The sequence below is a fragment of the Streptomyces sp. NPDC017991 genome (genome assembly GCF_044328075.1).
Lineage (GTDB): Bacteria > Actinomycetota > Actinomycetes > Streptomycetales > Streptomycetaceae > Streptomyces.
Map to the genome: position 1 here is coordinate 476659 of NZ_JBIRGP010000007.1, position 40736 is coordinate 517394.

37 protein-coding genes and 1 rRNA gene (1 of these 38 running past the window's edge) are annotated in these 40736 nt (G+C 71.6%); 9 read left to right on the top strand and 29 right to left on the bottom strand.

Going from position 1 to position 40736, the window contains the following annotated elements; translation table 11 throughout:
- A protein-coding gene (locus ACH4DZ_RS23170; RefSeq protein WP_398289173.1) for a transglycosylase family protein crosses the window boundary here: on the bottom strand, positions 1-74 show its 5' end (the start). 571 nt of this gene lie to the left of the window's left edge; 74 of the gene's 645 nt are visible here — the first part of the coding sequence; its start codon is at positions 72-74; its stop codon lies beyond the left edge, outside the window.
- Positions 75-657: 583 nt separating this feature from the next.
- Between ACH4DZ_RS23170 and ACH4DZ_RS23175 the strand changes: the two genes are divergently transcribed.
- Positions 658-1434 carry a hypothetical protein gene (locus ACH4DZ_RS23175; RefSeq protein WP_398289174.1) on the top strand — a complete coding sequence of 259 codons (777 nt, stop codon included), beginning with the start codon at positions 658-660 and terminating at the stop codon, positions 1432-1434.
- 204 nt (positions 1435-1638) lie between these two features.
- A complete protein-coding gene (locus ACH4DZ_RS23180) occupies positions 1639-2049 on the top strand; it encodes a hypothetical protein (RefSeq protein ID WP_398289175.1) in 411 nt (136 codons plus the stop codon).
- An 85-nt stretch (positions 2050-2134) separates the two neighbouring features.
- On the opposite strand, the gene der is transcribed toward ACH4DZ_RS23180, so the two are convergent.
- From der to aroH, 5 genes are all read right to left on the bottom strand, one after another.
- Positions 2135-3613: a ribosome biogenesis GTPase Der gene (gene der, locus ACH4DZ_RS23185; protein WP_398289176.1), complete on the bottom strand. Its 1479-nt coding sequence runs from the start codon at positions 3611-3613 to the stop codon at positions 2135-2137.
- Positions 3614-3686: 73 nt separating this feature from the next.
- Complete coding sequence (locus ACH4DZ_RS23190) at positions 3687-4394, bottom strand: lysophospholipid acyltransferase family protein (RefSeq protein WP_398289177.1); 708 nt, start codon at positions 4392-4394, stop codon at positions 3687-3689.
- Positions 4352-5047, bottom strand: a complete 696-nt coding sequence (cmk, locus tag ACH4DZ_RS23195) for a (d)CMP kinase (RefSeq protein WP_398289178.1) — start codon at positions 5045-5047, stop codon at positions 4352-4354. The genes ACH4DZ_RS23190 and cmk overlap by 43 nt, the downstream gene beginning before the upstream one ends.
- Positions 5048-5427: 380 nt before the next feature.
- Complete coding sequence (locus tag ACH4DZ_RS23200) at positions 5428-6513, bottom strand: prephenate dehydrogenase (protein ID WP_398289179.1); 1086 nt, start codon at positions 6511-6513, stop codon at positions 5428-5430.
- Positions 6510-6872: a chorismate mutase gene (gene aroH / locus ACH4DZ_RS23205; RefSeq protein WP_398289180.1), complete on the bottom strand. Its 363-nt coding sequence runs from the start codon at positions 6870-6872 to the stop codon at positions 6510-6512. Before aroH ends, ACH4DZ_RS23200 begins: the two co-directional genes overlap by 4 nt.
- 218 nt (positions 6873-7090) lie before the next feature.
- Here aroH and ACH4DZ_RS23210 point away from each other — a divergent pair, with 218 nt between their 5' ends.
- The 3 genes from ACH4DZ_RS23210 to ACH4DZ_RS23220 all read left to right on the top strand — a co-directional run bounded on the left by ACH4DZ_RS23210 (position 7091) and on the right by ACH4DZ_RS23220 (position 8952).
- A complete protein-coding gene (locus ACH4DZ_RS23210) occupies positions 7091-7789 on the top strand; it encodes a hypothetical protein (RefSeq protein WP_398289181.1) in 699 nt (232 codons plus the stop codon).
- 114 nt (positions 7790-7903) lie between these two features.
- Positions 7904-8488, top strand: coding sequence for a DUF6529 family protein (locus ACH4DZ_RS23215; protein WP_398289235.1), 585 nt, complete (start codon positions 7904-7906; stop codon positions 8486-8488).
- Complete coding sequence (locus tag ACH4DZ_RS23220) at positions 8485-8952, top strand: Rieske (2Fe-2S) protein (protein WP_398289182.1); 468 nt, start codon at positions 8485-8487, stop codon at positions 8950-8952. The genes ACH4DZ_RS23215 and ACH4DZ_RS23220 overlap by 4 nt, the downstream gene beginning before the upstream one ends.
- A gap of 122 nt (positions 8953-9074) precedes the next feature.
- On the opposite strand, the gene ACH4DZ_RS23225 is transcribed toward ACH4DZ_RS23220, so the two are convergent.
- The 11 genes from ACH4DZ_RS23225 to ACH4DZ_RS23275 all read right to left on the bottom strand — a co-directional run bounded on the left by ACH4DZ_RS23225 (position 9075) and on the right by ACH4DZ_RS23275 (position 22148).
- Entirely contained in the window at positions 9075-10094 is a 1020-nt protein-coding gene (locus ACH4DZ_RS23225; protein ID WP_398289183.1) for an ADP-ribosylglycohydrolase family protein, read from the bottom strand.
- A 73-nt stretch (positions 10095-10167) separates the two neighbouring features.
- Complete coding sequence (locus ACH4DZ_RS23230; protein ID WP_398289184.1) at positions 10168-10902, bottom strand: NUDIX hydrolase; 735 nt, start codon at positions 10900-10902, stop codon at positions 10168-10170.
- A 233-nt stretch (positions 10903-11135) separates the two neighbouring features.
- Entirely contained in the window at positions 11136-12401 is a 1266-nt protein-coding gene (locus ACH4DZ_RS23235; RefSeq protein ID WP_398289185.1) for a pseudouridine synthase, read from the bottom strand.
- Positions 12401-13057: an SMC-Scp complex subunit ScpB gene (scpB, locus tag ACH4DZ_RS23240; RefSeq protein ID WP_398289186.1), complete on the bottom strand. Its 657-nt coding sequence runs from the start codon at positions 13055-13057 to the stop codon at positions 12401-12403. The genes ACH4DZ_RS23235 and scpB overlap by 1 nt, the downstream gene beginning before the upstream one ends.
- A gap of 4 nt (positions 13058-13061) precedes the next feature.
- Entirely contained in the window at positions 13062-14066 is a 1005-nt protein-coding gene (locus ACH4DZ_RS23245) for a segregation and condensation protein A (RefSeq protein ID WP_398289187.1), read from the bottom strand.
- A gap of 18 nt (positions 14067-14084) precedes the next feature.
- Positions 14085-14660 carry a hypothetical protein gene (locus ACH4DZ_RS23250; protein WP_398289188.1) on the bottom strand — a complete coding sequence of 192 codons (576 nt, stop codon included), beginning with the start codon at positions 14658-14660 and terminating at the stop codon, positions 14085-14087.
- Entirely contained in the window at positions 14645-15772 is a 1128-nt protein-coding gene (locus tag ACH4DZ_RS23255; protein ID WP_079053143.1) for a ParA family protein, read from the bottom strand. The genes ACH4DZ_RS23250 and ACH4DZ_RS23255 overlap by 16 nt, the downstream gene beginning before the upstream one ends.
- A gap of 422 nt (positions 15773-16194) precedes the next feature.
- On the bottom strand, positions 16195-17319 hold the full coding sequence (gene ald / locus ACH4DZ_RS23260; RefSeq protein WP_398289189.1) for an alanine dehydrogenase: 1125 nt from the start codon (positions 17317-17319) through the stop codon (positions 16195-16197).
- A 166-nt stretch (positions 17320-17485) separates the two neighbouring features.
- Positions 17486-19567, bottom strand: coding sequence for a tetratricopeptide repeat protein (locus tag ACH4DZ_RS23265; RefSeq protein ID WP_398289190.1), 2082 nt, complete (start codon positions 19565-19567; stop codon positions 17486-17488).
- A gap of 171 nt (positions 19568-19738) precedes the next feature.
- Entirely contained in the window at positions 19739-20365 is a 627-nt protein-coding gene (locus ACH4DZ_RS23270) for an NUDIX domain-containing protein (RefSeq protein ID WP_398289191.1), read from the bottom strand.
- Positions 20366-20480: 115 nt separating this feature from the next.
- The gene (locus ACH4DZ_RS23275; protein WP_398289236.1) at positions 20481-22148 is read right to left on the bottom strand and encodes a CTP synthase; all 1668 of its coding nucleotides are present in this window, start codon (positions 22146-22148) and stop codon (positions 20481-20483) included.
- Positions 22149-22641: 493 nt separating this feature from the next.
- On the opposite strand from ACH4DZ_RS23275, the gene ACH4DZ_RS23280 reads away from it, so the two are divergent.
- Positions 22642-24444: a glycoside hydrolase family 15 protein gene (locus tag ACH4DZ_RS23280; RefSeq protein WP_398289192.1), complete on the top strand. Its 1803-nt coding sequence runs from the start codon at positions 22642-22644 to the stop codon at positions 24442-24444.
- A 62-nt stretch (positions 24445-24506) separates the two neighbouring features.
- Entirely contained in the window at positions 24507-26198 is a 1692-nt protein-coding gene (locus ACH4DZ_RS23285; protein WP_398289193.1) for a PucR family transcriptional regulator, read from the top strand.
- Positions 26199-26293: 95 nt separating this feature from the next.
- On the opposite strand, the gene ACH4DZ_RS23290 is transcribed toward ACH4DZ_RS23285, so the two are convergent.
- The 5 genes from ACH4DZ_RS23290 to ACH4DZ_RS23310 all read right to left on the bottom strand — a co-directional run bounded on the left by ACH4DZ_RS23290 (position 26294) and on the right by ACH4DZ_RS23310 (position 31968).
- Complete coding sequence (locus tag ACH4DZ_RS23290) at positions 26294-27436, bottom strand: glycosyltransferase family 4 protein (protein WP_398289194.1); 1143 nt, start codon at positions 27434-27436, stop codon at positions 26294-26296.
- A 389-nt stretch (positions 27437-27825) separates the two neighbouring features.
- Complete coding sequence (gene recN, locus ACH4DZ_RS23295) at positions 27826-29568, bottom strand: DNA repair protein RecN (RefSeq protein ID WP_398289195.1); 1743 nt, start codon at positions 29566-29568, stop codon at positions 27826-27828.
- A 246-nt stretch (positions 29569-29814) separates the two neighbouring features.
- Positions 29815-30720, bottom strand: a complete 906-nt coding sequence (locus tag ACH4DZ_RS23300; RefSeq protein WP_398289196.1) for an NAD kinase — start codon at positions 30718-30720, stop codon at positions 29815-29817.
- Positions 30717-31532, bottom strand: a complete 816-nt coding sequence (locus tag ACH4DZ_RS23305; RefSeq protein ID WP_398289197.1) for a TlyA family RNA methyltransferase — start codon at positions 31530-31532, stop codon at positions 30717-30719. Before ACH4DZ_RS23305 ends, ACH4DZ_RS23300 begins: the two co-directional genes overlap by 4 nt.
- A gap of 7 nt (positions 31533-31539) precedes the next feature.
- Complete coding sequence (locus tag ACH4DZ_RS23310; protein ID WP_398289237.1) at positions 31540-31968, bottom strand: hypothetical protein; 429 nt, start codon at positions 31966-31968, stop codon at positions 31540-31542.
- A gap of 54 nt (positions 31969-32022) precedes the next feature.
- Between ACH4DZ_RS23310 and ACH4DZ_RS23315 the strand changes: the two genes are divergently transcribed.
- A complete protein-coding gene (locus ACH4DZ_RS23315; RefSeq protein WP_398289198.1) occupies positions 32023-32370 on the top strand; it encodes an SCP2 sterol-binding domain-containing protein in 348 nt (115 codons plus the stop codon).
- Between the two features lie 60 nt (positions 32371-32430).
- Here the strand turns inward: ACH4DZ_RS23315 and ACH4DZ_RS23320 are convergent, their stop codons facing one another.
- The 4 genes from ACH4DZ_RS23320 to ACH4DZ_RS23335 all read right to left on the bottom strand — a co-directional run bounded on the left by ACH4DZ_RS23320 (position 32431) and on the right by ACH4DZ_RS23335 (position 36645).
- Entirely contained in the window at positions 32431-33390 is a 960-nt protein-coding gene (locus ACH4DZ_RS23320; protein ID WP_398289199.1) for an ABC transporter ATP-binding protein, read from the bottom strand.
- A complete protein-coding gene (locus ACH4DZ_RS23325) occupies positions 33387-34475 on the bottom strand; it encodes a FecCD family ABC transporter permease (protein WP_398289200.1) in 1089 nt (362 codons plus the stop codon). The genes ACH4DZ_RS23320 and ACH4DZ_RS23325 overlap by 4 nt, the downstream gene beginning before the upstream one ends.
- A complete protein-coding gene (locus tag ACH4DZ_RS23330) occupies positions 34472-35515 on the bottom strand; it encodes a FecCD family ABC transporter permease (protein ID WP_398289201.1) in 1044 nt (347 codons plus the stop codon). The genes ACH4DZ_RS23325 and ACH4DZ_RS23330 overlap by 4 nt, the downstream gene beginning before the upstream one ends.
- A 101-nt stretch (positions 35516-35616) precedes the next feature.
- A complete protein-coding gene (locus ACH4DZ_RS23335) occupies positions 35617-36645 on the bottom strand; it encodes an HAD hydrolase-like protein (RefSeq protein ID WP_398289202.1) in 1029 nt (342 codons plus the stop codon).
- Between the two features lie 72 nt (positions 36646-36717).
- Here ACH4DZ_RS23335 and ACH4DZ_RS23340 point away from each other — a divergent pair, with 72 nt between their 5' ends.
- A complete protein-coding gene (locus tag ACH4DZ_RS23340) occupies positions 36718-38004 on the top strand; it encodes a DUF1015 family protein (RefSeq protein ID WP_398289203.1) in 1287 nt (428 codons plus the stop codon).
- Positions 38005-38080: 76 nt separating this feature from the next.
- Here the strand turns inward: ACH4DZ_RS23340 and ACH4DZ_RS23345 are convergent, their stop codons facing one another.
- The 3 genes from ACH4DZ_RS23345 to rrf all read right to left on the bottom strand — a co-directional run.
- Entirely contained in the window at positions 38081-38944 is an 864-nt protein-coding gene (locus tag ACH4DZ_RS23345; protein ID WP_398289204.1) for a hypothetical protein, read from the bottom strand.
- Positions 38926-40428: a hypothetical protein gene (locus ACH4DZ_RS23350; protein WP_398289205.1), complete on the bottom strand. Its 1503-nt coding sequence runs from the start codon at positions 40426-40428 to the stop codon at positions 38926-38928. The genes ACH4DZ_RS23345 and ACH4DZ_RS23350 overlap by 19 nt, the downstream gene beginning before the upstream one ends.
- 215 nt (positions 40429-40643) lie before the next feature.
- Positions 40644-40736 (bottom strand): 5S ribosomal RNA (gene rrf, locus ACH4DZ_RS23355); the annotation flags it as partial.

Consider the following 40736-nt stretch of genomic DNA (forward strand, 5'->3'; position numbering starts at 1 on the left):
GGGGCGAGCAGCGCCGCCCCGGCGAGAACCGCGGTCGTACGAGCCTTACGCGTGTTGTCGGCACATTCGGACATGTATTTCCCTCTCGAAGGACCCGGGGTCCCCCGAGGCGGTACGGGACCGCCGCGTCTCGACACGGTCGCCCCGACCCGCCCCGTCCGCCGGAGGTGGTGCGGAGTGATGCGGGTGATGCGGGTCGTGCGGGTGGTGCCGAGTAGCTCTTCTCGCTGGACGGCCGTGCGGTCGGCGGACGTACCCGAGCGGTGCTCGCTGCACACGACGGAGCAATGTAGAGAGCGAAGAGGCCCGATATCAACCAACTCCTTGTCATTCCAGGCCAGTTCACCGTTACCGTAGGTATCGTCGATTTTGAGCCACCCACTTCATTCGTGGATTTCCTGATTTGTCGACCCTCGACCCCGGTGATCTGTGACTCACGTCACCGGACCAACTCCCCCGCTGATCACGGGAGTTGGCATGGAGTGACGGATTCCGCCGTCGGCTTCACCCTGTGCGCAGGATGGTTCGATTCCGTTCGCTCCGGGGCGTGACCCCTGCCACAGATCCTCCGTTGTCTTCTTCATGAGCCGGGAACCCATCCGGTTCACGGACCGGGAGCCCCCGGCCACAACACGCACCGCACCCGAGGAGCCCCCCGTGCCGCGCATGCTCGACGTCAGCGACGACGTACGCGCCGAGATCGGCGACGAAGAAGCCGACCGGCTGCTCGCCGGAGAGAACGCCCCGGGCAGTTACGACTGCACGTCCTGCCGCACCCAGGGCGACTCCGAACAGGAGCGCACCAGCACCGTCCTGTTCATCGGCGACGAGACGGCCGTACTCGCGTTCGCCCACGCCACCTGCCTGCCCTCGCAGGTCGTCCAGGTGACCGAGGAACAGCTGCAGGGCGCCGTCCGGTCCATCACCGGGGACGAGCGCCCCTCCGAGGCCCTGCCCGAGCAGGCCGTCCTCGGCGTCACCAGCGGACTCATCCTGCTCGGCGGCGAGCTGCACCCCGCGCTCGTCGTCGAACCGACCGGGCGCATCGCCCGGCCGGGCACGACGGGAGGGGGCGGCGACGACTTCCTGCCGCTCCTCATCGAGCAGGGCTTCATGCCGGTCAGCCAGCTCACCGAGGTGCCGCCCGTGCTGCACGGCTGGTCCGTGCTGCTCGCCATGGGCCAGCTGCACGCGGTTCTGCAGCCCAGCAGCACCGGTGGCTCGCCCGTCGCCTGGTGGCAGGCCCATCAGCCGCTCCAGGTCACCGACAGCTGGCGGGCGGCCGCCAACAAGCACCAGCAGGTGCTGCTGTTCGCCGCCCCGGTCGGCTCGATCGGCCGTCAGCCCCGCGAGGACCTGCTGCGCGACGCCCTCGACAAGGCCGCGGTGGGCGGCCGACTGGTGGCGAGCGCGATGCCCCTGGCCGGCACCTGACCGGCATCGGGCCAGCACCGGGCCAGCACCGGGCCAGTGCCTGACCGGCACCGGACCGGCGTCGGACCAGCCCCGGGACTCGCAGCGCTGTGACCTGCGAAAGCGGGCCGTCGGCCGCATCCGAAGGGCGGCGGGGTCGTTGGCACATACGTGCACATCTACGACACCCCCCGCCGCCCGCCCTGCCCGACACCGATCCCGGCCATGCGGCCGGCCCGGGACACCACGCGCAGCTCTTCGGCCACCCCGATCTACGACGCGCTCTACGCGGAGTACCTCAGGACCTTCCGGGCCCTGCCGGGTGACCGCATCGGCGAGGAGGAGCTGGGCTTCACTGCCTTCGGGATCAGCCCGTACGGACCGGGGCTGCCCGGACCGGGGCTGCACGCCACCGGCCCGCACGGCGCCGGTCCGCTCAGCAGTGGCTCGTACGGCTCGGGGACGTACACACCGGCCGTGTACGGCATGCGGCAGGTCGCCGGGCAGCACCAGACGGGGTACGCGGCCACGTACCAGAGCCCGGCGGTCACCTCCGTCCGGCAGCCGGCGACACGGCAGCACGCCACGGGCCTGACGCCGGCGGCGCTGCCGCCCGGCCCGCGCAGGGAACGCTGACGTGAGCTGACACGAACGGGAGAGGGCCCCTGCTGCACGCAGGGGCCCTCTCCCGTGTTCACGCACACCGCTCGTGCGGCGGCGGCTACTTCTTCTTGCCGCGCTTCTCGCGCACCCGCACCGAGATGTGGATCGGCGTGCCCTCGAAGCCGAACTCCTCACGCAGTCGGCGCTCCACGAAACGGCGGTAGCCGTGCTCGATGAAGCCCGAGGAGAAGAGCACGAAACGCGGCGGCTTGGTGCCCGCCTGCGTGCCGAAGAGGATGCGCGGCTGCTTGCCGCCCCGGATCGGGTGCGGGTGGGCGGCGACCAGTTCGCCCAGGAAGGCGTTCAGACGGCCCGTCGGGACGCGCGCCTCCCAGCCCGCCAGCGCTGCCTCGATCGCCGGGACCAGCTTCTCCATGTGGCGGCCCGTACGCGCCGAGACGTTGACGCGCGGCGCCCACGCCACCTGGAGGAGCTCGGTGTCGATCTCCCGCTCCAGGTAGTAGCGGCGCTCCTCGTCGAGGGTGTCCCACTTGTTGAAGGCCAGGACGATCGCGCGGCCCGCCTCGACGGCCATCGTCACGATGCGCTGGTCCTGGACGCTGATGTTCTCGCTGGCGTCCAGCAGGATGACCGCGACCTCCGCCTTCTCGACGGCGGCGGCGGTGCGCAGCGAGGCGTAGTAGTCGGCGCCCTGCTGGAGGTGGACCCGCTTGCGGATACCGGCCGTGTCGACGAACTTCCAGGTGACACCGCCCAGCTCGATCAGCTCGTCGACCGGGTCGCGGGTGGTGCCGGCGACCTCGTTGACGACCACGCGGTCCTCGCCCGCCACCTTGTTCAGGAGCGACGACTTGCCGACGTTCGGGCGGCCGATGAGCGCGATGCGGCGGGGGCCGCCGACGGGGATGCCGAAGGTCTGCTCCGGGGCCTCGGGCAGCGCCTCCAGGACGGCGTCCAGCATGTCGCCGGTACCGCGGCCGTGCAGCGCGGAGACGGGATGCGGCTCGCCGAGCCCCAGGGACCAGAGGTACGAGGCGTCGGCCTCGCCGCTCAGACCGTCGACCTTGTTGGCGCACAGGACGACGGGCTTGCCGGCCTTGCGCAGCAGCCGGACGACCGCCTCGTCGGTGTCGGTGGCGCCGACCTTGGCGTCGACGACGAAGACGACCGCGTCGGCCGCCTCGATCGCGAACTCGGCCTGCGCGGCCACGGACGCGTCGATGCCGAGGACGTCCTGCTCCCAGCCGCCGGTGTCGACGAGCTTGAAGCGGCGGCCCGCCCACTCCGCGTCGTAGGTGACGCGGTCGCGGGTGACGCCCGGCTTGTCCTCGACGACGGCCTCGCGGCGGCCGATGATGCGGTTCACCAGGGTCGACTTGCCGACATTCGGGCGGCCGACGACGGCGAGGACCGGGAGCGGGCCGTGGCCCGCCGCCTCGATCGCGCCCTCGATGTCCTCGGCCTCGAAGCCCTCTTCCGCGGCGAGCTCCATGAACGCTGCATATTCGGAGGCCTCGACCTCGCCAAGCGCCCCGTGCTCGTGTTCCGAGCCGTCGGGCTGGATCTGGTCGTTCATGAAGTCCGTACCTCGTTCATCGTGGTGATCGGTGGAACCGCCCGTATCGGGAGATCCACTACTCAAGTGTCGCTCAGCGTCCCGTGAGACGCCTGGCGTTTTCCAGGTGCGCGGAGAGCTGCTTCTGGATGCGCACGGTCGCCTCGTCGAGTGCCTTGCGCGTACGCCGTCCGCTGCCGTCGCCCGCCTCGAAGGGGTCGCCGAAGACGACGTCGACCCGGCTCCGCAGCGGGGGCAGCCCCTTTATCAGCCGTCCGCGCCGCTCGGTGCTTCCCAGGACGGCGACCGGCACGATCGGGGCCCCGCTGCGGACCGCGAAGTAGGAGAGCCCGGCGCGCAGCGAGGCGAAGTCTCCCTCGCCGCGGGTGCCCTCGGGGAAGATCCCGAGGACTCCGCCGTCGTCCAGGACGCCCAGCGCCCGGGTGATCGCGGTGCGGTCGGCGATCGTGCGGTCCACCTTCACCTGCCCGATGGCGAGCAGGAACGGGTCCAGCGGGCCGACGAACGCCTCCTTCTTGATCAGGAAGTGCGTCGGCCGGGGTGCCACACCCATGACCATCGGGCCGTCGATCATGTGGGAGTGGTTGACGGCGAGGATCGCCGGACCGGTCGCCGGAACCCGCCAGGCCCCCAGGACGCGCGGCTTCCACAGCCCGTACATCAGGCCGACGCCGATACGGCGGCCGACGTCGGCCCGCCGGGCCGTCGGGGCTGTGTTCGCTGCGTTCCGGGCTTCGCTCACTTCGTGGCCCGCTTCTCCTCGACGAGGGTGACGACACACTCGATGACCTGCTGGAGCGTGAGGTCGGAGGTGTCCACCTCGACCGCGTCGGCCGCCTTCGCGAGCGGAGAGGTCTTGCGGGTGGAGTCGGCGGTGTCCCGCTTGATGAGCGCCTCGCGGGTGGCGGCGACGTCGGCGCCCTTCAGCTCACCGCTGCGGCGGGCGGCGCGGGCCTCCGGCGAGGCGGTCAGGAAGATCTTGAGGTCGGCGTCGGGCAGCACGGTCGTACCGATGTCCCGGCCCTCGACGACGATGCCCTGCCCGGCCGCCGACGCGATCGAGCGCTGCAGCTCGGTGATCCGGGCGCGGACCTCGGGGACGGCGCTGACCGCGCTGACCTTCGAGGTGACCTCCTGGGTGCGGATGGGGCCCGCGACATCCGTGCCGTCGACCGTGATGGCGGGCGCCGCGGGGTCCGTACCGGACACGATGTCGGGCTTGCCCGCCGCGTCCGCGATGGAGGAGGGGTCGGCGATGTCGATGCCGTTGTCCACCATCCACCAGGTGATCGCCCGGTACTGGGCGCCCGTGTCCAGGTAGCTCAGACCGAGCTGTGCCGCGACGGCCTTCGAGGTGCTCGACTTGCCGGTGCCGGAGGGACCGTCGATGGCGACAATCACGGCCGGGGCGGTCCGGGCGTCGGTGGATTCCACGGGTGCGGACACCTTCCTGGTACGGGGTACTGGCTGGTTCGGGCACGAGCGCGCCCCGAACAAGGTTACTGGCTCCCCGGACCCCGGCTTACGGCCCCCGCGACGCCCCGGCCCCACCCCCGCCGCCGTCTCCGCCCCCGCCCCCGTCACCGCCTTCGTCAGCGTCCCTGCGCCAGGTTCACGACGATCACCGGGACCAGGGCCGCCACCGGGATCGTCAGCCCCACGGCGAGCGGCGACGGCCCGCCCGCCCGTCCGCCGGGTGACCGGGCGGGATACCCCGCCCCATGCCACCGGATCCGAGCCGCCCCACCATGCGACAGGCCCCCACCCGCAGGGGATCACTGACCGACCTCCGCACACGGATTACCGCACGCGCCCTACTGCCGAATCGCCCAGCCCCGCTCCCGCAGAGCCGCCGTCAACACCGCCGCGGCCGACGGCTGCACCGACAGCTCGATCAGCCCCACCTGCTGACCGGTCGCGTGCTCGATACGGACGTCCTCGATGTTGACGCCCGCGCGGCCCGCGTCGGCGAAGATGCGCGCCAGCTGGCCCGGCTGGTCGTCGATGAGGACGACGACGCTCTCGTACGTGGCGGGAGCGGTGCCGTGCTTGCCGGGGACGCGGATCTGGCCGGCGTTGCCGCGGCGCAGGACGTCCTCGATGCCGGTGGTGCCGACGCGGCGTTTGGCCTCGTCGGAGGACTGGAGGGCGCGCAGGGCCTGCACGGTCTCGTCCAGGTCGGCGGAGACGTCCGCGAGGAGGTCGGCGACCGGCCCCGGATTCGCGGAGAGGATGTCGATCCACATCCGCGGGTCGGACGCGGCGATCCGGGTCACGTCTCGGATGCCCTGACCACAGAGGCGTACGGCGGCCTCCTCGGCGTTCTCCAGCCGCGCGGCGACCATGCTGGACACCAGGTGCGGCATGTGCGAGACGAGCGCGACGGCACGGTCGTGGGCGTCCGCGTCCATCACCACCGGAACCGCCCGGCAGAACGAGACGAGTTCCAGGGCGAGGTTGAGCACCTCGGTGTCGGTGTCCCGGGTCGGCGTCAGCACCCAGGGCCGCCCCTCGAAGAGGTCGGCCGTGGCGGCCAGGGGACCCGACTTCTCACGGCCCGACATGGGATGCGAACCGATGTAGGCGGACAGGTCGAGGCCCAGCGCCTCCAGCTCACGGCGCGGCCCGCCCTTGACACTGGCCACGTCGAGATAGGCGCGCGCGACTCCGTCCCGCATCGCGTCGGCGAGCGCCGTGGCCACGTGCGCGGGCGGCGCCGCGATGATCGCGAGGTCGACGGGGCCCGCGGGCTCCTCGTCCGTGCCGGCGCCGAGCGCCGCCGCGGTACGGGCCTGCCCCGGGTCGTGGTCGGCGAGGTGCACGACGACGCCCCGCCCGGTCAGGGCCAGCGCGGCCGACGTCCCGATGAGGCCGGTGCCGATGACGAGTGCGGTTCTCACTGGGCGATGTCCTTGCGCAGCGCGCCCGCGGAGCCCAGGTAGACATGCGCGATCTCGGCGCGCGGCAGGTCGGACTCGATGTGCGCGAGGACCCGCACGACCCTGGGCATCGCCCCTTCGATGTCCAGCTCCTGCGCGCAGATCAGCGGCACGTCGACGATGCCGAGCTTGCGCGCCGCGGCCGCCGGGAAGTCGCTGTGCAGGTCGGGGGTCGCCGTGAACCAGATACTGATCAGGTCGTCGGCGGTCAGCCCGTTCCGCTCCAGGACGGCGGTGAGCAGCTCGCTGACCTGCTCATCCATGTGACCGGCTTCGTCCCGCTCCAGCTGGACGGCGCCCCGGACCGCTCGTACCGCCACGGTGATGCTCCTCGTTCATGTACGGATCGGTTGTGGTGCTTCCAGCCTAGTCAGCCCCCGGCCGCCCGATACGCGGCGCCCGTCTGCCGAGACGGCCGCCCCTTTCCGCTTCTCGTTCCCCCAATCTCCGCCAAGTGGCTCCGGTGCGCCTCTGGACGCGGGAGCCACGGTCCGCTTGCATGGGGTGGCTGTCCGCGCCACGCCTCGGGGGAGGCTCGATGAAGCGTTCCGGACCACTTTTCACGCTCCTCGCGGGACTGCTGCTCGCCCTGTTCATGCTGTCGCTCAACGCGACGACAGGGACGAGCGGCACGACGACCGGGAGCGGCTCGCCCGCCGACGCCGTGTCGGCGAGCCCGGCACCCCCGGCGACGGCCACGGCCTCGCCGGGCAAGCGGTCGCCGTCACCGTCATCCAGCCCGTCCAGGTCCGAGCCCGGGTCCACCGTGCCGAACGCCGACTACGCGGGCCGCACCGACGACGACTCCTCCGCGGTCGCGGTGACGCTGCGCGACGGCAGGGCGGTCGCGTACTTCTGCGACGGCCGGGACCAGGAGTCGTGGCTGAAGGGCGATGTCGAGGCCGACGGCAGCATGCGCCTCACCAACCAGAAGGACCAGGACCAGGTCCTCACCGGCAGGCTGGCGGGCAAGCGGATCACCGGCACGGTCGACATGGGCCGGCGGAAGTACGGCTTCACGGCCGACAAGTCCCTGAAGCCCAACGCGCTGTACCGCGCCACCGACACCGTGGCCGACACCGAGATCGACGGCGGCTGGATCCTGCTGCAGGACGACAGCCAGGTCGGCATCCTCAAGCGGGACGGCAAGGCGGGGCCGGCGCCCCGTATCGACCCCGAGACCGGCACCGTGTCGGTCGACGGAGAGCAGCTCACCGCCCGGCCCGTGACCCCTTGACCCCCTGATTCCGCCCTTTACCTCACTCTTCGCCCCGCCCTTCGCCCTCCACCCTTCGTGCCACCTCCGCTCCGCCCCATGACCGCGAGATCGCGTGACCGCTGGGAGCCGACCATGACAGTGGACCCGAACGCCGCAACCCAGGGTTTCTCCGCCCCCGACCCGGCCCGCCGGGGCCCGGGAGCCGCCCGCTATCTCGTACCCGCCCTGGTCGCGAGCGCCGTCGCCGTCGGCCTCGGTGTCTACGGCAACGTGCACGACCCGGAGGGCACGGCCTTCAACCTCGCGGGCTTCAGCAGCACGAGCGCGGTGAAGTCCTGGCTGGCCACGGTCGCGGTGGGCTTCGCGGTCGTCCAGCTCGTCTCGGCACTCATGCTGTACGGGCGACTGCCGGGCCCGAGCTGGTCAGGAGTGCTGCACCGCTGGTCGGGCCGGATCGCGTTCCTGGTCGCGGTGCCTGTAGCGGTGCACTGTCTGTACGCGTTGGGCTATCAGACATATGAACCGCGCGTCCTGTGGCACTCACTCCTGGGTTGCTTCTTCTTCGGTGCCTTCAGCGCCAAGATGCTGCTGCTCCGCACGGAGCGACTGCCCGGCTGGCTGCTGCCCGTCGTCGGCGGGCTCGTCTTCTCCGCCCTCACGGTGATCTGGCTGACCTCCGCCCTCTGGTTCTTCCGCACCTTCGGAGTGACGACATGACGAATCCCTCGACGCGGCGCACGGTGCTCGCGACGGGCGCGGCGGGCGCGGCGGGCGCGGCGGGCGCGCTGCTTCTGGGCTGCAGCGAGTACGGGGACGAGAACAGCGGGGGCGATTCGGAGGAGGCCTCCCCCGTGGCCCCCTCGGGCACCGCCGGGGACGGGGCGGCACCCGGCGGCAAGGAACTCACCAGAACCGCCGACGTCCCGGTCGGCGGCGGAAAGGTCTTCAAGGAGGAGAAGGTCGTCGTCACCCAGCCGGAGAAGGGTGGCTTCAAGGCCTTCTCGGCGGTCTGCACGCACCAGGGCTGCGTCGTCGCCGACGTCTCGGACGGCACGGTGAACTGCACCTGCCACGGCAGCAGGTTCCGCGTCGCCGACGGCTCGGTGGCCGGCGGCCCGGCACCGAAGCCGCTTCCTCCGAGGCGGATCACGGTCGAGGGAGACTCGATCAGCCTCGCCTGATCCCCAGCCTGCCTGACCCGCAGCCCGCCCAATCCGCAGTCCGCCTGATCCCCAGCCCGCCCGATCCGCTCAACGACCGGGCAAGCAGGCTGGACAGGGGCAAGGCAGGCGGGTCATGAAGGTCAGGCGTCCCAGAGCGCGCCCAGCGCCATCAGGTCACCCTGGTGCTCGATCCGGTCGGCCCACTCCGTGGGCCATGCCTCGGCACCGAGGTACGCCCCCGCGAAGGCGCCTGCCAGACACGCGATCGAGTCCGAGTCCCCCGAGGTGCAGGCGGCCCGGCGCAGGGCCGTCACCGGCTCGTCCACGAAGAGCAGAAAACTCAGCAGGCCGGTCGCGAGGGCCTCCTCGGCGATCCACCCGGCGCCGGTGGCCAGGCACGGGTCCGTCTCGGGCGACGGCGACCGCAGGGCCTGCCGAAGCCGGTCCAGAGCCTCCAGACACTCGTCCCAGCCCCGCGCGATGAAGTGCGTGGGCGTCGGATCCTGGGCACGGGTCCACAGATCACCGAGCCAACGCTCGTGATAGCGCGTCCGGTTCTCGTACGCGTACGAGCGAAGCTGCCCGACCAGGCCGGTCGGTTCGGCGCCCCGCGCGAGCAGCCGTATGGCGTGCGCGGTGAGGTCGGAGGCGGCCAGCGCTGTCGGGTGGCCGTGCGTGAGGGCGGCCTGCAACTGGGCGGCGCCCGCGCGCTGTTCGTCACTGAGCCCCGGGGCGAGACCGAGGGGCGCCACCCGCATGTTGGCACCGCAGCCCTTCGATCCCACCTGGCTGGCGTCCTGCCAGAGCCGGTCCTCGCGCTTCAACTTCTCGCAGGCGACGAGGCAGGTACGGCCGGGCGCACGGTTGTTCTCGGGGGACTGGTACCAGTTCACGAACTCCTCGCGCACGGGCCGCTCCAGCCGCTTGGGCCCGAGCAACCCCCTGTCCATCGCGGCACGCAGCCCCCGCGCCACCGCCAGCGTCATCTGGGTGTCGTCGGTGATGTACGCGGGGTCCGGCAGCTCCAGCTCCCGCCAGGGCCCGTACGCGGCAAGGATCGACGGCACGTCCTTGAACTCGGTCGGGTAGCCGAGCGCGTCCCCGAGGGCGAGCCCCACCAACGCCCCGGTGGCGGCCTGCTTCCTGACGGTCGTGGTCATGAGGACGGTCCTTTCAAGACGAAGGCGAGGTCGACGGCGAGGTCGAAGGCGAGAGCGAAGAGGACGACGGGGATTACAGGGATGACGGGGATGGCTGGGACGATCCGGCCCCCGCTCGCAGCAGCGGCGGATGCAACCCCGTGGCGACCCCCGCCCGGTACAGCGCGGCGGGCTTCCCCCGCCCCCCGGTCAGCCGCGCCGCCCCCGGGACCGGCTCGACGAAGCCGGGCGTGGCAAGGACCTTGCGCCGGAAGTTCGGACGGTCGAGCGCGGCCCCCCACACCGTCTCGTAGACCTGCTGGAGCTCCCCGAGGGTGAACTCCGGCGGGCAGAACGCGGTGGCCAGGCAGGTGTACTCCAGCTTCGCCCCGATCCGTTCACGGGCGTCGGCGAGGATCCGGTGGTGATCGAAGGCGAGCGGCCCGAGTCCGTCGTACGGCAGCCAGTGCGCACTGGCCGCGTCTCCTCCGCCGCGCGGCTCGGGAGGGTCGGGCAGCAGTGCGGTGTACGCCACGGAGACCACCCGCATCCGGGGATCGCGGTCCGGCTCGCTGTACGTACGCAGTTGCTCCAGGTGGAGCCCGGAGACGTCCGAGAGACCGGTCTCCTCGGCGAGTTCACGCCGGGCGGCCGTCTCCGCGGACTCCTCGGGCAGCACGAATCCCCCGGGCAGCGCCCGGCACCCCGCGTACGGCTCCTGTCCGCGCTCGATCAGCAGCACCTGCAGCGCGCCCGCCCGGACCGTGAACACCGCGAGATCGACGGTGACGGCGAAGGGCTCGAAGGCGTGCTTGTCGTAGCCCTCCATGCCCCCTCCTCGTGTGGCCTCAACGGCCGTCGGCGCACCTTGCCGGGCGCGGCCGGTGGACCGGGACCACCCCCGTGGGCCCTGCTCCACCGGCCGCGCCCGGCAAAGGCGTTCCTTAATAGTCAGTACGACTATAAATCGTGGACCGCGTACCCACAAGCCCCCGAACGCGAAACGGCCGGTCCCGGAAAGTCCCGGAACCGGCCGATGCCGTACTGAAGAGGGCGTGATGCCTAGAGGCCGACCTCCGCCATCAGCATCCCGACCTCGGTGTTGGACAGCCTTCGCAGCCAGCCCGACTTCTGGTCGCCGAGGGCGATCGGCCCGAAGGACACGCGCACGAGCTTCTCGACCGGGAAACCGGCCTCGGCGAGCATGCGCCGCACGATGTGCTTGCGGCCCTCGTGCAGCGTCACCTCGACCATGTAGTTCTTGCCGGTCTGCTCGACGACCCTGAAGTGGTCCGCCTTCGCGTACCCGTCCTCCAGCTGGATGCCGTCCTTGAGCTGCTTGCCCAGGTCGCGCGGGACCGGGCCCACGATGTGCGCGAGGTAGACCTTCTTCACGCCGTACTTGGGGTGGGTCAGGCGGTGCGCCAGCTCACCGTGGTTGGTGAGCAGGATGACGCCCTCGGTCTCGGTGTCGAGCCGTCCCACGTGGAAGAGCCGCGTCTCGCGGTTCGTCACGTAGTCGCCGAGGCACTGACGGCCCTCGTTGTCCTCCATGGTGGACACGACACCGGCGGGCTTGTTGAGCACGAAGAACTGATACGACTGCGTGGCGACGGTGAGCCCATCGACCCTGATCTCGTCGTTCTCCGGGTCGACACGCATCCCCTGCTCAACGACGATCTCACCGTTGACCTCGACGCGGGACTGCTCGACCAGCTCCTCGCAGGAACGACGCGAACCGTAGCCCGCACGCGCGAGCACCTTCTGCAGGCGCTCGCCCTCCTGCTCGGAACCCGGGAAGGTCTTGACCGTCCTGGCATCGGGCTTGCCCGCGTACCGGTCCCTGTTGCGCTCCTCGGTACGTGTCTCCAGCTCGCGGGAGCGCGCGTTCTCCGTACGGCCGGTGCGCTGCTGGCCCTGCTTGGGGCCGCCCTTGGCACCGCCGCGGGCGGAGCTGCCGCGCCCGGACTTCGCACCCTCGTGGGTGGCGCCGGGGCCTACGTCGTAGCGGCGCTCCTCGGGGCGGGGCTTGCTGGGGCGCTTCGGCCTGTCGTCGGGCCCGCCCGCGCCGTTCTGCTGGGAACCGCCGCCGGCGGGCCCCCGGGAGCTGAATCCGCTGCCGGAGGTACGGGGGCCACCGCTGCCGGAGCCGCGGGGTCCACCACCGCCGGCTCCGCGGGAGCCACCGCCCCCGCCGCCGGACCCACGGGGGTTACCGCCCCCACCGCCGGAGCCACGCGAGCCACCGCTCCCGCCGCTCCCGCCGGTCCCGCGGGGGTTGCCGCGCCCGCCGCTGTTCCTGCCGCTGCCACTGCCACTGCTTCGCATCAAAGTTCCGTCGTCGTCGTGTCGTCTGCATCTGCGTCCGGCGCATCCGGATCGAACGACGGGACCCCTTCCAGCGTCTCTGCTTCGATCGCGTCCGCCTCCGGAAGGAAGGGCGCGAGCTCCGGGAGCTCGTACAGGCCGCGCAGGCCCATTCGCTCCAGGAAGTAGTTCGTCGTCCTGTACAGGATCGCACCTGTTTCGGGTTCCGCGCCCGCCTCCTGGACCAGACCCCTCTGAAGGAGGGTCCGCATCACGCCGTCACAGTTCACTCCGCGGACCGCCGAGATCCTCGATCGGCTGACCGGCTGCCGGTACGCGACCACGGCGAGGGTCTCCAGCGCGGCCTGGGTGAGGCGGGCGTGCTGCCCGTCCAGGACGAAGCGCTCGACGGCCGCCGCGTACTCCGGGCGGCTGTAGAACCGCCAGCCGCCGGCGACGATCCGCAGCTCGAAGCCGCGTCTCTGGAGGCTGTACTCGTCGGCCAGCGCGCGCAGCGCGTCCGCGATCTGCCGCCTGGGCCGCTCCAGGATCTTGGCGAGGTGCTCCTCGGTGGCGGGTTCGTCCACGACCATGAGGACGGCCTCCAGCGCGGGCCGGAGGTCGAGATCCGCGACGCCGCGAGCCCCCTCGGGGGCTCCGGTGGTGTCCTCGCTCACACCTTCACACCTTCTTTTCCCTGACCGGATCCGGGACAGGATCCGGCGGCCGGTCGAACTCGTCCGTCACCGTCGGCTGGGCGCCCCCCTCCCCGCCCGTCCAGCGCACCACCAGGTCCCCCAGAGCCTCCTCCTGGTCCAGGGAGACGGCCTTCTCCCGATAGAGCTCCAGAAGGGCCAGGAAACGCGCCACGACGGTGAGGGTGTCGTCGACGTCCTCGACGAGCGAGCGGAAACTGGCCTCGCCGAACTCCCGCAGCCGCGCCACCACGATCGCGGCCTGCTCCTGCACGCTCACGAGCGGCGCGTGGATGTGGTCGACGTACACCTGGGGCTTGGCCCGGGGCTGCATCGCCTTCACGGCGAGCTCGGCGAATCCTTCCGCCCCGATGCTGATGACCACTTCGGGCAGCAGCTCGGCGTGATGCGCCTCAAGCCCGACGGTACGGGGGTAGCGGCGCGCCTCCTCGTCGAGGCGGCGGTTGAAGATGTCGGCGATCTGTTTGTACGCGCGGTACTGCAGCAGCCGGGCGAAGAGCAGGTCGCGGGCCTCAAGGAGCGCCAGGTCGGCCTCGTCCTCGACCTCGGCGGAGGGCAGCAGCCGGGCGGCCTTCAGATCGAGCAGCGTCGCCGCGACGACCAGGAACTCGGTGGTCTGGTCGAGGTCCCAGTCCGGCCCCATCGCCCGGATGTGCGCCATGAACTCGTCGGTGACCCTGGAGAGTGCCACTTCGGTGACATCCATCTTGTGCTTGGAGATCAACTGAAGCAGCAGATCGAACGGACCTTCGAAGTTCACGAGCCGAACCTTGAAGACCCCGTCCGCGGGTTCTTCCTCGCCTGCGTCGTGCCCACCACGGTCCGCGGCCGAAGTACCGTCCTCGACCGCGGCCGGGCTCTCCGCCGCGGGCGGTTCGGCAGGGGGCGCGCCCCCGGGCCCCCGCCCCAGCGCGCGCCGCCGCCCACCGGAGGCGGAGGCGGCGGGAGGAGGGCCGTCGTTCGAGGTCATAGCCGTCGCAGGCTACCGCTACCGCCCGCGCAACCGTCGTACGAGAATGCTCGCGTCGCCACGGGATTCCAGGTCCGCGAGGACCACGGCGACAGCCTCCCGCACGATCCGCCCGCGGTCGACCGCGAGTCCGTGCTCCCCGCGGAGCACCAGCCGGGCGTGTTCGAGGTCCATGAGCTCCTCGGCGGACACGTACACCGTGATCTTCTCGTCGTGCCGCTCGCGCCCGCTGGGACGCCGTCCGGAGCCCCGCCCGCGCTTGCGGGACTGGGACTGCGGCTGGGCCCCGGCAGAACCTTCCTGCGGCCCCGGGCGCCGCCCGGAACGGTCCGCCGTGACGGCGCCCCGGCTCCGGGACTCCCCGTCCGCGGAGTCGGCGCCCGCCGCGACATGTTCGTCGCCCTCGCCGTCACCACCCCGCACGGGCACCGACTGCGGCCCGTCCTCCCCGGCCGCGGCGTCGCTCTCGCCCGCCGGAGCGGGCACCCGCGCCTCGCCGTTGGCCGGACGCCGCGGGCTGGAGGACTGAAGCGCCATCCCCCCGGTCGTACGGAACAGTTCGTCGGCCCCCGGCAGACTCACTCGGCGTGACACCGGGCGAGCACCTCCCTGGCGAGCTGACGGTAGGCGGCGGCGCCGACGGAGTTGGAGGCGTACGTCGTGATCGGCTCGCCGGCGACCGTGGTCTCCGGGAAGCGGACGGTCCGGCCGATCACCGTGTGGTAGACGTGATCGTCGAACGCCTCGACCACGCGCGCGAGCACCTCACGGCTGTGCACGGTCCGCGAGTCGTACATCGTGGCGAGGATGCCGTCGAGCTCCAGCTCGGGGTTGAGCCGCTCCTGGACCTTCTCGATGGTCTCGGTGAGCAGCGCGACCCCGCGCAACGCGAAGAACTCGCACTCCAGTGGCACTATCACCTTGTGAGCGGCCGTCAGCGCGTTCACGGTGAGCAGGCCCAGCGAGGGCTGACAGTCGATCACGATGTAGTCGTAGTCGGCCATCAGCGGCTTCAGGGCGCGCTGCAGCGTGGACTCGCGGGCGACCTCGCTCACCAGCTGAACCTCGGCGGCGGACAGGTCGATGTTGCTGGGCAGCAGGTCCATGTTCGGAACCGCCGTCTTCAGGAGCACCTCGTCGGCCGCCATACCCCGCTCCATGAGCAGGTTGTAGACCGTGAGGTCGAGCTCCATCGGGTTGACTCCGAGGCCCACGGACAGGGCGCCCTGCGGGTCGAAGTCGACGAGCAGGACCCGGCGTCCGTACTCCGCGAGGGCGGCACCCAGGTTGATGGTCGACGTCGTCTTGCCCACGCCGCCCTTCTGGTTGCACATCGCGATGATCTTCGCGGGGCCGTGGTCGGTCAGCGGGCCCGGGATCGGGAAGTACGGCAGCGGGCGCCCGGTCGGGCCGATGCGCTCGCGCCGCTGGCGCGCCGCGTCGGGCGCGAGCGTGGCCGCGTACTCCGGATCGGGCTCGTACTCGGCGTCGGGGTCGTAGAAATGCCCCTCGGGCAGGTCGTCGTAGTCGGCGAAGTGGGTGCGGTTCTCGCCACTTCCGTTGCCGGCCATGGCGTTCACGTGATGGCCATCCATGCTCTGGTGTGCTGTCTGAGTCATCTTCGGACTCTGGTGGGCTGCGAAGGTGCGCACAGCGACGGAGCCGACAGCTTCGAGCCCCGTTGGCCTTGAGCCCTGCGCAGGCATTCCTGGTTGACCACCCCCGGGAGTAAATGTCGACTCATTCACAAGTCGTCTTACCTCCTTGGTGACCAGGAAACTTCTCGATAGGTCAGCGTGGCACCATGCCGACGATTGGCGACTCTATGGCGTGTCACCGCTCCGCAGCAACACAATCCGCCGGACCCGGCCCGATGTGTCGGCAACGGAACATCCCTCTGTCAAGGGCGTAAGGGCGTCGCACGGCAGGTTCCAGGGGTGTGCGAAACGGTTCAAGGGTTACGTTCGAGGCGAGTTGAACGAGTCTCGCGAAGTGACCCGACACACATCCGGCCGGGCCCTGTGGAACAAGGTCCGGCCGTACGTGCGATGTTGACGAGTCGTGTTGACGTATCGCCTTTTGTCGGCGGGGAAGCCTGCGCCGAAGCGGGACGAACCCGGCGGAAACCTCAGCCGAGCAGACTCTCCAACTCGGCGTGCTCCAGGCCGTGGGCCTCCGCGACCTCACGGTAAACGACGCTGCCGTCATGCGTGTTGAGACCCCGGGCGAGCGCGGGATCACGGCGCAGCGCCTCGACCCAGCCGCGGTTCGCGAGTTCCACGATGTACGGGAGCGTGGCGTTGGTGAGCGCGTACGTCGAGGTGTTGGGCACCGCGCCCGGCATGTTGGCGACGCAGTAGAAGACCGAGTTGTGGACCGGGAAGGTCGGCTCCGCGTGGGTGGTCGGACGCGAGTCCTCGAAGCAGCCACCCTGGTCGATGGCGATGTCGACAAGGACACTTCCGGGCTTCATTCGGGACACGAGCTCGTTGGTGACCAGCTTCGGGGCCTTCGCGCCGGGGATGAGCACGGCCCCGATGACGAGGTCCGCCTCAAGGCAGGCCTTCTCCAGCTCGAAGGCGTTCGAGACGACCGTCTGGATCTTCGTGCCGAAGACTTTGTCGGCTTCCTTGAGCTTGTTGATGTCGCGGTCGAGCAGGGTCACGTGGAAGCCCATGCCGATGGCGATCTGCGCGGCGTTCCAGCCGGAGACCCCGCCGCCGATGACCACGGCGCGGGCGGCCAGCACGCCCGGGACACCGCCGGGCAGGACGCCGCGGCCGCCGTTGGCACGCATCAGGTGGTAGGCACCGACCTGCGGGGCGAGGCGGCCCGCGACCTCGGACATCGGGGCGAGCAGCGGCAGCGCGCGGCTGGGCAGCTCGACCGTTTCGTATGCGATCGCCGTGGTGCCGGACTCCAGGAGCGCGTCCGTGCACTCCTTGGACGCGGCCAGGTGCAGGTAGGTGAAGAGCGTCTGGTCCTTGCGGAGGCGGTGGTACTCCTCGGCGATGGGCTCCTTGACCTTCAGCAGCAGGTCGGCGGCGGTCCAGACCTCGTCCGCGGTGGCGACGATCCGCGCGCCGGCGGCGACGAACTCGTCGTCCGTGATCGAGGAGCCGACACCGGCGTGCCGCTCGATCAGGACCTGGTGGCCGTGGCGCACCAGCTCGTGCACACCGGCGGGGGTGATGGCCACCCGGAACTCGTTGTTCTTGACCTCGCGGGGGATGCCGACCTTCACGTCGATCACGGTTCCTTGGCTCAGGAGGGATGCAGCGGGGATCTGGGCCAGGCAGCGCAAGACATGACGATGCCTGACATACCCGGATGCACGGGAGCACACCGGGGAACACCACGAAAAGACGCGGCGGAGCCAGTCTAATGAAGGGATTCTCTCTGTCTAGCCTTTCAATGCATCAATCTTCTTCGGCTGCGCTACGGATTTCGCAGGCGTTGCGGTCTTGTTCCCTCGTTGATGCGCTCTCCGGGAGCTCATCGCCCAGCATTCGTTCGGCGGTGGTGCGGTGCAGCCGGGCGGCCGTGGGGTCCCCCAGCCGGTCGAGCGTGTCGGCCAGCCGCAGCTGCAGCGCGGCCTGCAGCCGGACGTCGTCGGCTCGGCGCGCCCACTCGACCGCCTCCTGGCAGGTGGCGAGGGACTCCTCGGGCCGGCCCGCGTACTCCTGCACCCGTGCCATCTCGCTCAACGCCCTTGCCTGGCCCGCCACATCACCGGTTCTGCGGTACCCGGTGACCGCGGAGCGCCAGTTGCGCAGCGCCTCGCCGTAGCGACCCGCGTAGGTGTGCACGGTGGCGATCCGGCCGTGCAGTCTGGCCGCGTCGACGCGCTCGTCGCGGGCGAGCCGCTGGGCGAGCGCGCGCCCGTACCAGTCGGCGGCCCGGTCGTAGTCGCCGAGCTCCTGGTGGGCGGCGCCTACGGATTCCATCGCGCGGCCGGTCGCGTAGGGGTCGTTCGCCTCGCGTCCGGCGTCCAGAGCGGCCCGGTAGCGGGCCAGCGCGTCCGTCGTACGGCCCGTGCGGGCGTCCAGGTCGGCGAGGTTCAGCAGCGCCGCGGCCTTCTCGCGGGGCAGGTCCCGGCGCTCGGCGACGTCCAGGACGAGCCGGTGGATGCCGTACAGCTCGGGCGCCGCGGCCTGCGTACCGACATGGGCGACCAGCGCTCTGACCAGGGCGGCCATCAGGCGGCGGGCCAGGGTGTCCAGCTCGCCGTCGGAGACCGCGAGGCGGGCGGCGGCCAGCAGCGCGGGCTGTCGGATGCGCAGCCAGTCGGCGGCCGCGCGGGGGTTGGGGAAGCGCAGCGCGCGGGGCATCCCGGCGAGCTTCTCGCGGGCCGGCGAGCTGTCCGTCTCGGTGATCGCCCGGCAGGACACCAGGAGCCGAACGGTCCGCTCCAGCATGCGGGCGCGGGCCAGCTGGAGCTCGGCCGCGCGGTCCTCGGTCTCGGTGAGCGAGCGCAGCAGCGGCAGCAGGCAGCCGGGCACCTCGTACTGCGGCAGCGGTGACTCGACGGCCCTCACGAGACCGAGTTTCGTGAAGTCGTCCAGGGTGGTGCGGGCGGCGCCGACCGAGCAGCCGGCGAGCGCGGACGCGGTCTGCGGATCGACGAGACCGGCGGGGGCGAGCGAGAGGAGGCGCAGTATCCGCGCGGCGGTCGAGGGCAGGGCCGCGTAGGTGAGCCGGAAGACCCGTTCGAGGATCGGGCCCTCGTCGCCGTCGGTGTGCAGTTGCTTGGCGAGATCGGCGACGGCGGACTTGGGCCGGTGGGCGAGCCAGGCCCCGGCGAGGACGAGCGCCGCGGGCTGGGCCGCGCAGATCTCCACGAGCCCTTCGGCGGCGCGCGGGTCCACGGTGATGCGTACGGAGCCGGTGAACCGGTCCAGGAGTTCGAGGGCGGACTTGGTGTCCATGCCGCCGAGGGTGCAGGGACGGACGTCCGCGATCCCGGTCAGGGGCCCGCCGGAGACGGCGACGACGAGGCAGTCGGGGGTCTCCGGGAGGAGCGCGTCGACCTGCTGCGCGTCGGCCGCGTCGTCGAGCAGGAGCACGGTCCTGCGGGTGGCGAGCGCCTCGCGCAGCCGCTCGGAGAGGTCGTCCTCGTCCGCTCCGGCCGGAGCGGACAGTTCCAGTGCGGTGAGGAGGTCACGGGCGGTTCGTTCGGTCGGTACGGGGATGCCGCCGGGCTCGGTGAGCCGGGCTCGCAGGACTCCGTCCGGGTAACTGTCCGCGACGTGCCGTACGAGCTCCTCGGCGAGCGCGGTGCGGCCGGAGCCGGGCCTGCCGGCGATGAGCAGCACGCGCGCGCGGGGCGCCTTGCGGCCGGCGAGGGTGTCGAGCCCGGCGCGGTCGATGTCGGCCCGGAGTTCCTTCAACTCTCTTGTACGGCCGAGGAACTGACCCCCCGTGAGGGCGGACGCGGCAGCCGGGCGCCGCCCCTTCTCCGACACCGTCGTGCCGCCGGAATCCACCGCCTGATCCGTCACGGGCCACACTCCCGTCCCACTGCGCGCGCAAGCCCGCCGGGACTCCGGACGGGGCGTTTTCAGAGCCTAGTTCACGCTCTGCGACGATCCGTGCGGAGCGCGGCGGGCGGATCCCCCGATCGGATCAGGCGATCGTCACATCGGTGGGCCGATTGCGCGCCCCGGAGTGGATCACGCCTCGAACGGGCGTGCGGGCCACGGGGCCTCGGCGGGGCGCAGCGCTTCCAGACCCTCGCCGGCCAGGGCGGCGGTCAGCGCGAGGACGCCCACGACGAGGCAGTTGTTGTGCAGCTCGCCGGCGAGGACACCGCGTACCAGTTCGTCGACCGGGACCCGGGAGAGCTCCATGTCGGCCTCCTCGTCCTCGACCTCGAAACGCTGCCCCTCGGCCTCGGAGAGATCCCGGGCCAGGAAGATCCGCACGGCCTCGTCGCAGCCGCCGGGCGTGGTGTACACGTCGGTGAGGACCCGCCAGTCCTCGGCCTTGACGTGCGCCTCCTCGTACAGCTCGCGCTGCGCTGCGTGCAGGGGGTTCTCGCCCGGGACGTCGAGCAGGCCGGCCGGGATCTCCCAGAGCTTGTGGCGCACGGGGTGCCGGTACTGGCGGAGGACCAGGGCGCGCCCCTGGTCGTCGAGGGCGAGGACGGCCACCGAACCGGGGTGGACCTGGTAGTCGCGCCGGGCGACCGATCCGTCGGGCATGACCACGTCGTCGGTGCGTACGGAGGTCTTCTTGCCGGTGAACGGGGTCTCGGTCGCCCTGACCTCCCACTCCTCGGCGGTGTCCTTGATGGTCATGTCGACTTGCCCTCCCACACGCACGAAACCTGTGCCGCACCAGAGATGTACACACGGCGAAACCGGGGCACGCGCCCCAAAAGACGCGCACCCCGGCAACCGTACAACCCTCGGCCTACTTGGCCGTCTTGCGCTCCACCGCGGCCTTGACCAGGCCCGCGAACAGCGGGTGCGGCCGGGTCGGACGCGAGCGCAGCTCGGGGTGCGCCTGGGTCGCGACCAGGTAGGGGTGGATCTCGCGCGGGTACTCCAGGAACTCCACCAGCTTGCCGTCCGGGGAGGTGCCGGAGAACTGCAGCCCGGCCTTCTTCTCCAGCTCGGCGCGGTAGGAGTTGTTCACCTCGTAGCGGTGGCGGTGCCGCTCCTCGACGTACTCCTTGCCGTCGTAGACCTCGCGCACGATGGAGCCCTCGGCGAGCTTGGCGGGGTACATGCCCAGGCGCATCGTGCCGCCCATGTCGCCGTCGCCCGCGACGATGTCCAGCTGCTCGGCCATGGTGGAGATGACCGGGTGGCCGGTGGCGGAGTCGAACTCGGTGGAGTTGGCGTCCGCGATGCCGGCGAGATTGCGCGCGGCCTCGATCACGATGCACTGCAGGCCGAGGCAGAGACCGAGCAGCGGGATCCTGTTCTCGCGGGCGTACTGGATGGCGCCGACCTTGCCGGCCACACCGCGGTCGCCGAAGCCGCCGGGGATGCAGATCGCGTCGACGTCACCGAGCTGCTTGGCGGCGCCCGCCGGGGTCTTGCAGTCGTCCGAGGCGACCCACTTGATCTTCACCCGGGCCTTGTTGGCGAAACCGCCCGCGCGCAGCGCCTCGGTGACCGAGAGGTAGGCGTCGGGCAGGTCGATGTACTTGCCCACGAGCGCCAGGTGGATCTCGTGCAGCGGGTTGTGGACGCGGTCGAGCAGGTCGCCCCAGGTCGACCAGTCCACGTCACGGAAGGGGAGGTCCAGCTTGCGCACGACATAGGCGTCCAGGCCCTCGGTGTGCAGGACCTTCGGGATGTCGTAGATCGACCGGGCGTCGGGACAGGCGACGACGGCCGCCTCGTCGACGTCGCACATCAGCGAGATCTTGCGCTTGATCGCGGTGGGCACCTCGCGGTCGGCGCGCAGGACGATCGCGTCCGGCTGGATACCGATGTTGCGCAGTGCCGCAACCGAGTGCTGGGTCGGCTTCGTCTTCAGCTCCCCGGAGGGGCCGATGTACGGGAGGAGCGAGATATGGACCACGAACACGTTGTCGCGGCCGACCTCGTGGCGGACCTGACGGACCGTCTCCAGGAACGGCAGGGACTCGATGTCGCCGACCGTGCCGCCGACCTCCGTGATGACGACGTCGACGTCGTCGGTGGCCATCCGGCGGATCCGGTGCTTGATCTCGTTCGTGATGTGCGGGATGACCTGCACGGTGTCACCGAGGTACTCGCCGCGCCGCTCCTTGGCGATGACCGTGGAGTAGACCTGCCCCGTCGTGACGTTCGCGGAGCCGTCCAGGTCGACGTCGAGGAAACGCTCGTAGTGACCGATGTCGAGGTCCGTCTCGGCGCCGTCGTTGGTGACGAACACCTCACCGTGCTGGAACGGGTTCATCGTGCCGGGGTCGACGTTCAGATACGGGTCGAGCTTCTGCATGGTGACCCGCAGACCCCGTGCCTTGAGCAGCGCGCCCAGGCTGGAGGCGGTCAGACCCTTGCCGAGGGAGGAGGCGACACCCCCGGTGACGAAGATGTGCTTGGTCGTCGTGGCTGTGCTGCTTCGGAAAGCAGCGGGCGGCATGGCCAAGAGGGGGCTCCCGTGGTCGCGGTTTCGGTTGCGGTACGGCTGCCCGGCCCGGAGGTTTCCGGAGGTGCCGTCGCTGCGGTTCGGGGGTCCCTTTTCCTGCTCGGGCGTCCACCGGTCCACGGGCTACCAGGGTATCAGCGACGCGAGGAGGTCGCTTCCGGCCACGCTCCGCGCACAGGCCGACACGCGCCACACCCGTGCTCACTCGTTCGGACCAGGCGGGTTGTCGGGAGGGGCGCGCGGAACATCATCGTGCGTCGTATCCTGCTCGGACACTCGCTGCCGAGTCAGGCCGGCAAACGGCACCACCCCGCCGGTATTCCTGGGCCAAGAGCTCGTCGGTTCGCCTCGCGAAGACAATCGCTGCAACCATTGACATGCGTGACACGCGACAACTGACGTTCCGCAACGACGCTTTACCAATGATCCTCTGACCGCAAGAACACCGCCCCCTCGGGGCGAAGTGGCCGTTCGACTGGAGTTGCACGTGGCCGGGCGCATCGAAGACTACGCACTTATCGGAGACATGCAGACGGCCGCGCTGGTCTGCAGGGACGGCACGGTGGACTGGCTGTGCCTCCCCCGCTTCGACTCCCACGCCGTCTTCGCGGGACTGCTCGGCACGGAGGAGCACGGCTTCTGGCGGCTGGGCCCCGCGCATGCCGCCGACGCCGAACCGCCGAGAGCGGTCCGCCGCCACTACCGCGGCGACTCGCTCATCCTCGAATCCGAGTGGGACACCTCACGCGGCACGGTCCGGGTGACCGATTTCATGCCCCCGCGTGACGGCGCCCCGCAGCTCATCCGGATCGTCGAGGGCGTGACGGGCCGCGTCCCGATGCGCTCCGCCCTGCGGATGCGTTTCTCGTACGGGCGCGTGGTGCCGTGGGTGCACAAGCACGAGGGACGGACGGTGGCCGTCGCGGGGCCCGACTCCGTCTGGTACGACACGGAGTGCGAGACCTACGGCAAGGCACTCACGACGTACTCGGACTTCACGGTCGCACCGGGTGAGCGGATCGCGTTCACCATCTCCTGGGAGCCCTCGCACAAACCGCCGCCCGCGCTGCCCGAGCCGGAGCAGGCCCTGGAGGCGACCGAGGAGTTCTGGCGCGACTGGGTGGCCCAGTGCACGTACCACGGGCCCTACCGCGAGGCCGTGGTCCGCTCGCTGATCACGCTGAAGGCGCTGACGTACGGGCCGACGGGCGGCATCGTGGCCGCCCCCACGACCTCCCTCCCGGAGGAGATCGGCGGGGTCCGCAACTGGGACTACCGCTACACGTGGCTGCGCGACGCGGCGATCACCCTGTCCTCGCTGCTGCGCACCGGCTACCGCGAGGAGGCGCGCGCCTGGCGTGAATGGCTGCTGCGGGCGGTCGCCGGGGACCCCGAGAACCTGCAGATCATGTACGGCATCGCGGGCGAGCGGGAACTGGGCGAGGCGGAGCTGGACTGGCTGCCGGGGTACGAGAACTCCGGTCCCGTGCGCGTCGGGAACGGCGCCGCGAACCAGCTCCAGCTCGACGTGTACGGCGAGGTGACCGAGGCGCTGCACCTGGCCCATATGACGGGTCTGGCCCGCAACGACTACGCCTCGCTCCTCCAGCTCAAGCTGATCCGCTACCTGGAGGACCACTGGGACGAGCCCGACGAGGGCATCTGGGAGGTCCGCGGGCCGCGCCGCCACTTCGTCCACTCGAAGGTGATGGCGTGGGTCGCCGTCGACCGCACGATCAAGCTGATCGAGTCCGGGGACGCGGACGGCCCGCTGGAGAAGTGGCGTGAGCTGCGCGACGACATCCACCGGGACGTGTGCGAGAAGGGCTACGACAAGGAACGCAACACGTTCACGCAGTCGTACGGCTCCAAGGAGCTGGACGCCTCCCTGCTGCTGATCCCGCAGATGGGCTTCCTGCCCCCGGACGACAAGCGCGTGATCGGCACGATCGAGGCCATCCAGCGCGAGCTGTCCACCTCGGACGGCTTCATCCTGCGCTACCCCACCTCCGGTGACGACGCGGGCGTGGACGGCCTGGAGGGCGACGAGGGCGCGTTCCTGGCCTGCTCGTTCTGGATGGCGGACGACCTCGCGATGATCGGCCGGGTGGACGAGGCCCGCAAGCTCTTCGAGAAGCTGCTGGCCCTGCGCAACGACCTGGGTCTCCTCGCGGAGGAGTGGGACCCGGTCCTGCAGCGCCAGGTGGGCAACTTCCCGCAGGCGTTCAGCCATGTGCCGCTGATCGACACGGCCCTGCGCCTTACGGCCTCCGGGGCGTACGGCGGCTGAAAGGTCCCGGTGAGCCCCGTCCGGCACGTCACGGCAGGTGGCGGACGGGGTAGCGTCCGGTCATGGACAGCCGCGACGACACGCCGGACACGCAGCGCAGTGGCGGGATCACCGTGCGGCGGGCCCTGGAGCTGCCCGGACTGCGCGGTGGCCTGCCGGAGATCCTGGCGGGCGCCGACCGGCTGGGCCGCACCGTGCGCTGGGTGCACGCGGGCGAGGTACCGAACATCGCCTCGCTCCTCAAGGGCGGCGAACTGCTCCTGACCACCGGTTACGGGCTCGGCACCCGCCCCGCCGACCAGCGGGCGTTCGTCCGTACGCTGGCCGAGCGCGGCATCGCGGCCCTGGTCGTGGAGCTGGGGCCGCGCTTCACGAGACTGCCCGCCGCGCTCGTGGAGACGGCCCGCACGGCCGGTCTTCCCCTGGTGCAGCTGCACCGCGAGGTCGCGTTCGTGACGGTCACGGAGGAGATCCACACCGAGATCGTCAACGGCCACTACACACTGCTCCAGCGCGCCGAGGAGGTCCACCGGCGCTGCACCGAGGCCCTGCTCGGCGGTGGCGGCATCCCGCAGGTCCTCGGCATCCTCGCCGACTTCGCCGGCAACCCGGTCTTCCTGGAGACCCCGGACGGCCAGCTCCTGTACGCAGCCGGGACCGGCCCCGCCAACGCCGACCCGCTCCAGGTGTGGGAGGGGCTGCGCGGCCAGCACAGGGCCGATCAGCACAGGGCCGATCAGCACGGAGCAGGCCGGCACAGCGTCGGCCCGCCCGCCGGTACGGTCCTCGTGGACGTGCCCGGCGGCGGACAGGGCGGCGGCCCCGGGTCCGTCCGGGCCCGGCTCGTCCTCCTCCCCGTGAACACCCCGCTCGCGCCCGTGCACCGGATCGCGACGGAGCGGGCGGCGGGCGTCCTCGCCGTGGTCCTGATGCAGGCCCGTCAGGAGGAGGAGCTGGCGGCCCGCGGACGCGGCGACTTCCTCACCGACCTCGCCGAGGGCCGGATCGCGGCCGAGGACGCGCCCGCGCAGGCCCGGGTGCTCGGATTCAAGCCCGGCGCGAGCCCGTTGCTGCCGGTCGTCATGCGCCTCGCCGACGGGCTGTCCCCCGGCGGCGGCTGGGCCGTGCTGGCACGGGCGGTCGCCGAGGAGCTGGCCTCGGTGGGCGTACCGGTCCTGCTGGGCGTACGCCCCGTGGAGGGCCGCGTGCCACTGCTGGTGGGGCTGCGCGCGGGGTCCGAGCGGCCGGCGGTCGCCGACCGGGTCGCCGCGGCCCTGCGGGCGGGCGTGGAGCGGGCGGGGACACAGCGCCCCGGAGCACAGCCGCCGGTCGTGGTGGTCGGCGTGGCGGGCGGCTGGGCTGCCGCGTCGGCGGGTCTGCGGCACGCGGCCGAGACGGCCACGGCCGCCCAGGGGCTGCCCGACCGGCCCTGGTACGACGCCCGGCGCCTGGACATCGACCTGCTGCTGTGGCGGCTGCGGGACCATCAGGACCTGGCGGCCTTCGTGGACCGCGCGATCGGCCCCCTGCGCGACCACGACCACCGCTCGAAGCCGCCGCTGCTGCCCACCCTGGAGACGTATCTCGCGCACGCGGGCCGCAAGGCGGAGACCGCGCGCGAACTGCACCTCAACCGGCAGACGCTCTACAACCGGCTCGCGCGGATCGGGGAGTTGCTCGGGACGGACCTCGACGACCCGCAGACGGTGCTGGTCCTGAGTCTGGCGCTGCGGGCCCGCAGACTCGTCCCTTGAGCCGGGACAGCCGCTCGGCCCGGACAGCCGCTCGGCCCGGACAGCCGCTCGGCCCGGACAGCCGCTCGGCCCGGGTTCCGGAGAAGGAGAAGGTGCTACGGCAGCGGCAGGGGCCGGGTCAGCTCGTCGTACACGCTGAGGACCTGCGCCACCGTCTCGTCCTCGGTCGGCCAGGTGGCCGCCTGGAGCGTGCCCCTGTCCTTCAGCCGCTCGCAGCGGTCGGGGTCGGCCAGCAGGGCGGTCACGGCCTCCGCGAGCGCCTGCGGGTCGCCGTGCGGGACGAGTTCGGCCGCGTCGCCCACGAGTTCGGGCACCCCTCCGGTGACGGCCGCGACCAGAGGCACGCGCGCGTGCAGGGCCTCCTGGGCGAACAGGGAGCGCGACTCCGGACAGCCGGGCAGCAGGGCGAGGTCGGCGGCGGCGAGCAACTCCCCGATGTCGTCCCGTCGGCCGATGAGACGTACGGGGAGCCCTTCGTTCTCGATGCGCCGCTGGAGTGCGCCGCGCAGGGGCCCCTCGCCGGCGATCACGAGCAGCGGCACCGGGTCGAGCCGTCGCCACGCGCGCGTGGCGTCCAGCAGCGTGTCGTACCCCCGGTGCCGGTCGAGGGAACCGACGGCCATCAGCAACGGCCGGTCGGTCGTGCCGAGTTCCGCGCGCGCCTTGGGCCGCAGCCCGTCGGCCCCCTCACGCGCGGCGTCACCGCCCCGGCGCCTGGCCGGCAGCGCCACGGCGGCGAGCCGCGCGTCCCGGGCGCCCCTGCTGCGGGCGCGGTCCACCAGGTCGGACGAGGATCCGAGGACCACCGACGCGGCCTTCGCCACCCGTCGCTCCAGGGCGCGCAGCAGATGAGCCCGCGCGCCCTCGGCGTACGGGCGGGTGTGCCAGGTGACGACGAGCGGGACGCGCCGTCCGCTGAGTACGAGCGCGGCCCGCAGCGCGGCGTGCAGCCCGTGCGCGTGGACCAGGTCGGCGTCCCCGCAGACGGCCCGCAGCGCGGCCACGGAGGCCGGGTCGTTGCGCCTGGGCACATGGACGTGCTCGGCACCGACACCGGTGAAGTCGTACGCGTGATCCGCCTCGGTCGGGGCGCACACGGTCACCCGCACGCCCCGTGCGACGAGTCCCGAGGTCAGTGACCGCACATGGGCGCAGCTGCCCGCGCTGCCGCCGCCGAGCACCTGGACGGTGCGCAGCGGCGACTGTCCGTGCGGTGAGTGGCTGCTCACGTGGCTCACGTGGCCGTGGCTCCTGGTTCGGCGTCGGGCGGTCACGAAGAAAAGTACCGAAGGAACGGGCGACGGGGGTGTACCGCTCGTCCTCCTCCTAAGGATGCCAGGACGGAGGCGGGTTGCCGACCACCGCGGGGCCGGTGCGGGACCGGTGGGACGCATGGGGTCCGGACGGGATGCGGGCGAGTTGCGGGCGGTCACTCACACGAGTGAGGGCCAGGGGATGTCCGGAGACAGTCGGGGGCGGGTGTCGTTCCCGACGAGCCCCGCTTCACGCCCCTTTCGCGCCCCTCCAGGGACTCGCCCGCACCCCCGCACGCACCCCCGCGCGCACCCTCGCGACCGTACGGACCCGCCCGCTGCGCCGCTGCCCGTGCTCGTGTACTCCTGTACTCCTATCCGTCCGCCCGGGCCGTCGCCAGCAGTTCCTCCGCGTGGGCCCGTGCCGTCTCCGAGTCCTCCTGGCCCGCCAGCATCCGGGAGAGCTCACGGATGCGTTCCTCGCCCTCCAGGACCTTCACGCCGGAGCGGGTCACCGAGCCGTCGTTGGTCTTCTCGACCAGCAGTTGCCGGTCGGCGAACGCGGCCACCTGCGGGAGGTGTGTGACGACGACGACCTGCGCGCTCCTGGCGAGCTTCGCGAGCCGTCTGCCGATCTCGACGGCCGCCTTGCCGCCGACTCCGGCGTCGACCTCGTCGAAGAGATACGTGGGCACCGGATCCGTACCCGCGAAGACGACCTCGACCGCGAGCATGACGCGCGACAGTTCACCGCCGGACGCGCCCTTGGCGATGGGCCGCGGCGGTGCCCCCGGGTGCGGGGCGAGGAGCAGTTCGACCTCGTCGCAGCCGGCCGGCCCGTACGAGACGGGACGTCCGCCGACCTCCACGCCCTCCGGGTCCTCGGTCTGCCGGATCTCGAACGACACGCGCGCGTGCGGCATGGCGAGCGAGGCCAGTTCGGCGGTCACGGCGGCGGCGAAGCGCTCGGCGGCCTCCGTACGGGCGTCGGTGAGGGCCTGCGCCAGTCCGCCCAGCTCGGCGCGCAGCGCGTCCCGCTCGGCGGTCAGCTCACCGATCCGGTCGTCGTCGCCGTCCAGTTCCAGCAGCCGCGCGGCGCTCTGTTCGGCATAGGTCAGCACCGCGTCCACGTCCGCGCCGTACTTGCGGGTCAGCGCGGTGAGCGAGGCACGCCGCTCCTCGACCGCCGCGAGCCGCAGCGGATCCGCGTCGAGGTCGTCGGCGTAACCCGCCAGCTCCCCCGCCACGTCGCCCAGCAGGATCCCGATCTCCCCGATGCGGCCCGCGAGGGCGCCGAGGGCCGCGTCGTGGGACCGTACGGCCTCCAGGGCCCGGTGGGCGCCCGCGACGAGTGTCGTGGCGTCGATGCCCTCCGGGTCCTCCGGGTTGCCCGCGAGGGCGGCGTGCGCGACCGTGGCGGCCGACGCGAGCGCCTCCGCGTGCCCGAGCCGCTCGGCCTCGGCCGCGAGTTCCACGTCCTCGCCCGCCCTGGGCTCCACGCCGGCGATCTCTTCGAGCCCGAAGCGCAGCATGTCGGCTTCCTGGGCGCGTTCACGGGCGCGCGTGGTGATCTGGTCCAGCTCGGTGGTGATGGCGCGCAGCCGGCGGTAGGCGCCCGTGTACTTGGCGAGCGGCACGGCGACCGCGTCCCCCGCGTACCGGTCGAGGGCCTGCCGTTGCCGGGACAGCTTGAGCAGCCCCTGCTGATCGGTCTGGCCGTGCACGGCCACCAGGTCGTCGGCGAGTTCGGCGAGCAGCCCGACCGGCACCGAACGCCCGCCGAGATGCGCGCGCGAGCGGCCCTCGGCGGAAACGGTGCGGCTGATGAGCAGGGTGCCGTCGTCGAGTTCCGCGCCGGCCTCCTCGGCCCGCAGGATCGCCGCGGAGCTCTTGAGGACGGAGACCCGTCCCTCCACCACCGCGTTCTTCGCCCCGATCCGCACCAGGGCGGCGTCGGCGCGTCCGCCCATCAGCAGGCCCAGGCTGGTGACCACCATCGTCTTGCCCGCGCCGGTCTCACCGGTGACCGCGGTGAAGCCGGGCGACAGCTCGACCACCGCGTCGTCGATGACTCCGAGCGACCGTATCCGCATCTCCTCCAACACGGACATGACCATACGAGGTTTCTCCCACCCGGCGCGACGCCGCCCCATTCCCTGCACAAACGTCCTGGTGTGACCGCCGGGACCGCCCGCGTCCCGTCCGCGGCCCGGCGGGGGCCGATCGCGCGGTTCCCCGCGCCCCAGCTTCTGCCCCTCAGGGGCGCGGGGAACGGCGCAATCTTTTGTCTTCAGGGGCGCGGGGAACTGCGCGACCAGCCCCCACGCACCAGCGGGTTCATCACCGTGCGGGCAGCGGAGCGCCTAGTGGGGCGCCCCCCGCCACCCCGCGACCGGCAAGGCGAACTTGGCCACCAGCCGGTCGGTGAAGGACGCGTGGTGCAGCCGCGCCAACCGCACCGGCACGGCCCCGCGCCGCACCTCCACACGAGCCCCCGGCGGCAGCTCGATCGTGCGGCGCCCGTCGCACCACAGCACCCCGGGCGGGATGTGCGGCAGGATCTCCACGGCAAGCACGGAGTTCGGCGAGGTCACCAGCGGCTTGGCGAACAGGGCGTGCGCGCTGATCGGCACCATGAGCAGCGCCTCGACCTCCGGCCACACCACGGGCCCGCCCGCGGAGAACGCGTACGCCGTGGACCCGGTCGGGGTCGACAGGACGATCCCGTCGCAGCCGAAGCCGGTCACCGGCCGCCCGTCGATCTCCAGGACCACTTCGAGCAGCTTCTCGGCGCCCGCCTTCTGCACGGCGGCCTCGTTGAGCGCCCAGTCCGTGTGCACGACGTCGCCGTTGCTGTGCACGACGACGTCGACGGTCATCCGCTCCTCGACCTCGTACGACCTCGTCACCACCCGGTCGACGACCTTGTCGAGGTCGTCGCGCTCGGCCTCCGCGAGGAAGCCGACGCGCCCGAGGTTGACGCCGAGCATCGGCACGCCGGAGGCGCGGGCGAACTCGGCGCCGCGCAGCAGCGTGCCGTCACCGCCGAGGACGATCAGCAGTTCACATCCGTCGAGGCACTCCGGAGTCGCCTCCTTGACCAGCTCCACGGTCGGCGGCAGCGGCAAGTCGGCCGCCTCCGCCTCCAGGACGCGTACGCCCAGACCGGAGCGCAGCAGCCCCTCGACGACGAGCTCGGCACTGCGGATGGCCGCGGGCCGTCCGGTGTGGGCGAGCAGGAAAACAGTACGAGATCGGGTGTCGGTCAACGCGGCCCCTCCGCCACTGCACGGTCAACGTCGGCCGGGTCCAGTGCGGGTGCCCCGGCACGCAGCCACAGAAAGTATTCGACATTCCCCGAGGGTCCGGGCAGCGGACTGGCCGTCACACCCTTCACCCCGAGCCCCAGTTCGCCCGCCCGGCGGGCCACACCGCGCACGGCGTCCGCCCGCAGCTCGGGGCTGCGGACGACGCCGCCGCTCCCGAGCCGTTCCCTGCCCACCTCGAACTGCGGCTTGACCATCATCACCAGGTCGGCACCGGGCGCCGCGCACCGCACGAGGGCGGGCAGCACCAGACCGAGCGGGATGAAGGACAAATCACCGACTACAAGATCCACCGGCTCCCCATCGATCGCCTCCAACGTCAACTCGCGTACGTTCGTACGGTCCTTGACGGTGACGCGTTCATCACTTCGGAGAGACCACGCCAACTGCCCGTAGCCGACGTCCACGGCGAGGACGTGCGAAACGCCCGCGCGCAGCAGCACATCGGTGAACCCGCCGGTCGAGGCTCCGGCGTCCAGCGCCCGTCGCCCCTGGACCTCCAGGCCCAGCGGTACGAAGGCCTCCAGGGCCCCCGCGAGTTTGTGGCCGCCGCGCGAGACGTAGTCCGGGTCGTTGTCGTCCTGGGTGACCAGGATGGGGGCCGCGGTCTCCACCTGGGTGGCGGGTTTGGTCGCGAGGTTCTTGCCGACGGTGACGCGTCCGGCGGCGATCAGCTGTCCGGCGTGCTCGCGCGAGCGGGCGAGTTTGCGTCGGACCAGCTCGGCGTCGAGGCGGCGTCGTGCCACTCCTGCCACGTTCGGTTCAGCTCCTGTTGCTGTTGCTGTAGCTGTTTGTGTTGCTGTAGCTGTTGCCAGCGCTGTAAGTACTGTTGCCGTTCGGCGCGGGGGGCGCCGGAGGTCCCGGGCGTGCGTCGAGTGCGGTGAGCGCGTCGCGCAGCCCCCGGTGTACATCCTCGTACACCTCCACATGGCCGTCCGTGTCGAGGTGGTCCGCGTCGGCCAGCCGGTCGAGCAGCGCGTCGACCTCGGCGTCACCGGTAGGCGTGCGCGGCACGTACAGCGGGGCGGGGGCGGCGGGGTCGTACTGGGGCCGGGCGTCGGGATCGGGCCGGTCACCGGCCTCGGCGTGCGGCTCCGTCTCCCCCTCCCTCTCCGGCTCCCTCTCCGGCTCCCTCTCCGGCTGCGTACCGAAAGGATCCGTACCGGGGCTCTCGGTCTCCGGGCCGGTCATGGACTCGCTCATGCCCCGACGCTACCGCGAAGCGCTGAGGTACCGTCGATCACGATGGCGACGATCGAGGAGTGCCGCAGCGCACTCGACAAACTCTCGGACAACATGGCCGGCGCGAACGGTGACGTACAGAGCGCGGCCGCGTTGGACCGCTCCCTGAGCTGCCGTATCACCGACCTGGACATCACCTTCGTCGGCCGCCTGCGGGACGGCCGGATCGTGGTGCTGGACACGGTCGAGGGCCCGCCGCCCGAAAAGGCCGAGATCCGGCTCGCGATGACCGGCGACGACCTGGTCGCGATGGTCGACGGCGAGCTGCATTTCGCAAAGGCCTGGGGCTCGGGCCGCGTCAAGCTCGAAGCGGGCCTGCGCGACCTGGTGCGGCTCAGAAAGCTGCTCTGACCCGCTCCTCCCCCTCCTCACGCTCCTGCCCCGCCTCACGCTCCTCCCGGTCGGCCCCGGTCAGGCCTTGGTGACAGCGACAGGCGTGTCGGCGGGTGCGGCGGCGGCCGTACGGGCCTTCCGCGCCGCCGGCACCACCAGCGGCGTGCCCGTCTCCGGGTCGTCGATGACCTGGCAGCGCAGCCCGAAGACCTCCTCGACCAGCTCGGCGGTGACGATGTCCGCCGGGGCGCCCTCCGCGATCACCGCGCCGTCGCGCAGGGCGATCAGATGGGTGGCGTAGCGGGCGGCGTGGTTGAGGTCGTGCAGTACGGCCACCAGGGTGCGGCCCTGTTCCTCGTGGAGTTCGGCGCACAGGTCGAGTACGTCGATCTGGTGCTGGATGTCGAGGAAGGTGGTCGGCTCGTCGAGCAGCAGCAGCGGGGTCTGCTGGGCGAGCGCCATGGCGATCCACACGCGCTGCCGCTGCCCTCCGGAGAGTTCGTCGACATACCGGTCGGCCAGTTCGGCGACCCCGGTGGAGTTCATGGACTCGCGTACGATCCGCTCGTCGTCGGTGGACCACTGGCGCAGCAGCCCCTGGTGCGGGTAGCGGCCACGCCCCACGAGGTCGCCGACGGTGATCCCGTCCGGCGCGATCGACGACTGCGGGAGCAGTCCGAGCGTCCTCGCCACCTTCTTCGCGGGCATCGACTGGATGGCGTGGCCGTCGAGGAGGACCCGGCCCTGCCTCGGCTTCAGCATGCGGGACAGCGCGCGCAGCAGCGTCGACTTGCCGCAGGCGTTGGGGCCGACGATCACCGTGAACGAGTTGTCCGGTATCTCGACCGACAACCGCTCGGCGATGACGCGCTGGTCATAGGCGAGGGTGACGTCCTCGGCGGACAGGCGGTTCACAGTGCCCCTTCGGTGGTTCGGCCCCGTACGTGTCTTGCCTGTCTCGCCGTCTGCAGCATGGCCGTTGGCATGGGCACGGCCGTCGAGGTCGGGGGCGGCGTCGGCGTCGGGGTCGGGGTTCATATCCGGCCCGCCTTGCGCTCGGTGACCAGGAGCCACAGCAGGTAGACGCCGCCGAGGATCCCGGTCACCACTCCGACGGGCAGCTGGTCGGCTCCGAAGATCCGCTGCGAGGCCCAGTCCGCGACGACCAGGAGGGTGGCGCCCATGCACATCGCCGGCACCAGGTTGGGTCCTGGCGAGCGGGTCAGGCGCCGTGCGAGCTGTGGCGCGGTGAGCGCGACGAAGCCGACCGGGCCCGCGGCGGCGGTGGCCGACGCCGTGAGCAGCACGGCGGCCACCATCAGCAGCAGTCGCGTCCGCTCCACGCGCACACCGAGCGCGTACGCCACGTCGTCGCCCATCTCCAGCATCCGCAGGGCGCGCGCGTTGCCGAGGACCAGCGGTACGAGTACGGCGCACAGGCCGAGCAGGGGCCAGACCTGCTCCCAGTCGCGGCCGTCGAGGGAGCCGGTCATCCAGACGACCGCCCGGGTCGCGTCGACCAGGTCGGCCTTGGTGATCAGATAGCCGTTGACGGCCGTGACGATGGCGGAGACACCGATACCGACCAGGACCAGCCGGTATCCGTGCACGCCCCGCTTCCACGCGAGCAGATAGATGGCGAGGCCGGTCACCAGCCCGCCGACCAGCGCTCCGACGGTGACCTGCCTGGCGGTCCCGGAGAACAGCACGATCATCACGAGCGCGCCGGCCGTCGAGCCCTGGCCGAGGCCGAGTACGTCCGGACTGCCCAGCGGATTGCGGGAGATGGCCTGGAAGAGGGCGCCGCCGAGTCCGAGCGAGGCGCCGACCAGGAGCCCCACCAGGACCCGTGGCAGCCGCAGTTCGTTGACGATGAACTCCTGGCCCGCGTCACCGTTGCCGAGCAGCGTCCGGACGACGTCACCGGCGGAGATCGGGAAGTCGCCGGTGCCGATGAGCACGACACTCGCGGTGAGCGCCGCCACCAGCAGCAGGGCGACGACCGTGAACGCGCGGACGTCGACACGGACCGACAGCCCGCCGACGGTACGGACCGCACGGCCGCGGAAGACCCGGGCGGGAGCCGCCTGCGTGGTCTCGGGCTGGTTGCCTGGGGCCTTCACAGCTGTGCCGTCCTCCGCCGTCGTACGAGAAAGATGAAGACCGGGCCGCCGAGGATCGCGGTGACGATGCCGACCTGGAGTTCCGCGGGCCGCGCCACGACGCGGCCGACGACATCGGCGCCGAGCAGCAGCACCGGCGACAGCACGGTGGCGTACGGCAGGATCCAGCGCAGGTCGGGCCCGGTGAAGGACCGTACGACGTGCGGGACCATCAGCCCCACGAAGACGATGGGACCGCAGGCGGCGGTCGCGGCCCCGCACAGCACGGTGGCGGCGGCCATCGACAGCGCGCGGGTGCGGTTCAGATGCGCGCCCAGCGCACGAGCCGTGTCGTCGCCCATGGCCATGGCGTTCAGCGGCCGGGCGAGGGCCAGCGCGAGGACCGTACCGGCGGCGAGGAACGGCAGCACCTGCCAGATGATGTCGCTGGTGGCCGAGGCCAGCGAACCGACCGTCCAGAAGCGCATCTTGCCGAGCGCGGCCTCGTCCGTGATCATCACGGCCTGGAGATAGCCGTAGAGCGCGGCGCTGATCGCCGTACCGGCGAGCGCGAGCCGCACCGGCGTGGCGCCCCGGCCGCCACCGAGGAAGAACACGAGCACTCCGACGGCGGCGGCGCCCGCGAAGGCGAACCACACATAGCCGTTCAGCGAGGTGACCCCGAAGAAGGTGATCGCCGTGACGACCGCGGCGGACGCGCCCGCGTTGATGCCGAGCAGTCCGGGATCGGCGAGCGGGTTGCGGGTGAGCGCCTGGAGCACGGCCCCGGCGAGGCCGAGCGCCGCGCCGACCAGCAGCCCGAGGACCGTACGCGAGAGCCGCTCCCCCACCACGACGTCGCCGTACGTGCCGGAGTCCTCGAACAGGCCGTGCCAGACCTGCTCCAGGGACAGCTCTTTCGCGCCGATGGCGATGCTCGCCAGGGCGACGAGCACCAGCACGGCGAGGGACAGGAAAAGCCCTGCGGCCCGGACCGCCCGGCGCCTGGGGGGCGCGGGGGCGGTCTTCGCGCTCGGTTCGGGGGGACTGTCGACCAACACGGCAGTTAGGTTAGCCTAACTCGCGCGGTGCTTCGATCGGCGGTCGCGGTGGCCGGGCCCGATGAGGCCTTGAGTGGCTCTGAGAGTGGCTTACGCGCCTCTCAAAGCCCCAGCCGGGCCAGCGCCTTGCCTCCGTCCAGCTCGCACGCCGCGTCGCCGCCCGCCGTCCAGGCCGCGGCGCACAGCGCCCTCAGCCCGTCCATGGGCTCGCCCTCACCGTCCAGTTCCAGCCTCTCGCTGCCGGCCGTGGCCGTGTAACCCCCGCACCGGAAGCCGTCACCCGCCTCGACCACCTCGGGCTGCCCCGTCAGCATCCCGCGCAGATCGGCGTCGACAAAGGTCGGCCGGTGCTGCGGCGGCGCGGCGAGGAGCTGCGCACCGTCGGTCACGCCGGTGAGCACGAGCAACGAGTCCACCTCGCCGTTGAACGCCCCCTCGATGTCCGTGTCGAGCCGGTCCCCGACGACCAGCGGCCGCTTCGCGCCGGTCCGCAGGATCGTCTCGCGGTGCATCGGCGGCAGCGGCTTGCCCGCCACCTGCGGCTCGGCACCCGTGGCGATCCGTACGACCTCCACGGCCGCCCCGTTGCCCGGAGCGATGCCGCGCGCGCCGGGAATCGTCAGGTCGGTGTTGGACGCGAACCACGGCACCCCGCGCGCGATGGCGTAACAGGCCTCCGCGAAGCGCCCCCACGGCAGGTCGGGGCCGCCGAATCCCTGGACGACGGCCGCCGGGTCGTCGTCGGCCGACTCCACCGGCTCAAGACCGCGCTCGCGCAGCGCGACCCGCAGTCCCTCCCCGCCGATCACCAGCACGCGCGCGCCCTGCGGCAGCTGCTCGCTGATCAGCCGGGCCACGGCCTGGGCCGAGGTGATGACGTCCGACGCCTCGGTCTCCATGCCCAGCTCCGTGAGGTGCTCCGCCACGGAGTCGGGCGTGCGCAGCGCGTTGTTCGTGACGTACGCGAGGCGCATCCCGCCCGTGTGGGCCGTGCCGAGCGACTCGACCGCGTGCGCGATCGCGCTGCCGCCCGCGTACACCACGCCGTCCAGGTCGAGCAGCGCCGTGTCGTACGCCTCGCTCAGGGCCCTGTCACTGCCCTCGGGCCGCGTCCTCGCGGTCTGGCTCATTACGCATCGCTCCTCGTTCGGTCTCTTTCCCCCGATCATCGCTCATGGCACTGACACACTTACGATGCATCAATGAACACGGCAGGTACCGCGGACGTACCGGCACGCATGGGCCTTGACCTCACCCCGTTCCGGGGCCTGCGCTACGACCCCGACCGGGTCGGCAGCCTGTCCGCCGTCACATCCCCGCCGTACGACGTGGTCGTACGGCCCGACGGCCTGCACCATCTGGAGTCGGCGGACCCGCACAACATCGTCCGTCTGATCCTGCCGCAGGCCCCCACACCCGGCATCCGCAACGAACAGGCGGCTGACACCCTGCACAGCTGGGTGTCCGAGGGCGTCCTGAGAACCGACGTCCGGCCGGCCCTGTACGTCTACGAGCAGCGGGACGACGAGGGCGTGTTCCAGCGGGGCATCATCGGGGCCCTGCGCCTGTCGGAGCCGTCGGAGGGCGTGGTGCTGCCGCACGAGGACGTCATGCCGCACGTCGTCGCGGACCGCGCGGCCCTGATGCGGGCCACCTCCGCGAACCTCGAACCCCTGTTGCTGACCTACCGGGGCGACGGCGCGGTCTCCGGTACGACGGCCGTCATCGAGCGCACCGCGAAACTCCCGCCCCTGTTGTCCACCACCACGGAGGACGGCTTCAGCCATCGTCTGTGGGACGTCACCCATGAGGCCGACCTCGCCGAGGTCCACACGGACCTGGCCGGCCGCCAGGCGCTCATCGCGGACGGCCACCACCGCTGGGCGACCTATCTGCGCGTACAGGGGGAGCACCCTTCCCCCAGCCCCTGGGACTACGGTCTCGTGCTCCTGGTGGACACCGTGCGCCACCCCCTCCGCGTCCGCGCGATCCACCGTCTCCTGCACCGTCTCCCGGTGCCCGAGGCCCTCGCGGCCCTGGACGGCTCCTTCCGCGTACGCCACGTCGAAGGCCCCCTCTCCGCGGCTCTGTCGGCCCTCTCCGTAGCGACCTCCGAGGGAAATGCCTTCCTCCTTGCGGGCGACGGCACCTTCCACCTGGTCGACCGCCCGTCCCCCGACCTCCTCGCCCGTACGATCCCGCCGGACCCGCCGGAGGCCTGGCGCACCCTCGACGCGACGGTCCTGCACGCCACGCTCCTCGACCATGTCTGGCGGATCCCGGACGTCCCGGAGCACATCGCGTACATCCATGACACGGCCGCCACGGTCGCCAAGGCGGAGCGCGACGGCGGCACGGCCGTCCTGATGCACCCGGTCCGCGAGGAGGTCGTACGCGATCTGGCGAGCCAGGGCGTCACGATGCCCCGCAAGTCGACGTCCTTCGGCCCGAAGCCGGCCTCGGGCCTGGTACTGCGCGCACTCCTCTGACACGGCCCGCGGAAACACGAACGGGCGGGACTCCCCTCATCAGGGAATCCCGCCCGCGCGTTCCTACGTATCGACCTCAGTCCGTCCGGTCGCCCTTGGCCTTGTCGCCCGCATCCGGGCTGTCGTCGACCTCGACGATCTCGACGCCTTCGCCCGCCGACGCCTCGGAGGTCACGACCTCCGGAGCGCTGTCGTCATCACCCTCGACATCGTCATCAATGTCGTCATCGATGTCGCTGTCGATGTCCTGCGCTTCTACGACTTCGACTCCGACCTCGGCTTCGTTCTCGGCCTCGTTCTCATCCTCGACGAGCGCGTCCACGAACTCGACGCCGTCGAGTTCCGCGAGGCGGTCCGAGGCATCCGTGCTGCCGTCCTTGTCGGACTCGACGGCCTTGGCGAACCACTCACGGGCCTCGCCCTCACGTCCGGCCGCAAGGAGCGCGTCGGCGTACGCGTAGCGCAGCCGCGCGGTCCAGGGCTGGACGGAGTTGGAGGCCAGCTCGGGGCTCTGCAGCGTGACGATGGCCGCGTCGAGCTGGTCCATGTCCCGCCGCGCGCCGGCCGCCACGAGCCGCATCTCGACCTGGCCGGGCTTGTCGAGCTTCTGCACCTCGGGGGCCCCGGCCATGTCGAGCGCCTTCTCGGGACGCCCCAGGCCGCGCTCGCAGTCGGCCATGACGGGCCACAGGTCGACGTTGCCGGTCATGCGCCGCGCGGCCCTGAACTCGGCGAGCGCCTCGCTGTACTTCTGGTTCGCGTACGCGGCGAAGCCGGCCGCCTCCCGCACGGCAGCGACGCGCGAAGCGAGCCGCAGCGCGATCCTGGAGTAGCCGTACGCACCCTCGGGGTCCTCGTCGATGAGCCGGGCCACCATGACCAGGTTCCTGGAGACGTCGTCGGCAAGTCCCTTGGGCAGGCTCATGAGCTCCTGCCGCACGTCCTTGTCGATCTCCTCGCCCGTGACGTCGTCAGGGATCGGCAGCCGCTTGATCGGCTCGCGATCGCGGTCCCGCTCGTCGCGGAAGCGGCCACCGCCGCCACTGCGGTCGCCACCACGGTCGTCGCGCCCACGGAAGCCACCGCCGGGGCGGCCACGGCTGTCGTCGCGGCGGGGTCCACCGCGGCCTCGGTCGTCGCGCCCGCCTCGGTCGTCGCGCCCACGGAAGCCGCCGCGGTCGCCTCCACCGCGATTGTCGTCGCGGTTGAAGCCGCCACGGTCGCCACCGCCGCGATTGTCGTCACGCCGGAAGGCCGGGCGATCGCCGCCACCACGGTTGTCGTCACGCCGGAAGGCCGGGCGATCACCGCCACCACGGCTGTCGTCACGCCGGTCGTCGCGTCGGAACGGCGGACGGTCGTTGTCGCGGCGCGGAGCGCCACGCTCGTCGTCACGACGGAACGGCGGACGGTCGCCGCCGCTGCGGCTGTCGTCACGCCGGAAACCGCCACGGTCACCGCCACCGCGGTTGTCATCACGACGGTCGTCACGACGGAAGGCCGGGCGGTCGTTGTCACGGCGCGGGGCCCCACGCTCGTCGTCACGACGGAACGGCGGACGGTCGCCACCACCACGGTTGTCGTCACGCCGATCGTCGCGCCCACGGAATCCACCGCGATCGCCGCCACCGCGGTTGTCATCACGACGGTCGTCACGACGGAAGGCCGGGCGGTCGTTGTCACGGCGCGGAGCACCGCGGTCGTCGTCACGGCGGAACGCCGGACGCTCACTGCCACCACGGTTGTCGTCACGCCGGAAACCGCCGCGGTCACCGCCACCACTGCGGTCGTCGCGCCCACGGAATCCACCGCGGTCGCCGCCGCCGCTGCTACCGCCACGGTTGTCATCGCGACGGAAACCGCCACGGTCACCGCCGCCACCGCGGTTGTCATCACGGCGGTCGTCCCGACGGAAGGGCGGACGGTCGTTGTCACGGCGCGGAGCACCACGCTCGTCGTCACGACGGAACGGCGGACGGTCGCCACCACCACGGTTGTCGTCACGCCGGAAACCGCCACGGTCACCGCCACCACCACGGTTGTCATCGCGGCGGTCGTCACGCCGGAAGGCCGGGCGGTCACCGTCACGCCGCGGGGCACCGCGGTCACGGTCGTCACGGCTCGGCCCACTGGGCCGGTCGTCACGACGGAACGGGGGACGGCTCCCTCCACTGCGGTTGTCGTCACGTCGGAATCCACCGCGGTCGCCGCCGCCGCTGCTACCGCCACGGTTGTCGTCACGCCGGAAACCGCCTCGGTCACCGCCGCCACCACGGTTGTCGTCACGGCGGTCGTCGCGCCGGAACGGCGGACGGTCGTTGTCACGGCGCGGAGCGCCACGCTCGTCGTCACGACGGAACGGCGGACGGGCACCACCACCACGGTTGTCGTCACGCCTGCCGGCCCCGCCGCGGTCGTTGTCACGGCTCGGGCCTCCGCGGTAGCCGCCGCGGTCACCACTGTCCCGGCGTCGCTGATCGCGCTCCGGTCGCTCGTCGGGAGAGTTGGTGGACATGGGTGACTCCTGTCATCGGTACCGCAAGTCATTCTCGCGCAGCCGGGTACCCGGCGCGCTTCGGGAAAACAAAAAAGGACCTCTGGTCCCAGCGATTCGCTGGGACCAGAGGTCCTCAAAGATTGTTCGGCGGCGTCCTACTCTCCCACAGGGTCCCCCCTGCAGTACCATCGGCGCTGTAAGGCTTAGCTTCCGGGTTCGGAATGTAACCGGGCGT

Excerpts from the sequence above, each read along its gene's own strand:
- ACH4DZ_RS23275 (WP_398289236.1), bottom strand. The coding sequence starts at position 22,148 with ATGCCGCCCGCTGCTTTCCGAAGCAGCACAGCCACGACGACCAAGCAC.
- ACH4DZ_RS23315 (WP_398289198.1), top strand. The coding sequence starts at position 32,023 with ATGGCGACGATCGAGGAGTGCCGCAGCGCACTCGACAAACTCTCGGAC.
- ACH4DZ_RS23255 (WP_079053143.1), bottom strand. The coding sequence starts at position 15,772 with ATGCCTGCGCAGGGCTCAAGGCCAACGGGGCTCGAAGCTGTCGGCTCC.
- ACH4DZ_RS23270 (WP_398289191.1), bottom strand. The coding sequence starts at position 20,365 with ATGACCATCAAGGACACCGCCGAGGAGTGGGAGGTCAGGGCGACCGAG.
- ACH4DZ_RS23340 (WP_398289203.1), top strand. The coding sequence starts at position 36,718 with ATGAACACGGCAGGTACCGCGGACGTACCGGCACGCATGGGCCTTGAC.
- recN (WP_398289195.1), bottom strand. The coding sequence starts at position 29,568 with ATGGTCATGTCCGTGTTGGAGGAGATGCGGATACGGTCGCTCGGAGTC.
- ACH4DZ_RS23245 (WP_398289187.1), bottom strand. The coding sequence starts at position 14,066 with ATGACCTCGAACGACGGCCCTCCTCCCGCCGCCTCCGCCTCCGGTGGG.
- ACH4DZ_RS23225 (WP_398289183.1), bottom strand. The coding sequence starts at position 10,094 with ATGACCACGACCGTCAGGAAGCAGGCCGCCACCGGGGCGTTGGTGGGG.
- ACH4DZ_RS23310 (WP_398289237.1), bottom strand. The coding sequence starts at position 31,968 with ATGACCGGCCCGGAGACCGAGAGCCCCGGTACGGATCCTTTCGGTACG.
- ACH4DZ_RS23180 (WP_398289175.1), top strand. The coding sequence starts at position 1,639 with ATGCGGCCGGCCCGGGACACCACGCGCAGCTCTTCGGCCACCCCGATC.
- ACH4DZ_RS23220 (WP_398289182.1), top strand. The coding sequence starts at position 8,485 with ATGACGAATCCCTCGACGCGGCGCACGGTGCTCGCGACGGGCGCGGCG.
- ACH4DZ_RS23335 (WP_398289202.1), bottom strand. The coding sequence starts at position 36,645 with ATGAGCCAGACCGCGAGGACGCGGCCCGAGGGCAGTGACAGGGCCCTG.
- ACH4DZ_RS23215 (WP_398289235.1), top strand. The coding sequence starts at position 7,904 with ATGACAGTGGACCCGAACGCCGCAACCCAGGGTTTCTCCGCCCCCGAC.
- ACH4DZ_RS23210 (WP_398289181.1), top strand. The coding sequence starts at position 7,091 with ATGAAGCGTTCCGGACCACTTTTCACGCTCCTCGCGGGACTGCTGCTC.
- ACH4DZ_RS23230 (WP_398289184.1), bottom strand. The coding sequence starts at position 10,902 with ATGGAGGGCTACGACAAGCACGCCTTCGAGCCCTTCGCCGTCACCGTC.
- der (WP_398289176.1), bottom strand. The coding sequence starts at position 3,613 with ATGAACGACCAGATCCAGCCCGACGGCTCGGAACACGAGCACGGGGCG.
- ACH4DZ_RS23320 (WP_398289199.1), bottom strand. The coding sequence starts at position 33,390 with ATGAACCCCGACCCCGACGCCGACGCCGCCCCCGACCTCGACGGCCGT.
- ACH4DZ_RS23285 (WP_398289193.1), top strand. The coding sequence starts at position 24,507 with ATGGACAGCCGCGACGACACGCCGGACACGCAGCGCAGTGGCGGGATC.
- ACH4DZ_RS23235 (WP_398289185.1), bottom strand. The coding sequence starts at position 12,401 with ATGCGAAGCAGTGGCAGTGGCAGCGGCAGGAACAGCGGCGGGCGCGGC.